Annotated in this window: 48 protein-coding genes and 2 pseudogenes (2 of these 50 running past the window's edge); 35 read left to right on the forward strand and 15 right to left on the reverse strand. The window is 66.4% G+C overall.

Features of this window, described 5'->3' with window-relative positions:
- The 13 genes and pseudogenes from ABKS89_RS27555 to glnE form a co-directional block, all read right to left on the reverse strand.
- Positions 1–669 (reverse strand): annotated as a pseudogene (locus ABKS89_RS27555) (nucleotide sugar dehydrogenase) (it extends 661 nt beyond the left edge of the window).
- A gap of 68 nt (positions 670–737) precedes the next feature.
- Entirely contained in the window at positions 738–1712 is a 975-nt protein-coding gene (locus ABKS89_RS27560; RefSeq protein ID WP_348588352.1) for a glycosyltransferase, read from the reverse strand.
- Positions 1709–2845 (reverse strand): hypothetical protein, encoded by a 1137-nt coding sequence (locus tag ABKS89_RS27565; RefSeq protein WP_348588353.1) that lies wholly within the window; start codon positions 2843–2845, stop codon positions 1709–1711. The genes ABKS89_RS27560 and ABKS89_RS27565 overlap by 4 nt, the downstream gene beginning before the upstream one ends.
- Positions 2842–3621 carry a lipopolysaccharide kinase InaA family protein gene (locus tag ABKS89_RS27570; RefSeq protein ID WP_348588354.1) on the reverse strand — a complete coding sequence of 260 codons (780 nt, stop codon included), beginning with the start codon at positions 3619–3621 and terminating at the stop codon, positions 2842–2844. Before ABKS89_RS27570 ends, ABKS89_RS27565 begins: the two co-directional genes overlap by 4 nt.
- Before the next feature lie 205 nt (positions 3622–3826).
- Entirely contained in the window at positions 3827–3979 is a 153-nt protein-coding gene (locus tag ABKS89_RS27575; RefSeq protein WP_348588355.1) for a hypothetical protein, read from the reverse strand.
- Between the two features lie 396 nt (positions 3980–4375).
- Entirely contained in the window at positions 4376–5863 is a 1488-nt protein-coding gene (locus ABKS89_RS27580; RefSeq protein WP_348588356.1) for a lipopolysaccharide kinase InaA family protein, read from the reverse strand.
- Complete coding sequence (locus ABKS89_RS27585) at positions 5860–6615, reverse strand: lipopolysaccharide kinase InaA family protein (RefSeq protein ID WP_138213983.1); 756 nt, start codon at positions 6613–6615, stop codon at positions 5860–5862. Before ABKS89_RS27585 ends, ABKS89_RS27580 begins: the two co-directional genes overlap by 4 nt.
- Positions 6612–7346, reverse strand: coding sequence for a lipopolysaccharide kinase InaA family protein (locus tag ABKS89_RS27590; RefSeq protein WP_348588357.1), 735 nt, complete (start codon positions 7344–7346; stop codon positions 6612–6614). The genes ABKS89_RS27585 and ABKS89_RS27590 overlap by 4 nt, the downstream gene beginning before the upstream one ends.
- Positions 7346–8152 carry a lipopolysaccharide core heptose(I) kinase RfaP gene (rfaP, locus tag ABKS89_RS27595; RefSeq protein WP_081515472.1) on the reverse strand — a complete coding sequence of 269 codons (807 nt, stop codon included), beginning with the start codon at positions 8150–8152 and terminating at the stop codon, positions 7346–7348. The genes ABKS89_RS27590 and rfaP overlap by 1 nt, the downstream gene beginning before the upstream one ends.
- Positions 8149–9270, reverse strand: a complete 1122-nt coding sequence (locus ABKS89_RS27600) for a glycosyltransferase family 4 protein (RefSeq protein ID WP_081515471.1) — start codon at positions 9268–9270, stop codon at positions 8149–8151. The genes rfaP and ABKS89_RS27600 overlap by 4 nt, the downstream gene beginning before the upstream one ends.
- On the reverse strand, positions 9267–10340 hold the full coding sequence (gene waaC / locus ABKS89_RS27605) for a lipopolysaccharide heptosyltransferase I (protein ID WP_348588358.1): 1074 nt from the start codon (positions 10338–10340) through the stop codon (positions 9267–9269). Before waaC ends, ABKS89_RS27600 begins: the two co-directional genes overlap by 4 nt.
- Complete coding sequence (gene waaF / locus ABKS89_RS27610) at positions 10337–11380, reverse strand: lipopolysaccharide heptosyltransferase II (RefSeq protein WP_348588359.1); 1044 nt, start codon at positions 11378–11380, stop codon at positions 10337–10339. The genes waaC and waaF overlap by 4 nt, the downstream gene beginning before the upstream one ends.
- Before the next feature lie 275 nt (positions 11381–11655).
- Positions 11656–14601, reverse strand: a complete 2946-nt coding sequence (gene glnE, locus ABKS89_RS27615) for a bifunctional [glutamate--ammonia ligase]-adenylyl-L-tyrosine phosphorylase/[glutamate--ammonia-ligase] adenylyltransferase (protein WP_138213977.1) — start codon at positions 14599–14601, stop codon at positions 11656–11658.
- Between the two features lie 244 nt (positions 14602–14845).
- Here glnE and aceE point away from each other — a divergent pair, with 244 nt between their 5' ends.
- The 4 genes from aceE (at position 14846) to msrA (ending at position 22859) form a co-directional block, all read left to right on the forward strand.
- Complete coding sequence (gene aceE, locus ABKS89_RS27620) at positions 14846–17494, forward strand: pyruvate dehydrogenase (acetyl-transferring), homodimeric type (RefSeq protein WP_138213976.1); 2649 nt, start codon at positions 14846–14848, stop codon at positions 17492–17494.
- Between the two features lie 11 nt (positions 17495–17505).
- Positions 17506–19137 (forward strand): dihydrolipoyllysine-residue acetyltransferase, encoded by a 1632-nt coding sequence (aceF, locus tag ABKS89_RS27625; protein ID WP_348588360.1) that lies wholly within the window; start codon positions 17506–17508, stop codon positions 19135–19137.
- Between the two features lie 264 nt (positions 19138–19401).
- Positions 19402–22101 (forward strand): putative bifunctional diguanylate cyclase/phosphodiesterase, encoded by a 2700-nt coding sequence (locus ABKS89_RS27630; RefSeq protein WP_138213974.1) that lies wholly within the window; start codon positions 19402–19404, stop codon positions 22099–22101.
- Positions 22102–22211: 110 nt separating this feature from the next.
- Positions 22212–22859: a peptide-methionine (S)-S-oxide reductase MsrA gene (gene msrA, locus ABKS89_RS27635; protein ID WP_348588361.1), complete on the forward strand. Its 648-nt coding sequence runs from the start codon at positions 22212–22214 to the stop codon at positions 22857–22859.
- A gap of 50 nt (positions 22860–22909) precedes the next feature.
- Here msrA and ABKS89_RS27640 read toward each other — a convergent pair whose 3' ends face one another.
- A complete protein-coding gene (locus tag ABKS89_RS27640; RefSeq protein ID WP_138213972.1) occupies positions 22910–23746 on the reverse strand; it encodes a 23S rRNA (adenine(2030)-N(6))-methyltransferase RlmJ in 837 nt (278 codons plus the stop codon).
- A 178-nt stretch (positions 23747–23924) separates the two neighbouring features.
- Here ABKS89_RS27640 and ABKS89_RS27645 point away from each other — a divergent pair, with 178 nt between their 5' ends.
- The 13 genes from ABKS89_RS27645 (at position 23925) to ABKS89_RS27705 (ending at position 40228) form a co-directional block, all read left to right on the forward strand.
- Positions 23925–25727 (forward strand): acyl-CoA dehydrogenase, encoded by a 1803-nt coding sequence (locus tag ABKS89_RS27645; protein WP_348588362.1) that lies wholly within the window; start codon positions 23925–23927, stop codon positions 25725–25727.
- Positions 25728–25892: 165 nt separating this feature from the next.
- Positions 25893–26576, forward strand: a complete 684-nt coding sequence (locus ABKS89_RS27650; RefSeq protein ID WP_348588363.1) for a hypothetical protein — start codon at positions 25893–25895, stop codon at positions 26574–26576.
- A gap of 100 nt (positions 26577–26676) precedes the next feature.
- The gene (locus ABKS89_RS27655; protein ID WP_138213969.1) at positions 26677–28419 is read left to right on the forward strand and encodes a potassium/proton antiporter; all 1743 of its coding nucleotides are present in this window, start codon (positions 26677–26679) and stop codon (positions 28417–28419) included.
- 85 nt (positions 28420–28504) lie between these two features.
- Positions 28505–31867: a mechanosensitive channel MscK gene (mscK, locus tag ABKS89_RS27660; RefSeq protein ID WP_348588364.1), complete on the forward strand. Its 3363-nt coding sequence runs from the start codon at positions 28505–28507 to the stop codon at positions 31865–31867.
- 58 nt (positions 31868–31925) lie between these two features.
- On the forward strand, positions 31926–33386 hold the full coding sequence (gene selO, locus ABKS89_RS27665; RefSeq protein ID WP_348588365.1) for a protein adenylyltransferase SelO: 1461 nt from the start codon (positions 31926–31928) through the stop codon (positions 33384–33386).
- 122 nt (positions 33387–33508) lie between these two features.
- Positions 33509–34786: a bifunctional O-acetylhomoserine aminocarboxypropyltransferase/cysteine synthase gene (locus ABKS89_RS27670; protein WP_348588366.1), complete on the forward strand. Its 1278-nt coding sequence runs from the start codon at positions 33509–33511 to the stop codon at positions 34784–34786.
- Positions 34787–35111: 325 nt separating this feature from the next.
- Positions 35112–36896, forward strand: coding sequence for a methyl-accepting chemotaxis protein (locus ABKS89_RS27675; protein WP_518301062.1), 1785 nt, complete (start codon positions 35112–35114; stop codon positions 36894–36896).
- Positions 36897–37306: 410 nt separating this feature from the next.
- On the forward strand, positions 37307–37627 hold the full coding sequence (locus ABKS89_RS27680) for a hypothetical protein (protein WP_348588369.1): 321 nt from the start codon (positions 37307–37309) through the stop codon (positions 37625–37627).
- Positions 37628–37787: 160 nt separating this feature from the next.
- Entirely contained in the window at positions 37788–38066 is a 279-nt protein-coding gene (locus ABKS89_RS27685; RefSeq protein ID WP_348588370.1) for a BrnT family toxin, read from the forward strand.
- Entirely contained in the window at positions 38044–38292 is a 249-nt protein-coding gene (locus ABKS89_RS27690; RefSeq protein ID WP_138213962.1) for a BrnA antitoxin family protein, read from the forward strand. Before ABKS89_RS27685 ends, ABKS89_RS27690 begins: the two co-directional genes overlap by 23 nt.
- Before the next feature lie 75 nt (positions 38293–38367).
- Entirely contained in the window at positions 38368–38802 is a 435-nt protein-coding gene (gene trxC / locus ABKS89_RS27695; protein WP_138213961.1) for a thioredoxin TrxC, read from the forward strand.
- 95 nt (positions 38803–38897) lie between these two features.
- Entirely contained in the window at positions 38898–39341 is a 444-nt protein-coding gene (locus ABKS89_RS27700) for a YiiD C-terminal domain-containing protein (protein ID WP_138213960.1), read from the forward strand.
- 77 nt (positions 39342–39418) lie between these two features.
- Positions 39419–40228, forward strand: a complete 810-nt coding sequence (locus ABKS89_RS27705) for a universal stress protein (protein WP_348588371.1) — start codon at positions 39419–39421, stop codon at positions 40226–40228.
- Between the two features lie 4 nt (positions 40229–40232).
- On the opposite strand, the gene ABKS89_RS27710 is transcribed toward ABKS89_RS27705, so the two are convergent.
- Positions 40233–41000: a ParA family protein gene (locus ABKS89_RS27710; RefSeq protein WP_138213958.1), complete on the reverse strand. Its 768-nt coding sequence runs from the start codon at positions 40998–41000 to the stop codon at positions 40233–40235.
- Between the two features lie 323 nt (positions 41001–41323).
- Between ABKS89_RS27710 and ABKS89_RS27715 the strand changes: the two are divergent.
- The 18 genes and pseudogenes from ABKS89_RS27715 to ABKS89_RS27800 all read left to right on the forward strand — a co-directional run.
- Positions 41324–42018, forward strand: a pseudogene (locus ABKS89_RS27715) (beta-ketoacyl synthase chain length factor).
- Positions 41994–42806: a lysophospholipid acyltransferase family protein gene (locus ABKS89_RS27720; RefSeq protein WP_348588373.1), complete on the forward strand. Its 813-nt coding sequence runs from the start codon at positions 41994–41996 to the stop codon at positions 42804–42806. Before ABKS89_RS27715 ends, ABKS89_RS27720 begins: the two are co-directional and overlap by 25 nt.
- Entirely contained in the window at positions 42781–43041 is a 261-nt protein-coding gene (gene apeE / locus ABKS89_RS27725) for an ApeE family acyl carrier protein (RefSeq protein WP_045216036.1), read from the forward strand. Before ABKS89_RS27720 ends, apeE begins: the two co-directional genes overlap by 26 nt.
- 11 nt (positions 43042–43052) lie before the next feature.
- A complete protein-coding gene (locus ABKS89_RS27730) occupies positions 43053–43301 on the forward strand; it encodes an acyl carrier protein (RefSeq protein WP_081515447.1) in 249 nt (82 codons plus the stop codon).
- On the forward strand, positions 43298–43843 hold the full coding sequence (locus tag ABKS89_RS27735) for a COG4648 family protein (RefSeq protein WP_081515446.1): 546 nt from the start codon (positions 43298–43300) through the stop codon (positions 43841–43843). Before ABKS89_RS27730 ends, ABKS89_RS27735 begins: the two co-directional genes overlap by 4 nt.
- The gene (locus tag ABKS89_RS27740; protein WP_348588374.1) at positions 43840–45531 is read left to right on the forward strand and encodes an ApeI family dehydratase; all 1692 of its coding nucleotides are present in this window, start codon (positions 43840–43842) and stop codon (positions 45529–45531) included. Before ABKS89_RS27735 ends, ABKS89_RS27740 begins: the two co-directional genes overlap by 4 nt.
- The gene (locus ABKS89_RS27745; RefSeq protein WP_348588375.1) at positions 45528–46271 is read left to right on the forward strand and encodes a glycosyltransferase family 2 protein; all 744 of its coding nucleotides are present in this window, start codon (positions 45528–45530) and stop codon (positions 46269–46271) included. The genes ABKS89_RS27740 and ABKS89_RS27745 overlap by 4 nt, the downstream gene beginning before the upstream one ends.
- 47 nt (positions 46272–46318) lie before the next feature.
- A complete protein-coding gene (locus ABKS89_RS27750; RefSeq protein ID WP_348588575.1) occupies positions 46319–47197 on the forward strand; it encodes a lysophospholipid acyltransferase family protein in 879 nt (292 codons plus the stop codon).
- On the forward strand, positions 47181–48722 hold the full coding sequence (locus ABKS89_RS27755) for an HAL/PAL/TAL family ammonia-lyase (RefSeq protein ID WP_348588377.1): 1542 nt from the start codon (positions 47181–47183) through the stop codon (positions 48720–48722). The genes ABKS89_RS27750 and ABKS89_RS27755 overlap by 17 nt, the downstream gene beginning before the upstream one ends.
- Positions 48715–49152 carry an acyl-CoA thioesterase gene (locus tag ABKS89_RS27760; protein WP_138213951.1) on the forward strand — a complete coding sequence of 146 codons (438 nt, stop codon included), beginning with the start codon at positions 48715–48717 and terminating at the stop codon, positions 49150–49152. Before ABKS89_RS27755 ends, ABKS89_RS27760 begins: the two co-directional genes overlap by 8 nt.
- On the forward strand, positions 49146–49739 hold the full coding sequence (apeL, locus tag ABKS89_RS27765) for an ApeL family LolA-like protein (RefSeq protein WP_348588379.1): 594 nt from the start codon (positions 49146–49148) through the stop codon (positions 49737–49739). Before ABKS89_RS27760 ends, apeL begins: the two co-directional genes overlap by 7 nt.
- Positions 49711–52059 carry an MMPL family transporter gene (locus tag ABKS89_RS27770; RefSeq protein ID WP_348588380.1) on the forward strand — a complete coding sequence of 783 codons (2349 nt, stop codon included), beginning with the start codon at positions 49711–49713 and terminating at the stop codon, positions 52057–52059. Before apeL ends, ABKS89_RS27770 begins: the two co-directional genes overlap by 29 nt.
- Positions 52053–53228 (forward strand): cation:proton antiporter, encoded by a 1176-nt coding sequence (locus ABKS89_RS27775; RefSeq protein WP_348588382.1) that lies wholly within the window; start codon positions 52053–52055, stop codon positions 53226–53228. Before ABKS89_RS27770 ends, ABKS89_RS27775 begins: the two co-directional genes overlap by 7 nt.
- Positions 53215–54453 (forward strand): NAD(P)/FAD-dependent oxidoreductase, encoded by a 1239-nt coding sequence (locus tag ABKS89_RS27780; protein WP_348588383.1) that lies wholly within the window; start codon positions 53215–53217, stop codon positions 54451–54453. The genes ABKS89_RS27775 and ABKS89_RS27780 overlap by 14 nt, the downstream gene beginning before the upstream one ends.
- 15 nt (positions 54454–54468) lie before the next feature.
- Positions 54469–55191: a class I SAM-dependent methyltransferase gene (locus ABKS89_RS27785; protein WP_348588384.1), complete on the forward strand. Its 723-nt coding sequence runs from the start codon at positions 54469–54471 to the stop codon at positions 55189–55191.
- 2 nt (positions 55192–55193) lie between these two features.
- Positions 55194–55697 carry a hypothetical protein gene (locus ABKS89_RS27790; protein WP_138213946.1) on the forward strand — a complete coding sequence of 168 codons (504 nt, stop codon included), beginning with the start codon at positions 55194–55196 and terminating at the stop codon, positions 55695–55697.
- Positions 55694–56917 carry a beta-ketoacyl-[acyl-carrier-protein] synthase family protein gene (locus ABKS89_RS27795; RefSeq protein ID WP_138213945.1) on the forward strand — a complete coding sequence of 408 codons (1224 nt, stop codon included), beginning with the start codon at positions 55694–55696 and terminating at the stop codon, positions 56915–56917. Before ABKS89_RS27790 ends, ABKS89_RS27795 begins: the two co-directional genes overlap by 4 nt.
- Positions 56914–57379: the 5' portion of a hotdog family protein gene (locus tag ABKS89_RS27800; protein WP_081515433.1), read on the forward strand. The gene runs 32 nt beyond the window's last position; only the first 466 of its 498 coding nucleotides appear in the window; it begins with the start codon at positions 56914–56916; the stop codon falls past the right edge of the window. Before ABKS89_RS27795 ends, ABKS89_RS27800 begins: the two co-directional genes overlap by 4 nt.

The raw sequence follows: 57379 nt of genomic DNA on the forward strand, positions 1-57379 counted from the left end.
GTTCTCCAGCAGCTTGGTCAACTCGGCAGCCTTGGTCGAACTGACCGGGACAACCTGGTCGATGGCCGAGCCGTACAGCGCCACCCCCACCTCCAGGCAAGCTAACGTATGCCCGCCGACCACTTTGGGAATGGTGCGGGTTTCGAAGTGCGGATTGCCCGGATCCTCGCGCTCCGGCGAATAGACCAGGAACACGTCTTGCCCGACGCCCAGCCCCTGCGCCTCGATTCTGGGAAGCAACTCCTCCTCGGTGGTGCCGGGATAGGTCGTGCTTTCCAGCGACACCACCTGACCTGCCCGCAGGTAAGGCGCCAGGGCCTCGGTGGTGTTGATCACATAACTGATGTCCGGCTCACGATGTCGGTTCAGCGGGGTCGGTACGCAGATGATCAGTGCATCGCATTCCCCGGCCCGCGAGAAATCGGTCGTGGCTTCAAAGCCCGCGGCGCGCGCACGCGCAACACGGAGCGCGGGGATATGCTCGATATAACTCTCTCCGGCATTCAGGTGTTCGACCTTGTTGCCGTCGATATCAATGCCCAGCACACGATAGCCGGCAGCAATGTAACGCAACATCAACGGCAGGCCGACGTACCCCAACCCCACTATTCCGATCAAAGCCTGTTTACTCACCAGGAGGCTGATCGACTGCGCCTTCCAATCGGCCATGAATTTTCCCCATTCCAATCACTGCAAGGGCAATCGCCCTTGATCGCTTTCTGTCTGATGACTGCCACTTAACGACCGGCGGCGCGAACCAAGCTCCGCAGAATCCACCCCAGCCGTCCCGCTCTGGGAGCTGGCACCGAAAGTGGAGACATTTGCAAAACCGCAGTGAACTCCGCTACCCGACTGGAAAGCCTGTGGCACTCATTGACCAGTTCTTTGCCGCGTTCGGCAATTCGGCTGATCAATTCAGGGTTGGCAAGCAGCATCTGAACCCGATCCCGAGCCTCCTCGAGCGTGTCGTAATGCACGACGTTGTACATATCGATAAAGCCAAGGCGTTCGGCTTCACTAGAATGGCGCTTAGCCAGCAACAGGCAGCCGCAAGCCATCGCCTCGAAGTTCTTGGCCATGTATTCATTGAACCCAATATCGGCGCTGACGAAGATCCGTATTCGATTGAGCAGGTCGTGATAGGCATCGACTGTTTCTGTTCTGAGCATTTGCAGGCCGAACTGATCCTGAAGCGACAACAGCAGATTGCGTCGCTCGTTGTAGACCTTGCTCTTCACTCGTCCGATAAAGGCCAGATCGATATCGCGCACGCGCGCCAGATCGGAAAGCGCAGCGTCGTCGTATGCCTTGGGAATGCAATACGCCTCGATGCCTTTACTGCACATATAGTCGCGAATGTAATAACTGGTGACGATCAGGCGTGCGTTGGGCAGTGCGGCGAAGTCCCGCGCGAACCTGTTCCGATACTTGCTCTGCGCCACGAACTCCTGGCAGGCGTCCTCTTCGTAGAAGACCAGCCCTCTGATCGACGCCAGATCCGCCGCCGCACGCCCCACTCGACGCAACGGAATATCGAAGAGCACCCGATCCCAGGCGGAAAAATCGGTTCGGCGCAAATAAGGACGGATGTCGTGCACCTCATCCTTGTCCAGCTTGTGGATATCAATCTGTTCGAAACCGCTGGCAAGGCCGTTGTAAAGCGTATCCAGTGAGCGAGCCCGCTGCGCCCTGGTAACAACGAGCAACCTCATTTCCCCACGCCCTGCGCAGCGTTCAAATATGTGCCGTCAATGAGCGCCAGATAGAAGATGGCTTCATGCAGGTCATCCGTTCCATGCAGCCAGTTCTGCTTGCCATACCGGCCGGACAACCGCTTACGCAGGCTCTCCTTGTGTTCGGCAGCACCATCGGGAAGCAGGCACTGGATGGACAGTTGAGGCTTGCTCAGGCGGTACTCCTTGGTCGCCAACCAATTCCCGCCGCGCGCCCACCAGAGCAGACGATCACAGGCCTCGGGAGAGAGTTCCCGACTTTCCCGCAATGTCCCGACCGAGGACAGGAACCCCAGCACCTCCGGCTCGCACGCGGCCATTCGTGCTTCTTCCCGAGTGACCAGAATCACCATGTCTTGCGGAACTTGGCGAGCTGCCGACAGCGCTTCGAGGCACTCACACTCATACTGGTACAACCGCTCGAGCCAGATATCCTGATCGGGCCAGCGGCGAATCAGGTCGAAGGGCATAGCCCAACCTTGGGCATGCAGCCATTGGTGCGCCTCCAGCAGCGACGCCCAACCGGGTGCCGCACCCGCCTCACGAAGGGCTTCGGCTCGAAAGAGCGCCAGGTAATCCTTCTTTGCGCGCACCGAGGTACTTGGAGCCTGACCTTGCTCCAGGGGCATCCCGGAGGAGAGGCGCTTGTGATAGGTCAGGTGATAGGCCAGCGCCTGCAGATAATGCCTCGGCGCGATCCGGTACCAGCCACGGGAGTCCTTCACTCGCGAATCCAGTAACTCCCGGGCCCGATAGGGCGGGTAGTAAGGCATGTGGCGGTAGGACAGGCCACTGCGACCTGAATCGCTGTAGACGTCGAACTTCACTTTGCTCAACTTGCTGCCGAAGTTCGGCCACGGCAACGCCGCAGCCAACTTCGCCAGTGAGCCATGCTCGACGAGGATATCGACATCATCCTTGATTTCGCCGTCAAGGACTCCTGGCAACTCCGCGTACCAGCGAAGCGTCACGTAAGCAGTGTTTTGCTGCTCCAGCCGGCGCAGGAATTTCTTCGGGTGACGAACCCGCAGGCTGAACCCCCGGTCCGTCTTCAGTTTCTTGCGCCAACGAAAAAGGCGCCAACTCACCAGCAACCGCAACAACAATGTCATACAAACATCCGATAACGTTTTGACCGGGAGAACTCCTTGGTCTTGCCGGTCATGTACCATCGGGATATTTCCCGCGGCGAACAGCTGGCGCGATCTGCCTGCCGTTCTAGACGTTCAGTGACCCAACTCTCATATTCGCTTTCGCCGATGTGCTTGCCGGCCCATTTCTGGAACAGATAGCCCCAGTAGTAGCCGTAAAGCGAGGCCAGACCGGGAGCGACCCAGGTGACGTATTCGAAGTCGATGACACTCACCTGCCCCTGCCGGTCGAGCATGACATTTCGAGAGTTGAGGTCCAGATGGAATACGCCCTTCTCTGTCATTTCGAGCAGGACGGTATCGATGTTCTCCAGCAACGCGAACGGCTCGGCGCCAGCCTCCAGGTGCTCCTGAAGGGTCCGCATACCGGAAAGGCAGCGATAGACGACGACCTGCCGCGAACACGTCAACAGACCGCGCATTTCGATGTAGGCACACAACGCTGGGGCGCTGATACCCAAGTGGGCAAATCGCAGGGCATTGGTAAATTCCGCTTGGCCGTATCGTTTCCCGTACTCCGGGCAATCGATTCCCCAGCGCGCCCGCCAGCGCTGCTTCAGGCGCGGAATATCGAATACCTTGAAGACCAGTCGGCCGCTGTTGGAAAGCCAGGTTTGTGTTGCTTCCTCGTGGAGGCTGAGGCGACGCAATCCAGCGGAATTTCTTGTAAATGCGAGAATTTCCAACGACTCATCAGGTGATAAGTCGTTGGCCTCAAATACCCTGACAATCGACATGCAAAACCTCTGAAGAACGATGCACGCGCAAGCGGGTCATCGATAACTTGCAGCCCTGTAACTTCCAGAATATGGATGCCCATGGCACCAATAGGATCAGGCCCCTGCAACCAATAGCGCACGCCTTCACAGCTCGTCGCCAGCAAGAGCTGGGCACCATGACATCAATCCGGCTCCACGCTGCCGCACCGCCGCCTGCCGTGGTTCAACTTTCAACGCCGGCGACAGCCGCCCTGATCAGCCGGGCGTCCTGCATTATCAGGCCTTGCAGCGTCGAGCCGTAAAACAGGTTCCGGGCACCGGTGGGCGAGCAGATCATCGGTTCGCCACGGCGGCTCAGCAAGGCGCTGAACGCCATTCCGTTACCGGTGAGTCAACATGAGTAGTAGCGCCGGTTGGACTCGCACTTGATCACCTGTGCGCAGGGACGACGTCCTCGTGGACAACTTCCATTACGCGGGGTCTGTGCTTTTCGTTGACCTCGAAGGTGCAGGTCGTGCGGGGCCCCAGGGGGCGATAGTGAAGATCTGCGGGCCAATGCTATCGAGCGTCGACGAGCAGAAGGGCAGAAGGGCCAGCAGCAATCGGGGATCGTTATCTGCGCGTTGATGCGGCCGGCAACGCCAGGAGAACTCGGACAACCGACAATCGAACAACCGCCGGGGGCACGCCGCGAGTCGAACTTCATGCAGCCCGGGGCCAGGCTACCGACTCGCGACCCCGGACAGGCCACGGATGGTCAATGCCAGAAGACCTAGCCCCGTTCGTCTGGACGGGTGCCAGGCACCTGCGGTAAACGTTCGTCGAGCAGCCGGTGCAGTGCGCTGCCCTCTGGCCAGTTGCGCAGGAAGCGCGCACGGTCACGGGCATAGGCGCGGGCGAAGCTCGCTTCTCGCGAGTGACGCTGCATGGCATCCAGGTCGATCAACGACCACTGCCCGCCTTCGCCCTGCTCCTGCCAGAACAGGTTGTGCCCTTTCAGATCGCCGTGGCTGATGCGCTCGCGCACCAGCGCCGCGAACAGTCTGTCCAGGGCCACAAGATCCGATTCCGGCGGCAGGCCGCCCCCCTCCGGATGGTCCAGGTAGGGTTTGAAACGGGCGATTACATCCTGACCCGCCAGGTAATCGGTAATCAGGAAGGCCGGGCCGCGCAGCCACAGCCAGCGCCGCTCGATCACCGCCAGCGGCTTGGGCGTGGCGATGCCGAGGAAGTCCAGGCGGTTGCCCTCGCGCCAGGAAGCCCAGGCGCGGCTGGGGCGCCAGAAGCGCTTGAACCAGTGCAGCAGGTTCTTGATGTTGTAGCGCTTGACCACCAGCGGCCGGCCGTCGAGCTCGACACGGGCCACGGTCGCGGCGCCGCCGGTCTTGTAGATGTGTCCGCGATTTATGTAGGAATCCGGATCGGCCAGCAGAGGCTGCAGGCCCTCCTCTTCCTCGCGGCGCACCGCGCGCAGGCCGAACGGCCCCTTGAATACGCTGAACAGGCTGCAGTCGCGGGCGATCTTCTTCATCAGGTCGCCGACGCGCCAGCGTCGAACCTTGGCGATTTCCTTCTGCAGGGCTTCCAGCGGCAATGCGTGCTCAGCGTTGGCCAGCAGATAGTGGATCAGCAGTTCTTCCAAATAAGGATCGAGGCTGGCGGGCAGCTGGGCGAAGAACACTCCGAGGTTTTCCAGCACGTGCTTGCGCGACAGTGGCTGGCCGGGGGTTTCCGCGCGGATGCCGGCGCCGTCGATCAGGTACAGCTGGCCGGCGTGGCGCAGCAGGTTGTCCAGGTGCAGGTCTTCCTGCCACAGGCCTTTGGCGTGCATCCGGGCGATGGCGGTCAGCGCCTCGGCGATGACGGCGGTCTGGCCGTCGGACAGCAGCGCTTCGCCCTCTACGGCGCGCCAGGCGTCCCAGAGGCTCTCGGCGTTATCGAGGAGTTCGAAGAGCAGCCAGCCACCCTCGCCGTCCTTCAGACCGTCGGCCAGTAGCTGCGGCGTAGTCAGGCCCTGTTCGGCGAGCAGTCGCACACCCTCGCGTTCACGCTGGAACTGTTTCGCTGCACGGCCGCCGACCAGCAGCTTGGCCAGCACCGGGCGGCTACGCCAATTGGCCGCACCGACATAGCGCTGGCCGGGCAGCACGCGCAGCAGGCTGTCCAGGCGCAGTTCGGCCGGACCGGCGCCGTCCTCCAGCTCGATGCGCAAGGGCAGCGCCGGAGCGCGGCCGGCATCGCGCAGGGCAGACAGCCTCATGCGCGGTTTTCCTTCTTCTTGCGGCGCGCGCCCAGGCGGCGGTACCAGTCGTCAACCTCCGGGCCGCCGGAAGCAGTGCCCAGGTAGGCCGCCAGCAGGTTGCGCACGTCGGTTTCGTTCCAGTCCGGCGCGCGGCGCAGAAGCGGCTCGAGGTCGCGCACGCGGTCGCGCTGGCCGAACCACAGCGGACGGGTCTTTTCCAGATCGATCAGGGTCGCCTCGAAGGCGTCGTCGGTTTCGCGCAGGAAGATGTGCTTGGGATAGAAGCAGCCATGCATCTGCCCGGCCTCGTGCAGGCGACGGGCGAGCATGCCGCAGGCGCGCAGGATGGCCTGGCGACGCTCGGCGGGCAGGTTCGACCAGCCTTGCAGGAGGTTGTCGAGATCACGCCAACCGTCCAGGGCGCGGGTCATCAGGATCGCCCGGCGCTCGCCGCCGACCTGCCGCGCACCAAAGAAGGCCGCCTGCATCGACGGAATGCCGAGCTGATGGTAGCGCTGAATGTTGCGGAACTCGCGGCTGAAGGTCGGCTCGCCGAGCGGACGCTTCAGGCTGCGGGTCAGGTGGTTGCTCTGGCGCTTGAGGTAGTAGGCGGTGCCGTCCAGCTCCAGGCGGTACACGCTGCTCCAGCCGCCGCGCTCGGTGTTGGGCTCGTCCACGGCTTCCAGCTGCAGGGCCCAGAGGGCGTCGAAATCGGCCAGGGCGTTGTTTTCCAGCAGGGCCTGGTCGCCCTCGGCAATGAAATCCTTCACTCGCGTCCCTCGAAGAAATGGACGATCTGCCGGACACGCTTCTTGTCCGACGCGTTCAGTCGCTCGCGGCGACGGTACAGCAGGTAGAACTGCAGGCGCTGCGTGTAGGAGAGGTGGTACTTGGCGACCTTGTCGAGGGTGGCCAGGTCCTTGGTGATGCGGTAGCGCAGCATGAAGCTGACCCAGAAATCACCGATCGGGCAATCGATGAAGTACACCGTGCCCTCCCCGTCCACCAGGATGTTGCGCCACTTCAGGTCGTTATGGGTGAAGTGGTGGTCATGCATGGTCCGGGTGTAGCCAGCCAGCTGGCGCATGACGTGCGCGACCCAGGCGCGATCCTTCAGACGCGGATCGTCCTGTTTGGCCAGGGCGTGCAGGTCCTCGGTGCCGACCAGCTCGCGGGTAATGATCGCGCCACGGGAGAAGCCGCCATTGACGCGCTCCAGGCCGTAGGCCACCACCTTCGCGGTCGGTATGCCCCACTTGGCGAACTGCTTGAGGTTCTGCCACTCGGCCTTCACCCGCGGGCGCGGCAGGTAGCGGCGAAAGCCCTTGCCCGGCTTGCGGTAGCGCTTGACGTAATAGCGCACGCCGTTGCGTTCGATGCGCACGACGTCAGACATCGCATCCTTGGTGATGCGCTCACCTTCGAGGGCGAACACGGCATCCAGGCTGCCGAAATCGGCGGCGAGATGCTGGTAGTCGGCTTCGAGTACCCAGCCGGCCATCAGAGCAGGTCTCCGTATCGTTGTTTGCGGTCGTAGAGCTTGGCTGCCTTGCGCTCCATCCACGCCAGCAGCGCGGCTTCCTCGCGGAGGATGTCACGCAGCGGACGCAGGAAGTAACCGCGCAGGAAGCGCAATTTGTCACGACGCGTAAGGCCGATGTCCAGCGCGGAGAAGTACAGCGCCGCCAGGTCCTTGTCGCGCCAACGGCGCGGGGTAGCGGCGCGGGTCTGGGCGCGGTGCAGGTCGATCACCGACAGGCGCAGGTCATCGGCGCTGATCGGGCGGTCGGTGTGCAGCAGGAAATGGCAGATGTAGCAGTCGCGATGATTGACCCCGGCGCGATGCATGGTGCCGACCATCTTCGCCACTTCGGCGATCAGCGCGCGCTTCAGGCGCGGCTCGGGCGGTGTCTGCAGCCAGTCCAGCGAGAGCACTTCCAGGTCGGTGGTCGGCGCCAGTTCCTCGGTGATGATGAAGGAATGCTGCGCGGCCGGATTACCGCCGCGCTCGCCATAGGCCACCGAGGTCATGGTCGCCACGCCGGCCTGGTGCAGGCGCTCCAGCGCGCGCTGCTCCTGGCCCGCACCGAGTACGGGAAGTTTGGCGCTGAACAGGTTCTTGACGATCTCGCCCCAGCCGATGCCGCGGTGGATCTTCACGAAATAGCCGCGACCTTCGACCTCGGTGCGCAGCGTGCGGCGACCTTCCAGCTCGCGGTAGACCTTGCCCTGCAGGCGCTCGACTTCGGCGAACGGGTCCTTGCCGGCCCACAGGCGCTTGAATGGCTCGTGCAGTTCGAGCTTCATGCGCGCTCCCGCAGGATCAGGTCGGCGGCGTGCTGCGGCATGCTGTAGAGATCGGCGCTGTCGGCGAAGGCCAGGCCGTTGCGCCCCCACTCCGCCCGCGCTGCATCGTCCTCCAGCATCTGCTGAAGCATCGTGTTCAAACGGTCCTGCTCGAACGGCGACGGCACCACACGGCCGGCTTTCGCCTCGTCGATGTAGTGCGCATAGCCGCAGACGTCGGTGACCAGCACCGGCAGTCCCGCGACCAGCGCCTCCAGCAGCACGGTGCCGGTGTTCTCGTTGTAGGCTGGGTGGATCAGCAGGTCGGCGCCGAGCAGGAAGCGCGGAATGTCGCTGCGCCCCTTGAGAATCTGCACATTGTCCGACAGGCCCAGCGCCTTCACCTGCAGTAGGAACGGCTTGGGATCGTCCTGGCCGATGGCGATCAGGCGGGTGCGCTTGCGCAACGAACGCGGCAGCGCGGCCAGCGCCTTGAGGCTGCGGTCCAGGCCCTTGGTCTTGAAGCCGGAGCCGATCTGCACCAGCAGCAGGTCGTCGTCGCCCAGCTTGAACTCGCGGCGGAACTCCGCACGGATTTCGCCGGCATTGGCCGGTGCGCGGCGGTCCTGGGCGATGCCCGGCGGCAGCAGGTGGAAGCGTGCCTCGGGGGTGCGGTAATGCTTGATGAACAGCGGCTGCTGGACCTCGGAGATCATCAGGATCTCGGTCTTCGACTCCGGCGCGAACACCGCGCGCTCGTAGTCGGCAAAGTGCTTGTAGCGACCCCAGCGACGGTAGAAGGAGTTGCGCAGGGTCTGCGCCTTGTCCTCGAAGCAGCCGTCGGCGGCGTAGTAGACATCCAGGCCCGGCATCTTGTTGAAGCCGATCACCCGGTCCACCGGCGAACGCGCGAGGTCCGCGGCCAGCCAGGCGCTGAATTTCTCGTTGCGGCGATGGTTGAACAGCGACTTCACCGGCGCCACGCGCACGTCGAAGCCCGGCGGCACTTCGCCTTCCCAGATAGGCGTGTAGACGCGGATCGAATGGCCGCGCTGCTGGCATTCCAGGGCGATGCGCATGAAATCGCGCTGCAGCCCGCCGAACGGGAAGTATTTGTAGAGAACGAAAGCCAGGGTCATCGAAGCGTCTCCGGGGCCAGCAGCAGCGCCTCCAGCTGGTTCGCCACGCGCTGGGGATTCAGGCGCGTGAAGCACAGAGGCTGTTCATGCCGCAGGTCGAACTGGCGCTTGTCTTCGGCCGTCGGCTGGTAGGTGCAGGTCTTCTGCAGGCAGGGCGCGCACGAAGGCCAGTCGGCGGCCAGGTGCACCTGCGAGCGCCCGTAGGCGCCGGTCAGACCGGGGTTGGTCGGGCCGAACAGCGACAGCGTCGGCACGTCCAGGGCGGCGGCCAGGTGTCCGAGCCCGGTGTCGACCGCCACGCAGGCGGAAGCGCCGGCCAGGACCTTGGCCATGCCCGCGAGGCTTAACTTGGGGAGTACCGAGGCGTTTTCCAAGCCTTCGGCGAGCCGTTCGGCGCGTTGCCGCTCGGCGTCGTTGCCCCACGGCAGGCGGACTTGCCAGCCGCGCTCGCCCATGCGCAGCGCCAGCTCGCGCCAGTAGACCTCGGGCCAGTGCTTGGTCACCCAGGTGGTGCCGTGCAGGAATACCAGGTAGGGCTCGGTCTCCACCGAATCCAGCAGGCGATTGCGGTCCAGGCCGTAATCGCCGGTACCAGTGGGCAGCGGGTAGTCCAGCGCCTGGGCGAACAACTGGCGCACGCGTTCGACGGCGTGCTGGCCCCAGGCAACCGGGTAGGTGCGGTTATAGAAGCGGCTGGCGGCCGGCTCGCGGGCCGACTCCTTGTCCAACCCCGCGACCGGCGTGCGGCGGCGCGCGTAGCGGGTCAGCCAGGCGCTTTTCAGCAGGCCCTGGGCGTCGATCACCAGGTCGTAGTCGACTTCCTTCAGGCGGCGCTTGAAGCGCCCCCATTCGCCACTCCTGAGCGTCTGCCAGAGGTTCTTGCGCCAGCGGCGGATCGCCACCGGGATCACCTGGGCCACGGCGGGATGCCAGGCGGGAATCTCGGCGAAGCCCTCCTCCACCACCCAGTCGAACTGGATGCCGGGAATGGCACGGGCAGCGTCGGTCAACGCCGGCAGGGTGTGGATGACATCGCCCAGGGACGAGGTCTTGATCAACAGGACCCTCATTCAGCGCTTTCCACATCCACCGGGTCGGCGACCAGTCGGTCCAGCGCTTCGATCACCGGGCGCGGCTTCAGCTCGCGCAGGCAGTTGTAGTGGCCGAAACGGCACACGCGATCGAAGCAGGGGCTGCATTCCAGGCCGAGGCGGACGATCTCCACGGCATCGGCCAGCGGCGGGGTGAACTGCGGCGACGTGGAGCCGTAGACCGCCACCAGCGGGCGGTTCAGCGCGGCCGCCACGTGCATCAGGCCGGAATCGTTGGTGACCACGGCGCCAGCGCAGGACATCAGGTCGATGGCCTCGGCCAGGGCGGTCTCGCCGGCCAGGTTCACCGACTCTTCGCGCAGGCCGGGAATCAGGCGCATGCGAATGTCTTCGCCGCCAGGATGGTCGTTCTTCGAGCCGAAGATCCACACCTGCCAGCCGGCGCGAATCTTCACCTCGGCGACCTTGGCGTAGTACTCGGCCGGCCAGCGCTTGGCCTCGCCGAACTCGGCACCGGGGCACAGCGCCAGCACCGGGCGATCCAGGCTCAGGCCGAACTTGGCCAGCGCGGCCTCGCGGCTCTGCGGGTCGATGGACAGGCGCGGCTGCGGATAAGGTTGCGGCAGCTCGGCGCCCGGCGCATAGGCCAGGGCCATGAAGCGCTCGATCATCAGCGGGTAGCGCTCTTTATCCAGCGCGCGGATGTCGTTGAGCAGGCCGTAGCGCATCTCGCCCTTCCAGCCAGTGCGCTTGGGGATGCCGGCGAAATACGGTACCAGCGCCGATTTGAGCGAGTTGGGCAGGAGGATCGCCTGGTCGTACTGGCCCTTGAGGGTCTTGCCGATACGCCGGCGCGAGGCGATATCCAGCACGCCGTGGCCAAGCGGGAAGCTCAGGGCCTGGCGCACTTCGGGCATGCGCTCGAGGATCGGCCGGCTCCAGTCGGGCGCCAGCACATCGATCACGCAGTCCGGATGCTGCCGCTTCAGACACTGGAAGAGCGTCTGCGCCATCACCATGTCGCCCACCCAGGAGGGGCCTACGATCAGAATTCTCATGCCTTTTCCGAAAACAAGCGGGGAGGCTCTCGCCTCCCCGTACTCCATTCATCCAGCCGCAAGGCGCGGGCCTCTGCGGTCGGGTGCCGAGCAGCGAATGCCGGCAGTCTAGCCCAGCCACTCTTCGGGCCGGGCGGTTTTCGTCACTCCCTGTGACCTGGCGCAATGGCATTACGCGCCTTGTTCCTACTGCCAGACCAGCACTGACAGCGCGATCCGTTCCGGCGAGCATCATCTCGCCGGATGCTATCTGTTTCATGGGAAATCGCAGCGAATCAGGTCAGCTCGAAGGCCTTCCACATCTGCATCACCATGCGACGTTCCGCATGGAAGTGATCGCCGCTCACCACGCCCGGCTGCTTCTGCAGGGACAATCGGTGCGCCGCCGCCCGGTAGGCCTTGTAGGCGTCCTGCAGCTTCAGGACATCCTCGCCGGACATCAACCCGACCCGCTCCAGGGCTTCCAGAATGCGGATATTGTCGGTGAACTCCACCAGCTCCGGGTGCTGCCACGACCAGGCCAGGGCCGCGTATTGCACCATAAATTCGATATCGACGATACCACCGGCATCCTGCTTGAGATCGAACGGGGCCGCGGCCTCGAAGGCATTCGGCGCGGTGCCGGCGGCCGTGCCCGGGGTGCCGAGGTTGTCGCGCATCTTCGCGCGCATCTCGCTGACTTCCTTGCGCAACTCGGCCAGGTCGCGCTGCTGGCCGAGCACTTTCGCGCGGATCGCCTCGAACGCTACGGCCACCCGCTGGCAGCCGGCGAGCACGCGGGCGCGCACCAGCGCCTGGTGTTCCCAGGTCCAGGCCTCGCCCAGCTGGTAAGCCTCGAAGGCGCGCAGCGAGCTGACCAGCAGGCCGGAAGCGCCGCTCGGGCGCAGGCGCATATCCACCTCGTAGAGCATGCCCGAGGGCGTCTGCGCGGTGAGGAAGTGGATGATCTTCTGCCCCAGGCGCGTATAGAACTGCGCTCCATCGATGGGCTTGGCGCCGTCGGTTTCGCTCTGCGGGTCACCGTCGTGGATGAACACCAGGTCGAGGTCGGAGCCGTGGCCCAGCTCCAGGCCGCCGGACTTGCCGTAGCCGATGATGATGAAGTCCGGGTCGCAAGGCGTGCCGTCCACGCGGGTCGGTCGGCCATGGCGCTGCACCAGCTGGTCCCAGGTCAGGCTCAGCACCTGTTCGAGGATCGCTTCGGCCAGCCAGGTCAGGTAGTCGCTGACCTTCATCAGCGGCAAGGTACCGGCGATTTCCGAAGCCACCACGCGCAGGGCATGGGCCAGCTTGAAGTGGCGCAGGGTTTCCATCTGCTGCTCGAGGTCGTCCTCGGGGATACGCATCAGCCGTTCGCGCAGTTCGGCACCCAACTCGGCAGCCTGTGGCGGACGGAACAACCGCCCTTCATTCAATAGCTCGTCGAGCAGGATGGGGAAGCGGGCGATCTGCTCGGCCACCATCGGGCTGGCCGCACAGAGCGTCAGCAGGCGCTCCAGCGCGCCGGGGTTTTCGGTGAGCAGCACGAGATAGGCCGAGCGCCGCGCCACTGCCTCGATCAGCGGCAGCACCCGCTCCAGCAGCGCGTCCGCCGGACCGCGCTCGGCAATCATGTTCAGCAGGCGCGGCATGAAGGCATCCAGCCGCTCGCGGCCCAGACGCTGCATGGCGCGCACCTGCGGGCCATTGCGCAGGTCGGTCAGGCGCTTCCAGGCCGCCGCCGGTTGGGCGAACCCGGCGTCGGCGAACTGCCGGCAGGCGGACTCCTCATCCACCGCCTCTTCCCACAGCGGAATCCACTCGCCGCCGATGGTGGTATCCACCTGGCCTTCTTCATCTTCATCCGGGTCGGCGATGACCTGGCGGAAGTGCCAGTCGATGCGATCGCGCCACTGGTTGGTGGCCTGATGGAAGGCCGACCAGTTGGCGAATCCCATGATGAAGGCGACGCGGATACGCTCGAACTCATCCTCCGGCAGCATCTGCGTCTGGCGGTCGGCGATCGCTTGCAGGGCGTGCTCGGCGTAGCGCAGGAACTCGTAGCCCTCGCGCAGCTCGGCAACCACCTGCGGCGGCAGGTAGCCCTGCCCTTCGAGGATCGCCAGCACCCGCAGCAGCGGCCGCTGCTGCAGGCTGAGATCACGGCCGCCGTGGATCAGTTGGAAGGCCTGGGCGATGAACTCCACTTCGCGGATGCCGCCGGCGCCCAGCTTGATGTTCTCGCTCATGCCCTTGCGCCGGACTTCCTGCTGGATCAGCTGCTTCATGGTGCGCAGCGCCTCGATGGCGGAGAAGTCCAGGTAGCGCCGGTAGACGAACGGGCGCAGCAGCTCCAGCAGGCGCTGGCCGGCTTCCTGGTCGCCGCCGACCACGCGGGCCTTGATCATCGCGTAGCGCTCCCAGTCGCGCCCCTGGTCCTGGTAGTACTGTTCCAGCGCGGCGAAGCTGTGCACCAGCGGGCCGCTCGAGCCGTAGGGGCGCAGGCGCATGTCGACGCGGAAGGCGAAACCTTCGACGGTGATCGCATCCAGCGACTTGATCAGCTTCTGCCCCAGACGCGTGAAGAACTCCTGGTTATCCAGCGCGCGCTTGGCGCCCTGGGTCTCGCCGCCCTCGGGGTAGCCGAAGATCAGGTCGATGTCGGAAGACAGGTTCAGCTCGCCCGCCCCCAGCTTGCCCATGCCCAGCACGATCATCTTCTGCGGCAGGCCCGAGCGGTTGCCGATGGGCACGCCGAACTGCTGGCAGTGGCGCTGGTAGAGCCATGCCAGGGACTGGTCGATGCTGGCGTCGGCGAGGTCGGAAAGGTCGCGGCAGGTGCCGGCCAGGTCGCTGCGCCGGGTCAGGTCGCGCCAGATGATGCGCATTTGCTGGCGCCGGCGGAAGCGACGCAGGCGGCGGCCCAGCTCGTCCTCATCGGCGCAGTCGGCCAGCAGCGCTTCCAGCTGCGCGCCCATCTCGCCGGGCTGCAGGGCACGCTCCAGCTCGCCGGTCGCGGCCAGCGCCAATAGAAAGGCAGGATCGCGCTGCACCTGCTCGGCGACGAAGTCGCTGCCGGCGGTGACGCGGGCGAAATCGGCATGCCGCTCGTCGGACCAGCTGTCGAAACTGGCGATCTGCTCGGCGGAAAGCGCGGCGATGGCGGTGCGGAAATTCTGCTCAGCGCGCTCGGCGAGAGGCTTGAGAGTAGCCGGCAAAGCGGCCAGGGACGGCAGGCTCATGGTCTATCCTGAGTGGTCGGCGAGGCGCCGGCATTCCTGTCTTTTCGCGCCCCTGTAGTTTTACTACTAACTTTTTCAGGGGGAGGGATGTATCCGCTGGCGATTTGTAGTAAAACTACAACCCGCCGGGCGTACCCCCGGTGCACTTCCAAGAATTCGCCGCGTCGCCCACGAGGTTGGCGCAGCTGTCGGCAACGATCTACTGGCTTCCGATTCTGGAAGCCTTTCCGCCCTGGAGCAAGCCATGCAAGACCTCGATCCCGTCGAAACCCAGGAATGGCTGGACGCCCTGGAATCGGTCCTGGACCGTGAAGGTGAAGACCGCGCCCATTACCTGATGACCCGTATGGGCGAGCTGGCCAGCCGGTCCGGCACCCAACTGCCCTACGCGATCACCACGCCGTACCGCAACAGCATCCCGGTCACCCACGAAGCCCGCATGCCCGGCGACCTGTTCATGGAACGCCGCATCCGCTCCCTGGTGCGCTGGAACGCCCTGGCGATGGTGATGAAGGCCAACAAGGCCGACCCGGATCTGGGTGGTCACATCTCCTCCTTCGCCTCCTCGGCGACCCTGTACGACGTTGGCTTCAACTACTTCTTCCAGGCCCCGACCGACGAACACGGCGGCGACCTGGTGTTCTTCCAGGGCCACGCCTCCCCCGGCGTCTACGCCCGCGCCTTCCTCGAAGGCCGCATCACCGAAGACCAGCTGAACAACTTCCGCCAGGAAGTGGACGGCAACGGCCTGTCTTCCTACCCGCACCCCTGGCTGATGCCGGACTTCTGGCAGTTCCCGACCGTTTCCATGGGTCTGGGCCCGATCCAGGCGATCTACCAGGCGCGCTTCATGAAGTACCTGGAAAGCCGCGGCTTCATCCCCGCCGGCAAGCAGAAGGTCTGGTGCTTCATGGGCGACGGCGAGTGCGACGAGCCCGAATCCCTGGGCGCGATCTCCCTGGCCGGCCGCGAGAAGCTGGACAACCTGATCTTCGTCATCAACTGCAACCTGCAGCGCCTCGACGGCCCGGTTCGCGGCAACGGCAAGATCATCCAGGAACTCGAAGGCGTGTTCCGTGGCGCCGAGTGGAACGTCAACAAGGTGGTCTGGGGTCGCTTCTGGGACCCGCTGTTCGCCAAGGACACCGCCGGCCTGCTGCAGCAGCGCATGGACGAGGTCATCGACGGCGAGTACCAGAACTACAAGGCCAAAGACGGCGCCTACGTGCGTGAGCACTTCTTCGGTGCGCGTCCGGAGCTGCTGGAGATGGTCAAGGACCTCTCCGACGAGGAAGTCTGGAAACTCAACCGTGGCGGCCACGACCCCTACAAGGTCTATGCGGCCTATCACCAGGCGGTCAACCACAAGGGTCAGCCGACCGTCATCCTGGCCAAGACCATCAAGGGCTATGGCACAGGTTCGGGCGAAGCGAAGAACATCGCGCACAACGTCAAGAAGGTCGACGTCGAGTCCCTGAAGTCGTTCCGCGACAAGTTCGACATCCCGATCAAGGATGCCGACCTGGAAAACCTGCCGTTCTACCGCCCCGAGGAAGGCAGCGCCGAAGCCAAGTACCTGGCTTCCCGCCGTGCCGCGCTGGGCGGCGTGATGCCGGTTCGCCGCGAGAAGAGCTTCCAGGTCCCGGTTCCCCCGCTGGAAACCCTCAAGGCCATGCTCGACGGCTCGGGCGACCGCGAAATCTCCACCACCATGGCCTTCGTGCGGATCATCTCGCAGCTGGTCAAGGACAAGGAACTCGGCCCGCGCATCGTCCCGATCGTTCCGGACGAAGCCCGTACCTTCGGCATGGAAGGCATGTTCCGCCAGCTGGGTATCTACTCCTCCGTCGGCCAGCTGTACGAGCCGGTGGATAAAGACCAGGTGATGTTCTACCGCGAGGACAAGAAAGGTCAGATCCTCGAGGAAGGCATCAACGAAGCCGGCGCCATGTCCAGCTGGATCGCCGCGGGTACCTCGTACTCCACGCACAACCAGCCGATGCTGCCGTTCTACATCTTCTACTCGATGTTCGGTTTCCAGCGTATCGGCGACCTGGCCTGGGCCGCTGGCGACAGCCGCGCGCACGGCTTCCTGATCGGCGGCACCGCCGGCCGTACCACCCTCAACGGTGAAGGCCTGCAGCACGAAGACGGTCACAGCCACCTGCTGGCGGCGACCATCCCGAACTGCCGCACCTACGATCCGACCTACGCGTACGAGCTGGCGGTGATCATCCGCGAAGGTTCGCGCCAGATGATCGAAGAGCAGCAGGACATCTTCTATTACATCACCGTGATGAACGAGAACTACGTCCAGCCGGCCATGCCCAAGGGCGCCGAGGAAGGCATCATCAAGGGCATGTACCTGCTCGATGAGGACAAGAAGGACGCCGCGCATCACGTGCAGCTTCTGGGCTCGGGCACCATCCTGCGCGAAGTCGAAGCCGCCGCGAAGATCCTGCGCGAAGACTTCGGCATCGGCGCCGACGTCTGGTCCGTTCCGAGCTTCAACGAACTGCGCCGCGACGGCCTGGCCATCGAGCGCTGGAACCGCCTGCACCCGGGTCAGAAGCCCAAGCAGAGCTACGTCGAAGAGTGCCTGGCCGGCCGCAAGGGCCCGGTGATCGCCTCCACCGACTACATGAAGCTCTACGCCGAGCAGATCCGTCAGTGGGTTCCGAGCAAGGAATTCAAGGTCCTGGGCACCGACGGCTTCGGCCGCAGCGACAGCCGCCGCAAGCTGCGCGACTTCTTCGAAGTCGACCGCCACTGGGTCGTGCTGGCCGCGCTGGAAGCCCTGGCCGATCGCGGTGATATCGAACCCAAGGTCGTGGCCGAAGCCATCGCCAAGTTCGGCATCAACCCCGAAAAACGTAACCCGCTGGACTGCTGAGGAGAGGCACGATGAGCGAACTGATTCGTGTACCCGACATCGGCAATGGTCAGGGTGAAGTGATCGAACTGCTGGTCAAGGTCGGCGACACTGTCGAGGCCGACCAGAGCCTGCTGACCCTGGAATCCGACAAGGCCAGCATGGAAATCCCCTCGCCGAAAGCCGGCGTGGTGAAGAGCCTGAAGGTCAAGGTGGGCGACACCCTGAAGGAAGGCGACGAGATCCTCGAGCTGGAAGTCGAGGGTGGTTCGGCTACCGCCGAAGCGCCCAAGGCCGAAGCGCCGGCCCCGGCTGCGGAAGCTCCGAAGGCAGAGGCTCCGGCCGCTGCCCCGGCGCCGGCTGCCGCGCCCGCCGCTGCCAGCGTCCAGGACATCCATGTCCCGGACATCGGCTCGGCCGGCAAAGCCAACGTCATCGAAGTCATGGTGAAAGCCGGCGACACGGTCGAAGCCGACCAGTCGCTGATCACCCTGGAATCGGACAAGGCCAGCATGGAAATCCCCTCGCCGGCTTCCGGCGTGGTGGAGAGCGTGTCGATCAAGGTCGGTGACGAAGTCGGCACCGGCGACCTGATCCTCAAGCTCAAGGTCGCGGGCGCTGCAGCCCCGGCCGCCGCAGAAGCTCCGGCTGCTGCACCGGCTCCGGCCGCTGCCGCTCCCGCACCGGCTGCCGCGGCCCCGGCCAAGGCTCCGGAGGCCGCTCCGGTGGGCGCTCCCAGCCGTGACGGCGCCAAGGTCCACGCAGGCCCCGCGGTGCGCATGGTCGCCCGCGAGTTCGGCGTCGAGCTGGGTGAAGTCAAAGGCACCGGCCCGAAAGGCCGCATCCTCAAGGAAGACGTGCAGGCGTTCGTCAAGGAACAGCTGCAACGCGCCAAATCCGGCGCGCCGGCTGGCGCCAGCGGTGGTGCGGGCATCCCGCCGATCCCGGAAGTCGACTTCAGCAAGTTCGGCGAAGTGGAAGAAGTGGCCATGACCCGCCTGATGCAGGTCGGCGCCGCCAACCTGCATCGCAGCTGGCTGAACGTGCCGCACGTGACCCAGTTCGACTCGGCCGACATCACCGAGATGGAAGCCTTCCGCGTGGCCCAGAAAGCCGTCGCGGAGAAGGCCGGCGTCAAGCTGACCGTGCTGCCGATCCTGCTCAAGGCCTGTGCCCACCTGCTCAAGGAAATGCCGGACTTCAACAGCTCGCTCGCCCCCAGCGGCAAGGCGCTGATCCGCAAGAAGTACGTGAACATCGGCTTTGCCGTGGACACTCCGGACGGTCTGCTGGTCCCGGTGATCAAGAACGTCGACCAGAAGAGCCTCCTGCAGCTCGCCGCCGAAGCCGCCGAACTGGCCGAGAAAGCGCGCACCAAGAAGCTCTCCGCCGACGCCATGCAAGGCGCTTGCTTCACCATTTCCAGCCTCGGCCACATTGGCGGCACCGGCTTCACGCCGATCGTCAACGCGCCGGAAGTGGCGATCCTGGGTGTCAGCAAGGCGACCATGCAGCCGGTATGGGACGGCAAGGCCTTCCAGCCGCGCCTGATGCTGCCGCTGTCGCTGTCCTACGATCACCGCGTGATCAACGGGGCGGCCGCCGCGCGCTACACCAAGCGCCTGTCCGACCTGCTGGGTGATATCCGCACCCTGCTGCTGTAAGAGTTGTAAAAGGCCGGCCCCGTGCCGGCCTTCCTCTCGACGAGCACGCCACGCTCGTACTCTCCAGCCCTGCCGGATGGCGGGGCTTCTTTTTGTCCGGACCGGCGGTCACGCCTGGCTCCCGGCGCCGCCTCAACTTCGCTCTGTGACGGCCGATACAGTCTTGGCTTGTCATGGCCCCGTGCCTCATGCAAATCTTGCCAACGCCCATAGAAGTCGGGCGAGGCCATGTACCTCGTCCAGCACCCTGGAAATCCACCGCGCATGAAGAGTCATCCCGATGCCGCCAGCCGTCAGGCGGCCGAGGTTGTCACGCAGCTTCCCGTCCCTTCGAGGCTCGGGATGCTGCGCTTCGAGCGCCTGAATGAACCCAGCTGGACCCTGCTGTTCCTCGACCCCGGCTGTGAACGCCAGATCGGCGTGCCGGCCCAGGACCTCTGCGGCATCCTCGACGCCCCCTACGCCAGCCTGATGGAGCCCGAGGCGCGCCATCGCCTGCATGAGCAGGTGCAGCAGCAACTGCTCAAGGACGGCCGTTACCGGGTGCGCTACCTGCTCCACTCGCCGCGCGGCACGCTGAACGTGCTGGAGGTCGGCGAAAGCTTCCAGCAACACGGCCGCCAGCTGCTGCATGGCTACCTGCTGCAGACCGAGGCAGACGAGCACGAAACCGAGCTGGACCCGCGCCTGCTGGACCTGGAAGCGCAGAACATCCGCCTGAAGATGTCCCTGGAGATGTACCAGCGCTCCCAGGACGAACACCTGCAGCACCTGGTGCGCTCGCGCACCCAGCAGAACCTGATCGTGCGCCTGGCGCGTCACCGCTACCTGTCCAGCGACCCGCTGCTCGAAGCCGCCCAGCTGATCGCCCAGGCCGCCTGCGAGGCCTATGACGTGGCCCGCGCGGGCATCTGGCGCCTGCACACCGACCATCGCCTGGAAGCGGTGACCATCTACCGCCGCGACACCGACCAGTACGAAAAGCCGCAGGACATCGACGCCAGCAACTTCCCCAACTACCTCGACGCGGTCCACAGCGGCCGCGCCATCGACGCCCACAACGCCCAGCAGGACCCGCGCACCCAGGAACTGGCCCAGCGCTACCTGCGCCCGCAGGGCATCAGCGCCATGCTCGACGCCACCATCCGCGTCGGCGGTGAAGTGGTCGGCGTGCTCTGCCTGGAACACGTCGGCGAAGTGCGCATGTGGCAGAGCGACGAGATCGCCTTCGCCGGCGAGCTGGCCGACCAGTACGCCCAGGTGCTGATGAACCACGAGCGGCGCAACGTCTCCAGCGCCCTGCACCTGTTCCAGCGCGCCGTCGAGCAGAGCGCCAGCGCCTTCCTGCTGATCGACCGAGACGGCCTGGTGGAATACGTCAACCCGAGCTTCACCGCGATCACCCAGTACGGCGCCGACGAAGTGCGTGGCCGCCGCCTGCCGGAGCTGCCGGCACTGGCGAACCTCAGCGAGCTGCTGTTCGACGCGCGCTCCACCCTGGTCACGCAGAACAGCTGGCAGGGCGAGTTCCGCAGCCGGCGCAAGAACCTCGAGCCCTACTGGGGCCAGCTGTCGCTGTCCAAGGTCTACGACGACAAGGGCGAGCTGACCCACTACATCGGCATCTACGAAGACATCACCCAGAGCAAGCTGGCCCAGCAGCACATCGAGAAGCTCGCCTACCGCGACAACCTCACGGGCCTGGCCAACCGGCACTTCTTCATCAACGCCCTGGAAGAGCGCCTGCAGGTGGGCAGCGAGCACTCGCTGAGCCTGCTGCTGGTGGACATCGACAACTTCAAGCGGATCAACGACAGCCTCGGCCACCAGACCGGCGACAAGCTGCTCTCGAACCTCGCCCGGCGCCTGCGCAGCAGCCTGAGCGACAGCGCCACCCTGGCGCGCTTCGCCAGCAACGAATTCGCCGTGCTGCTGGAGGAGTCCGTGGCCGGCCGTGGCGAGAAGGTCGCCGCGCAGATCCTCGACGTACTCGACAAGCCGCTGTTCGTCGACAACCAGCTGATCAGCATCACCGGCTCCGTGGGCATCGCCTACGCGCCGCAGCACGGGCAGGATCCGCAGACCCTGATGAAGCACGCGGGCCTGGCGCTGCACAAGGCCAAGGCCAACGGCAAGCACCAGGTGCAGACCTTCACCGAGGCGATGACCGCCGAGGCCAGCTACAAGCTGTTCGTCGAGAGCAACCTGCGCCGCGCGCTGGTGCAGGACGAACTGGCGGTGCACTACCAGCCCAAGCTGTGCCTGCGCAGCGGCGCGCTGCTCGGCCTGGAAGCGCTGCTGCGCTGGCAGCACCCGGAGAAGGGCATGATCCGCCCGGACCAGTTCATCAGCGTCGCCGAGGAAACCGGCCTGATCATCCCCATCGGCAAATGGGTGATCCGCCAGGCCTGCCGCCAGGTGCGCGAGCTGGCCGCCAAGGGCCTGGGCGAGCTGCACATGGCGATCAACCTGTCGCCCAAGCAGTTCAGCGACCCGGACCTGGTCGGCTCCATCGCCGCGATCCTCCACGAGGAAAGCATCCCGGCCTGCCAGCTCGAGCTTGAACTCACCGAAAGCCTGCTGCTGGACGCCACCGACGACACCCGCCAGCAGCTGGAGCGCCTGAAGAGCCTCGGCCTGACCCTGGCCATGGACGATTTCGGCACCGGCTACTCGTCGCTGAGCTACCTGAAGAAATTCCCCATCGACGTGATCAAGATCGATCGCAGCTTCATCAAGGACATCCCGGACAACCAGGACGACATGGAAATCACCTCGGCGGTGATCGCCATGGCCCACAACCTCAAGCTGCAGGTGGTCGCCGAAGGCGTCGAGACCGCGGCCCAGCTGGCCTTCCTGCGACGCAACCGCTGCGACATCGGCCAGGGCTACCTGTTCGACAAGCCCATCCCCAGCCACGACCTCTCCTCCAGCCTGCAGCGCTACCCCTGCCGCCCGCACTGAGCCGCACTGGCACGGCGTGCCCGCAGCCATCCCCGCTCCCGGAAAAAACGCTGTAATCTTCGGCGACTACCCGAGTCTATTGCCGCCCCTATTCAGAGGAGACGAATGCCATGACCCTGCGCTCGCAAATACTTGCCCACAAGCTGGAACTGCCCAGCTCCGCCCAGGCCCTGCCGGGGCGCGAGAGCCCGATGCCGGTGCCCGAAGCGCATTACGTCAATGGCCGCCCGCTGTCCGCGCCCTACCCTGCCGGCGTGCAGCAGATCGTTGTCGGCCTGGGTTGCTTCTGGGGCGCCGAACGGCGCTTCTGGCAACAGCCAGGCGTGTGGGTCACCGCGGTGGGCTATGCCGGCGGCTACACGCCGAACCCGACCTACGACGAAGTCTGCTCCGGCCTGACCGGCCACAGCGAAGTGGTACTGGTAGCGTATGACCCGCGCGAAACCAGCATCGAAGCGCTGCTGAAGGTGTTCTGGGAATCCCATGATCCGACCCAGGGCATGCGCCAGGGCAACGACACCGGCACCCAGTACCGCTCGGTGATCTACTGGTTCGACCAGGCGCAGAAAGCCGCCATCGATGCCAGCCGCGCGGCCTTCCAGAAGGAACTCGACGCCAAGGGCTACGGCGCGATCACCACGGAAATCCGCGAAGTGCCGCCGTTCTACTACGCCGAGGCCTACCACCAGCAGTACCTGGCGAAGAACCCCAACGGCTACTGCGGCCTGGGTGGCACGGGCGTCTGCCTGCCGGCGTGAACCTTCGTTGGCCACACCACGAAAAAGCCCCGGCACTGCCGGGGCTTTTTTCATTCGGCGATCAGCCAGTCCACCTGGCTGCTGCCTTCGCTCTGCGCCAGTGTCTCGGCCAACCACGGCAGCAGGCCGCGCAGCTCTTCATCCAGCGGCCACGGCGGGTTGACGATGACCAACCCGGAACCGTTCAGACGATCAGCCGTGTCGGCCGGATGCACGCAAAGCTCCACGCGCAGCATCTTCGGCGCCGAGCTGTTCTCCAGGCGCTGGTAGAAGCGCTTGAGCTGGCGGCGGTCCTTGATCGGGTACCAGATGGCGACCACGGTCTGGCGCATGCGGCCGACGGCCTCGTCCAGCGCGGTCACGCAGCGCTCCAGATCATCCGGCTGCTCGAAGGGCGGGTCGATCAGCAGCACACCGCGCTTCTCGGAAACCGGCAGGAAGGCACGGGGCAGCAGCCAGCCGTCGCCCTGGTGCACCGAGATGCGCCGCTCGCCGGCCATGTTGGCCTTGAGCAGGCGACCGTCTTCCGGGTGCAGTTCGTTGAGCATCACCCGGTCCTGCGGGCGGGTCAGGCGACGCGCCAGCTCCGGCGAGCCGGGGTAGAACTCCAGGCCGCCATCGGGATTCAGTGCGCTGACGACGCCCAGGTAATCCTGCAGCAGCTCCGGCAGGTCATCGCGCTCATACAGGCGGCCGATGCCCGACTCCCACTCGCCGGTGCGACTGGCTTCGTCGCCCAGCAGATCGTACAGGCCAATGCCGGAATGGCTGTCGAGGTAGGCGAAGGGCGTGTCCTTGCGCGCCATCAGCGCGAAGATGCGGGCGAGGACGATGTGTTTCAGCACGTCGGCATGGTTGCCGGCGTGGTAGGCGTGGCGGTAGTTCATGGATAGCGGACTCCTCAAGGCGCGCAGTTTAGGTCCTGGGGCGGGTGCGGTGCGAGTCCGCCGTCGCCGGGGCCCGCCGGGAGGCCGGGCGTTTTAGCCCTTTATCACGCTCATGGATGATTCTGTGCGCGCTTCATTCACCAGACTAGACTGCGCCGATTCCCACGGAGGTCGATCCATGTCCGAGACCCTGCTCAGCTCCCGCAACCTCGCTTTCGAACTCTACGAAGTGCTCGACGCCGAGGCCCTGACCCAGCGCGAACGCTTCGCCGACCACAACCGCGAGACCTTTGACGCCGCCCTGGGCACCGCCCGCGGCATCGCCGAGGAGCTGTTCGCCCCGCACAACCGCAAGAACGACGAGAACGAACCGCAGTACGTCGATGGCGGCGCGGTGCTCATTCCGGAAGTGAAGCCGGCGGTGGACGCCTTCAACGAGGCCGGCTTCCAGAACGCCTCGCGCAGCTTCGAACAGGGCGGCATGCAGCTGCCGCACCTGCTGTCGCGCGCCTGCTTCGCGCACTTCCAGTCGGCCAACATTGCCACCTCGTCCTACCCGATGCTGAGCATGGGCTCCAGCCACCTGATCGAGACCTTCGGCAGCGAAGAACAGAAACACCTGTTCCTCCAGCCGATGATCGAAGGCCGCTGGTTCGGCACCATGGCCCTGACCGAGCCCCATGCCGGTTCGTCCCTGGCCGACATCCGCACCCGCGCGGAACCGGCCGCCGACGGCAGCTACCGGATCAAGGGCAACAAGATCTTCATCTCCGGCGGCGACCACCCGCTGTCGGACAACATCGTCCACATGGTCCTGGCCAAGTTGCCGGACGCACCGCCCGGCGTGAAGGGCATCAGCCTGTTCATCGTGCCCAAGTTCCTGGTCAACGACGACGGCTCGCTCGGCGCGCGCAACGACGTGACCCTGGCCGGCCTGTTCCACAAGATGGGCTGGCGCGGCACCACCTCCACCGCGCTGAACTTCGGTGACAAGGGCGAGTGCGTCGGCTATCTGGTCGGCAAGCCGCACCACGGCCTGGCCTACATGTTCCAGATGATGAACGAGGCGCGCATCGGCGTTGGCATGGGCGCCATCATGCTCGGCTATGCCGGCTACCTGTACTCCCTGGAGTACGCCCGCGAGCGCCCACAGGGCCGCCCGGTGGACGCCAAGGACCCGACCTCCGCGCCGGTATCGATCATCGAGCACACCGACGTGCGACGCATGCTGCTGACCCAGAAGGCCTACGTCGAAGGCGCCTTCGACCTCGGCCTGTACGCCGCGCGCCTGGTGGATGACTGCGAGACGCTGGCCACCGAAGAAGAACGCAAGCAGGCCCACGAGCTGCTCGACCTGCTCACCCCGATCGTCAAATCCTGGCCCTCGGAGTTCTGCCTGAAGGCCAACGAGCTGGCGATCCAGATCCTCGGCGGCCACGGCTACACCCGCGAATACCCGGTGGAGCAGTACTACCGCGACAACCGCCTGAACCCGATCCACGAAGGCACCCACGGCATCCAGTCGCTGGACCTGCTCGGCCGCAAGCTGGCGCAGAACAACGGCGCCGGCCTCAAGCAGCTGACCCGCCTGATCAGCCAGTGCTGCGAGCGCGCCAGCGCGCACCCGTCGCTGGACAAGCTGCGCGAGCCGCTGGAGCAACTGATGGCGCGCCTGTCGGCGACCACCCTGAGCCTGCTCGGCGACCTGATGCAGGGCCGCGTGGCCCAGGGCCTGGCCAACTCCGCGCTGTACCTGAAGGTCTTCGGCCACGCCGTGATCGGCTGGCGCTGGCTGGAGCAGGCCATTCGCGCCGAGGAAGGTCTGGCGCGCGGCGATGCGTCGGACACTGACTTCTACCGCGGCAAGCTGCAGGCCGCGCGCTACTTCCTGACCTGGGAAGTGCCGTCCTGCCACCACGACCTGGCCCTGCTCGAAGGCCGCGACGATACCTGTTCCACCATGCAGGACGCCTGGTTCTAGGCCCCCGCATGTCCCTTTCGCCCCGGTCACGTCCGGGGCTTTTTTATGCCTGTGGAAAAGTGCATATCTGACAGGGATGCAGCAGTAAGCCGAGTTAACTGAAGGAAAATTCCGACAACAACAGCTGACCAGGCCGACAGCGAAGCCGGGGGCGTTTGCCGTTGAATGGCGCCCGCGCAACTTTTCGCCTTCACGACCATGGCCATGCATCCCTCCTTACTCGCCACCACTTCACGCCGCTGCCTGCATCTCTTCCCGCTCTTCGCCATCACTGCGGCGCTGGGCTGCGTGCTCGCGCTGTTCAATACCCGCCCTGCCGACGCGCTCCCCCAGAGCGACCCGCAAGGCAAACTGGCGTCCCCACTGAATTCTGCACCGATCTTCACCGATCCCAGCACGGAAGCCCTGCAGCACGCTGACGACTACCTGCAGAGCATCGACAAGGCCATGTTCAACGGTCTCGAAGTCCTGCGCGGCGGCGACGGCAAGTCGATCGCCGCGCAGAGCCGCTACTTCAATGCCCTGGTCAACGCCGGCTACGCCCAGTTCGGCTCGTCCTACTACGACCCGCTGGGCAGCTGCGGCGTCGCCGGTAGCTCGGCCCGCCACCTGTGGCATACGCAGGTGCGCGCCATCAGCGGCGAGGCGAACATTGCCGGCGAAGTGAGCAGGGCCCGCACCACCTTGCAGCGTGATCGCCAGGCCTGCCTGGATGCCGTTCGGCTGCCGCTGGAGGAGACCATCACCTGGGCGCCTATCGAGCTCGCGGCCCTCGATCTGCTGCCGCTCGCGCGAGGGCTCCCCGCCTGGCCGGAAAGCGCCGCCGAACGGTCCTCAACAAACCTTTGACAGCCTTGTAAATCCGCAGGTTAGAATCGATTGGCATGCGGCCTGCATCCTGATCCCCAAGTAGCGTCGCCACTCCCCTACTCCCCAGGAGGTCGACACCTTGGATGCCGTGGCCATCAACAGCTATTTCCTGATCGCTGCTGTGCTGATCGGCATGAGCATCCTGGTCAGCTCGCTGTCCTCGCGCCTGGGCATCCCGATTCTGGTCATCTTCCTCGCCGTGGGCATGATCGCGGGCACCGACGGCCCCGGCGGCATCGGCTTCTCCAATTACCCCATGGCCTACCTGGTGGGCAACCTGGCACTGGCGGTGATCCTGCTGGACGGCGGTTTGCGCACAAGGGTGTCGAGCTTCCGCGTCGCACTCTGGCCGGCCCTGTCGCTGGCCACCGCCGGAGTGCTGATCACGGCTGGCCTCACCGGGGTTGCTGCCGCCTGGCTGTTCAAGCTGAGCTGGATGGAGGGCCTGCTGATTGGCGCCATCGTCGGCTCCACCGACGCCGCAGCGGTGTTCTCGCTGCTCGGCGGCAAGGGCCTGAACGAGCGGGTCACCGCCACCCTGGAAATCGAATCGGGCAGCAACGACCCCATGGCGGTGTTCCTCACCGTCACCCTGATCGACATGCTCGCCCACGGCGAAAGCGGCCTGTCCTGGAGCTTCCTCTGGCACTTCCTGCGCGAGTTCGGCATCGGCTCCATCCTGGGTCTTGCCGGTGGCTGGCTGCTGCTGCAGGTGATCAACCGCATCCATCTGGCCAACGGCCTCTACCCGCTGCTGGCGATCAGCGGTGGCCTGCTGATCTTCGCCCTGGCCAACGCGGTGCACGGCAGCGGCATCCTCGCCATCTACCTGTGCGGCCTGGTGCTGGGCAACCAGCCGATCCGTTCGCGCCACGGCATCATGCACATGCTCGACGGCATGGCGTGGCTGGCGCAGATCGGCATGTTCCTGGTGCTGGGCCTGCTGGTCACGCCCCACGACCTCTGGCCCATCGCCCTGCCCGCCCTGGGCCTGGCGCTGTGGATGATTCTCTTCGCCCGCCCGCTGTCGGTGCTGGTCGGCCTGTTCCCGTTCCGCGCCTTCCACGGCCGCGAGAAGGCCTTCATCGCCTGGGTCGGCCTGCGCGGCGCGGTGCCGATCATCCTCGCGGTGTTCCCGCTGATGGCCGGGCTGCCCAATGCCCAGCTGTTCTTCAACGTGGCCTTCTTCATCGTGCTGGTTTCGCTGCTGGTGCAGGGCACCAGCCTGCCCTGGGCCGCCAAGCTGCTGCGCGTGGTGGTTCCGCCCGACCCGGCGCCGATCTCCCGCGCCGGCCTGGAAGTCCACCCGACCAGCGAGTGGGAGCTGTTCGTCTACCACCTGAGCAAGGAAAAATGGTGCATCGGCGCCGCCCTGCGCGAGCTGAAGATGCCCGAAGGAACCCGTATCGCCGCGCTGTTCCGGGGCACCCAACTGCTGCACCCGTCCGGCAGTACCATCCTCGAGGCCGACGACATTCTCTGCGTGATCGGCCACGAGCATGACCTCTCGCCGCTCGGCAAGCTGTTCAGCCAGGCGCCGGATCGCGGCCTGAGCGCACGCTTCTTCGGCGACTTCGTCCTTGAGGGCGACGCCCAGCTATCCGCCGTGGCCTCGCTCTATGGCCTGAAGCTCGAAGGCGTCGACGGCGAGCAGAACCTGGGCCGCTTCATCGCCCACGAAATCGGCGGCCAGGCGATCATCGGCGACCAGGTGGAATGGAACGGCCTGACCTGGACCGTGGCCGCCCTGGACGGGAACAAGATCCGCAAGGTCGGGGTCAAATTCCCGGAAGGCCGTCCCGGCCCCGGTCTGTTCCTCTGACCGCCCACCGGCGCCCGCTTGCGGGTGCCGGCCAGCCAGCACTACCCTCACTCCACTTTTTTCGCACGAGCCGCTGAACGCGACCATGTCATTCCTGCTGCGTACCCTCCTGACTGCCGTCCTCCTGGGCGGCTCGCTCACCGGCCTGCCCGCGCTGGCCGCCGATACCACCGTCCCCAGCGCCGAGAAGGTGCAGCAGAGCCTCGACGGCCTGGCCGACCGCAAGCTCAGCGATGCCGAAGCCAAGCCGCTCAAGGCCAGCCTGGAGAACACCCTGAAGCTGCTGGCGGCCAAGGATGACAGCGAGAAGCAGCTCAGCGAGCTCAACGGCCGCCTGGCCGATGCGCCCAAGCTGATCAGCGAGAACCAGAAGGCCCTCGGTCGCCTCAAGAGCAGCGCCGACAAGCCCGCCGCCCAGCGCTACGGCGGCTACAACGCCACCCAGCTGGAAATGCTCCTCAACGAGCAATCCACCCAGCTGGCCGCCTGGCAGAAGGAGATGATCGACGCCAAGAGCGAGATCCTCACCGCGCAGACCCGCCCAGAGCGCGCCCAGGCCGACCTGAGCAAGAACCAGACGCGCCTGCTGGACATCAACACCGCCCTCAAGGCCGGCAAGGAAGGCGCCAAGCCCCTGACCGACGAACGCCGCAACGAGCTGCTCGCCGAACAGGCCGCGCTGACCGCGCAGAACCTGCTGCTGCGCAAGCAGCTGGCCGGCAACAATCTGCTGCTCGACCTCGCCTCCAGCCAGCGCGACCTGTTGGCCGAACGCATCGGCCGCGAAGAGCGCGAAACCCTTGAACTGCAGGCGATGATCAGCGACAAGCGCCGCGAGCAGTCGGAGAAGACCGTCGCCGAGCTGTCCAAGGATGCCGACCAGGCCGCCGGCACCGACAGCCTGCTCAGCCACGAGAACGCCGCCAACCTCAAGCTCTCCGACTACCTGCTGCGCACCACCGACCGCCTCAACACCCTGACCCGGCGCAACCTGGAAACCAAGCAGCAGCTGGACAACCTGACCCAGGGCGAACAGGCCCTCGACGAGCAGATCAACGTACTGCGCGGCAGCCTGCTGCTGTCGAAGATCCTCTACCAGCAGAAGCAGTCGCTGCCGGTGATCAAGACCGACCAGGACCTCGCCGACGAGATCGCCGACCTGCGCCTGTACCAGTTCGAGTTGAACCAGAAGCGCGACGAGATCAACAACACCCAGGTCTACATCGACAACCTGCTGGCCCAGCAATCGCAGGAAAGCGTCACCCCACAGCTGCGCCACGACCTTTCCGAGCTGGTGGACACCCGCCTGGAACTGATGGAGCGCCTCAACCACGAGCTGAACGCGCTGCTCAACGAAGCCATCACCCTGCAGCTGAACCAGAAACAGCTCAAGGAAACCAGCGGCAGCCTGCGCGCCACCCTCGACGAGCAGATGTTCTGGATCCCCAGCAACCGCCCGCTGGACCTGTCGTGGTTCAAGATGACCCCGACCCTGCTGCACCACCAGCTGGCCGAAGTGCCCTGGGGCTCAGGCGTCAAGGAGCTGGGCGAAGGCCTGATCGACCGGCCCTTCCTGTTCCTGCCGTTGCTCCTGCTGGTCGCGGCCCTGCTGTGGAAGCGCAGGTTCCTCTACGACAAGCTGGAATCGCTGAACGATGACATCGGCCACTTCAAGCGCGACAGCCAGGCCCACACCCCGCTGGCCCTGCTGCTCGCCGTGCTGCTGGCACTGCCCGGCACCCTGGCCCTGGCCATCGCCGGCCTCGCCCTGCTGCTCGACGCCCGCGGACAGAACGCCACCCTGGGCAGCGCGCTGCTGGAGATGGCGCAGGTCTGGCTGGTGTTCTACACCGCACACCGCATCCTGCGGCCGGGCGGCATCGCCGAGCGGCACTTCCACTGGAGCCAGTCGCAGGTGCAGTTCCTCGGCAAGCTAATGCGCCGACTGGGTCTGGTGGTGATGTCGCTGGTCGCCGTAGTCACCGTCGCCGAGCACTCGCCGGCCTCGCTGGCCGATGACGTGATCGGCATTGCCGTGGTGCTGTTCGGCTACGGCGCCATGACCTGGCTGCTCGCCCAGCTGCTGTTCAAGAGCCCGTCCAGCGAGCGCCCGTCGATGATCAAGATGATCGTCGGCCTGGGCTTCACCGCCCTGCCGGTGGCGCTGTTCCTGGCCGTGGGCTTCGGCTACTACTACACCGCGCTCAAGCTCACCGACCGCCTGATCGACACCCTGTTCCTGCTGATGTTCTGGATGGTGGTGGAAGCCACCTTCGTCCGCGGCATGGGCGTCGCCGCCCGCCGCCTGGCCTACCAGCGCGCCCTGAAGAACCGCCAGAACGCGCCCAAGGAAGGCATCGAAGGCACCGAGGTGGTGGAAGAGCCGACCCTGGGCATCGAACAGATCAACGAACAGTCCATGCGCCTGATCCGCCTGGGCCTGCTGATCGGTTTCGTGGTCACCCTGTACTGGGTCTGGGCCGACCTGATCAGCGTCGTCTCCTACCTCGACAACGTGACCCTCTACCAGTACACCAGCGGCACCGGCGACGCGGCGTCCACCACGCCGATCAGCCTGAGCGACTTCCTCATGGCGCTGGTCATCGCCGCCGTGACCGTCGCCCTGGCGCGCAACCTGCCCGGCCTGCTGGAAGTCTTGGTGCTGCAGCGCCTGACCCTGGCCCAGGGCAGCGCCTACGCCATCACCACCCTGCTGTCCTATACCATCAGCGGCATCGGCTTCGTCAGCGCGCTGTCCACCCTCGGGGTGAGCTGGGACAAGCTGCAATGGCTGGTGGCCGCGCTGTCGGTCGGCCTCGGCTTCGGCCTGCAGGCGATCTTCTCCAACTTCGTCTCCGGCCTGATCATCCTCTTCGAGCGCCCGGTACGGATCGGCGACGTGGTGACCATCGGCACGCTGTCCGGCACCGTCAGCCGGATCCGCATCCGCGCCACCACCATCACCGACTTCGACCGCAAGGAAATCATCGTCCCCAACCAGACCTTCATCACCGGCCAGCTGGTGAACTGGTCGCTGAGCGATACCGTCACGCGCGTCACCATCAAGATCGGCCTGGCCTACGAGAGCGACCTGCCGCTGGCGCGCAAGATCATGCTCGACGCCGCCCACGCCAACACCCGCATCCTGCGCGACCCGGAACCGGTGCTGTACTTCACCACCATCAGCGCCAGCACCTTCGACTACGAGCTGCGCTTCCACGTGCGCGAGCTGGGCGACCGCAACCCGGCGGTGGACGAGACCCTCACGCGCATCGCCCTGGCTTTCCGCGAAGCCGGCATCGACATGGCCTTCAACCAGGTCGACGTGTTCCTGAAGAACTTCCAGGGCCAGGAAGCCCAGGTCATCGTCGGGCAGCAACCCGCCGCCATACCCGTGAAGATCAGCGGCCCCCAGGGCACCGACAAGCCCGGCGGCGACAAGGCCTGAGGGTGGACGCCTTCGGACAAGTCCGAGCACAATGCTCGGACTTGTCCGGAGTTAGATTGTGAAAAAGCTCGACGAACTGACCTTCGATAACCGCTTCGCCCGCCTGGGCGACGTGTTTTCCACCCAGGTCCTGCCCGACCCCATCGCCGATCCGCGCCTGGTCGTCGCCAGCCCCGCCGCCATGGCCCTGCTCGACCTCGACCCAAGCGAGGCGGCAAGCCCGCTGTTCGCGGAAATCTTCGCCGGCCACAAGCTCTGGGAAGCAGCCGACCCGCGCGCGATGGTCTATTCCGGGCACCAGTTCGGCTCCTACAACCCGCGCCTGGGCGACGGCCGCGGCCTGCTGCTGGGCGAAGTGGTGAACGAGGCCGGCGAGCACTGGGACCTGCACCTGAAGGGTGCCGGACAGACGCCCTACTCGCGCATGGGCGATGGCCGTGCCGTGCTGCGCTCGTCGATCCGCGAATTCCTCGCCAGCGAATACCTTGCTGCCCTGGGCATCCCCAGCAGCCGCGCGCTGTGCGTCACCGGCTCCAGCACCACGGTGTGGCGCGAGTCGAAGGAAACCGGCGCCATGCTGCTGCGCCTGGCGCCCAGCCACGTGCGCTTCGGCCACTTCGAATACTTCTACTACACCAAGCAGGAAGACCAGCTGCGCACCCTCGGCGAGTTCGTCCTGCAGTCGTACTACCCGCAGTGCCTGGATGACGAGAAGCCCTACCTCGCATTCTTCCGCGAAGTGGTCGAGCGCAACGCCGAGATGATCGCCTACTGGCAGGCCTACGGTTTCTGCCACGGGGTGATGAACACCGACAACATGTCGATCCTCGGCATCACCTTCGACTACGGCCCCTACGCCTTCCTCGACGACTTCGACGCCAACCATATCTGCAACCACTCCGACGACACCGGCCGCTACTCCTTCAGCAACCAGGTGCCCATCGCCCACTGGAACCTCGCGGCCCTCGGCCAGGCACTGACGCCCTTCGTCGAAGTGGACGACCTGCGCGCCACGCTGGACCTGTTCCTGCCGCTCTACCAGGCCAGCTACCTGGACCTCATGCGCCGCCGCCTAGGCCTCACCACGGCCGAAGAGGGCGACCTGGAGCTGGTGCAGCGCCTGCTGCAGACCATGCAGAAGGGCGCCGTGGACTACTCGCTGTTCTTCCGCCGCCTCGGCGACCAGGCACCGGAGCAGGCGCTGGCGGTGGTGCGGGAAGACTTCGTCGACCTCGCCGGTTTCGACGCCTGGGCCACCGACTACCAGGCCCGCACCGAGCGCGAAGGCGGCAGCCAGGACGAGCGCCGCGCCCGCATGCACTTGGTCAACCCGCTCTACGTGCTGCGCAACTACCTCGCCCAGGAAGCCATCAGCGCCGCCGAACAAGGCGATTTCAGCGTGGTGCGCCGCCTGCACGAAGTACTCAGCAAACCCTTCGAAGAACAGTCCGACGCCGAGGTATTCACCCGTCGCCCGCCGGACTGGGGCCGTCACCTGGAGATCAGTTGCTCCTCCTGAGGCGGTTATAAGCTCAGCGAAAAGCGATCTAGCGGCGCCCCGCCAGCATTGCTCCCGGTCATTGACCGGGGCCGGGCGCCGCTCGCATCCTCGGGGCTTTCTGCCACAAGGACGCTCGAACAATGAAACCGGAAACCCTGGCCATCCACGCCGGCTACAGCCCCGACCCGACCACCAAGGCCGTGGCCGTGCCGATCTACCAGACCAGCTCCTACGCCTTCGACGACACCCAGCACGGTGCCGACCTGTTCGACCTGAAGGTCGCCGGCAACATCTACACGCGCATCATGAACCCCACCAACGCGGTGCTGGAGGAGCGCGTGGCCGCACTGGAAGGTGGCGTCGCGGCGCTGGCCGTGGCTTCCGGCATGGCCGCCATCACCTACGCCATCCAGACCGTCGCCGAAGCCGGCGACAACATCGTCTCGGTGGCCAAGCTCTATGGCGGCACCTACAACCTGTTCGCCCATACCCTGCCGCGCTTCGGCATCCAGACCCGTTTTGCGCCGCACGATGACATCGCCGCCCTCGAAGCAGTGATCGACGAACGCACCAAGGCGGTGTTCTGCGAATCCATCGGCAACCCGGCGGGCAACATCGTCGATCTCCAGGCCCTGGCCGATGCTGCGCACCGCCACGGCGTGCCGCTGATCGTCGACAACACCGTCGCCACACCGATCCTCTGCCGCCCGTTCGAGCACGGCGCGGACATCGTCGTGCACTCGCTGACCAAGTACATCGGCGGCCACGGCACCAGCATCGGCGGCATCGTCGTCGACTCCGGCAAATTCCCCTGGGCCGACAACAAGGTGCGCTTCCCGCTGCTCAACACGCCGGATGCGTCCTACCACGGCGTCACCTACACCGAAGCCTTCGGCCCCGCCGCCTTCATCGGCCGCTGCCGCGTCGTGCCGCTGCGCAACACCGGCGCCGCACTCTCGCCGTTCAACGCCTTCCTCATCCTGCAGGGCCTGGAAACCCTCGCCCTGCGCATGGAGCGCCACTGCGAGAATGCGGTGAAAGTCGCGCAATACCTGCAGGACCACCCGCAGGTCAGCTGGGTGAAATACGCAGGCCTCGCCGACCACCCCGAGCAGGAACTGGCGCTGCGCTACATGGGCGGCAAACCCGCGTCGATTCTCTCGTTCGGCATCAAGGGCGGGCAGGAAGCCGGCGCGCGCTTCATCGACGCGCTCAAGCTGGTGGTGCGCCTGGTCAACATCGGCGACGCCAAGTCCCTGGCCTGCCACCCGGCCTCCACCACCCACCGCCAGCTCAACGACGAGGAACTGGAGAAGGCCGGCGTGCCGCGCGACATGGTGCGCCTGTCCATCGGCATCGAGCACATCGACGACATCCTCGCCGACCTGGCCCAGGCGCTGGACGCCGCCGAGGCCTGACACCCGCATCACGCTCGCTTCAACCGAACCGCCGACCGGCTGCGCAGCAGGTCGGCGGTTTTTTTTGCCTCGACCATACGGTTCTGCCGAACGCTGCCGATAGCGACTGAGCGCGGTACTCCCGCCTGGCCCCCAATAACAACAATCTCCGAACGGCCTGACTTCACACAACCTTTCCTGGAGATCGTCAATGAACAGCTGGATTTCCAACCTGAGCGTGAATCTCAAGTTGGCCCTGGGCTTCGGCCTGGTCCTCGCCTTCACCGCCATACTCGCCATCGTCAGCTGGTTCGGCCTGGGCTCGCTGATCGACCGCAGCAACTGGATGAGCGACATCACCGAGCTGAACTCGCGCCTCACCAAGCTGCGCATCACTCGCCTGCAGTACATGATCGCCGACGGCGCCGAGCAGGAAGCCGCCAACGTCATGAGCACCCTGGCCGACTTCAAGGCGCAGCAGCAGAAACTGCGCGCGTCCTTCGTCAGCCCGGAGAACGTGCGCATGCTCGATCAGCTCGGCGGCATCATCGGTGACTACGAGAAATCCCTGGCCGCCATGCGCGCCGGCTACCAGAGTGCCGGCATCACCCGCCGCACGCTGCAGGACAACGCCGCCCGCGCCAACGAGCTGACCGCGCAGATCCAGCAGGACATCCTCAAGGCCCCCGCCGACGAAGAGCGCGCCACCCGCTTCCAGGCCATCACCGGCACCCGCGAAGACCTGCTGCAGGCCCGCTACGACGTGCGCGACTACCTCGCCACCGCCCTCACCAGCAACGGTGACGGCGTGACCCGCGGCCTCGACGAAAGCATCGCCGGCCTGCCGGCCCTGGAAAGCGTGCTCGGCGTCGCCGAAGCGCAGTACGTCCAGCAACTCGGCAGCGCCCTGCGCACCTACCGCGACGCCGTCGTCACGCTGCGCCAGAACATGGCCACGATCGTCCAGGCACGCAAGGAAATGACCACCCAGGGCCAGGACATCGTCAAGATCAGCGAAAATCTCTACCAGCTGCAGCTCGATCGCCGCGACGTCGAAAGCGCCAAGGCCCGCAGCCTGCAAACCCTCGTGACCCTGCTCGCGCTGGTGCTCGGCAGCATCGCCGCGCTGATCATCACCCGCCAGATCACCCGCCCGCTGCACGACACCATGGCCGTGGTCGACCGCATCGCCGCCGGCGACCTGTCGCAGACCATCCAGGTCAGCCGCCGCGACGAACTGGGCCGCCTGCAGCAGAGCATGCAGCGCATGAGCCAGAGCCTGCGCGAGCTGATCGGCGGCATCCGCGATGGCGTCACCCAGATCGCCAGCGCCGCCGAAGAGCTCTCCGCCGTCACCGAGCAGACCAGCGCCGGCGCCAACACCCAGAAGGTCGAGACCGACCAGGTCGCCACCGCCATGCACGAGATGTCCGCCACCGTGCAGGAAGTCGCGCGCAACGCCGAGCAGGCCTCCCAGGCCGCCTCCGCCGCCGACCACCAGGCACAGGACGGCGACCGCGTGGTGAACAAGGCGGTCGAGCAGATCGAGCGCCTGGCCGAGGAAGTCGAACGCTCCGCCGAGGCCATGCAGCGCCTGGAGCAGGAGAGCGAGAAGATCGGCAAGGTCATGGACGTGATCAAGTCGGTGGCCGAACAGACCAACCTGCTGGCCCTCAACGCCGCCATCGAAGCCGCCCGCGCGGGCGAGGCCGGTCGCGGTTTCGCCGTGGTCGCCGACGAAGTACGCGGCCTGGCCCAACGCACCCAGCAATCTACCGAAGAGATCGAAGCCCTGGTCGCCGGCCTGCAGAGCGGCACCCGCCAGGTCTCCAGCGTCATGCTCGGCAGCCGCGAACTCACCGCCAGCAGCGTCGCCCTGAGCCGCCAGGCCGGCGAATCCCTCGGCGAGATCACCCGCACCGTCTCCAATATCCAGGCGATGAACCAGCAGATCGCCACCGCCGCCGAGGAACAGAGCGCAGTGGCCGAGGAAATCAGCCGCAGCGTGGTCAACGTGCGCGACGTTTCCGAACAGACCGCCTCGGCCAACCAGGAAGTCGCCGCGTCCAGCGTCGAACTTGCCCGCCTGGGCGGCCAGTTGCAGACACTGGTCAGTCACTTCCGCGTGTGACACGCAGGGGCAGGAAGCGCTGCCCCACCGACGAATCATCCGGCCTACCGGCCGGATCGCGGGCATGCGCCGGACGATCAGGGACCTGTTCGCGATCACGTCTGATGCCGGTGCCCGGCGGGACTACATCAAATTCCCGCCGTCCTACCCCGCCCAGACCCGCCTTTTCGCAAGCTCCTGCCAGACACGGTGGATTCCCCTTCCCGCCGGGTTTTCCTCTATCTCGAATCCGTAGAATGGCGACATCTTCCTGAGCAAAAGCAGCACGATGCAGGAATTTTTCTGCATGTTCCTCGCGGCGGAAGATTGCGATCCAGAACTGCCGAACGGCACGGATCGAAAGACGCGAGCCCCCGGTGCTACCAACACCGAAGGCCCGCTAACCACAATCAGTTAACAGGCAACTAATCATGGCTAAAACCGATGGTAAGGCACCCGCACACCCCGAAAAAGACCGTTTCCTCCCGCTGGGAACCGACTCACAACACCACGCCCATCCCCGCAACGCCACCCTCTACCTGCGCACCGACGCCCCTGCCGAAGAACTCTACAACGCCGCCGAAGACCGCCTGAGCGCCGTCATCGACCTGCTCGGCATCCTCTCCCTCTCCACCCTCGACGCCCAGCCGCTGCGCAACGTCCTGCAAATCAACCGCGCCCTCCTGCTGCTGGCCTCCGACGCCCACTCGCTGTACGAGGCAGACCACGCGCAACGCATCAGCCACAGCTAGCCCACGACGCGCACGGCCCGCCCCTGTAGGAGCGGGCCATGCCCGCGATCCGTCGGCGGCCGCCGACGCCAGCGACAGAGCAAGCCAACCCATGCATTTCGTCACGTAATACGACCGCCACGGACATTTTGTATGTACAAACGTCAATACGGAGAGCAGCATGCTATTCGAATGGGACGAAGCCAAGAACCTGGCAAACATCCGCAAGCACGGAATCGACTTCAACGACGCGTTGGAGCTGTTCCAGCAGCCCTACCTCGCACAACGCGATGACCGCGAGAATTACGCCGAGGAGCGCTGGATCAATCTCGGCCGAATAAGGTCGTTGATTGGAGTGGTCGTGAGCACCGAACGAGAAGGAGATGTCATCCGCATCATCTCCGCCCGGAAAGCCACCAGACGGGAGGCCAGACACTATGTCCAAACCATCGAAAACTGACTTCAAGCGCCTGAGCAAACTGAAGGACAAGGACATCGACACCAGCGATATCCCCGAGCTGGGCGAAGACTTCTTCAAGAACGCCGAAATTCATGTGCCGGCCAAGCAAGCCGTCACCATCCGCCTGGACGCGGACGTACTGGAGTGGTTCAAGAGCCAGGGGGCCGGCTACCAGACTCGCATCAACCAGCTTCTGCGGCAGTACATGCAGGCTCATCGAAACTGAGCTTCGCCACCGGGTACAGTTGATAATCCCCCGGATCGCCACCACCTAGCTCCCCATAGCCCGAGGAGCCCCGTCATGTCCGATTCCCTGATCATCCCCTGCCCCCACTGCAACGGCCTGAACCGCGTTCCCGCCACGCGGGTGAACGATTCGCCCAGTTGCGGGCGCTGCCAGTCGCCGATCGTGCTGGATACGCCGTTCGACCTCGACGAGGCCGGCTTCGCCGCCCAGGCCAAGGGCGACCTGCCGTTGCTGGTAGACGTGTGGGCCGACTGGTGCGGGCCGTGCAAGGGCTTTGCGCCAGTGTTCGAGCAGGCCGCCGCGCGGCTGTCGGGCAAGGTGCGCCTGGCCAAGCTCGACAGCGATGCCAACCCGAACCTCTCCACGCGCCTGGGGATTCGTTCGATCCCGAGCCTGATCCTGCTGCGCAACGGCCAGGAAGTGGCGCGCCAGAGCGGCGCAATGCCGCTGCCGCAGTTGCTCGACTGGCTGTCGCGCCAGGGCATCTGAGGGCGAGCGTTTCGGTCAATCCACGCGGTCATTGCCAGGCCGAGTGGTGCGGCTAGGCTTGGGGGCACACCCCGCTGGCGAATCGGAGCGCGCCCATGCGTCACAACCTGGAATTCATCCGCCAACTCACCGAAGAGCACATCGCCTTCGTCAAGCGCACCGGCCTCAAGGCCGAGGTGCTGGAACCGGGCCTCGTGCGCCTGCGCATGCCGCTCAAGGACAACGAGAACCACCTGCGCAACATGTACGCCGGCGCATTGTTCACCGTGGCCGAGCTGCCCGGGGGCGTGCTGATGCTGACCAGCTTCGACGCCCGGCGCTTCTATCCCATCGTCAAGGAAGCCGGCCTGCGCTTCCTGCGCCCTGCTTCGAGCGACGTGACGGTCGAGGCGCGGCTCAGCGAGGAGGACATCCAGCGCATTGGCGAGGAAGCCACGAACCTCGGCAAGGCCGAATTCGTCCTCGACCTGCAGCTGAAGGACGAAGAAGGCAACGTCGTCGCCGAAAGCCACGCCATCTATCAGCTGCGTAGCCGCTGAATCCGGGCCATTGCCCTGCATCAAGGTGAAATTTCCTACGTGGCGCGACAGTGGAAGCGCCACAGAGGGAGCCCACCATGTACAGGAACCTGCTCGTCGCCCACGACCTCAGCGTCGAGGCGGATATCGCCGTACGCCGCGCCGCCCAGCTGGCCCGCCAGCACGGCGCCAGCGTCACGCTGCTGCACGTCATCGAGGAATTCTTCCCCGACCGCATGATGGCCACGGTGCGCGAAGCCGCCGAAGTGGCGCTGCGCGATGCAGCCCGCGCCAGCGATATCACCGACTACCAGTTGGTGATCCGCCAGGGCCGCGCGGCGAATACCGTGACCGCGACGGTGCAGGAACTGAACGCTGATCTGCTGGTGATCGGCGCGCACCACCAGCAACTGCTGGAACGCTTCGACGGCACCACCCTGGAGCGCATCGCCCGGCATTGCCGCGCGCCGATCCTGCTGGCCGTGGACGAGTCCGCCAGACCTTACGCGAAGGCCCTTGCCGGGCTGGACCTGTCGCACTGCTCCTGCCAGGCCTGGCGCGCCGGCTACCGGCTTCTCGCGGCCGACGCCGAGCTGCTGGCACTCAACGCCTACCAGCCGGGCAAGAAGGCCGGCCGCGCCGACAGCCACCTCGACACCCAGCGCGAACTGCTGCGCCAGGCGCTGCAGGATGAGCGCGCGCAGGTGCCGGCCACGGGGCCGCAATTGCTTTGTGCGGTGCAGCAGGGCACGCCCCAGCAGGCGCTGGAAACGGCATTACGGGAATGGACGCCGGACCTGCTGGTGCTCGGCAGCCGCAGCCGCGGCGCCATCGAGCAGGCCATGCTGGGCAGCTCGACGCGCTATTTCCTGCGCCGGCCGCCCTGCGATGTGCTGATCAGCCAGTAGCCGTTCAGGCTTCCAGCAGGTTGTGCAGTTCGACGAACTGCTGGGTCAGCTTGTGCCGCGGCTCAAGGAAGATCAGCGGGGTGCAGGCCTGGTGCGACTCGCGCATCTTCACCGAGCTCATCAGGTACACCGGCAGCACCGGCAGTTCCTCTTCCACCAGTTCATCCAGCAGCTGCTGCGGCAGGGTCGCGCGCGGCTGGAACTGGTTGACCACGATACCTTCGACTTCCAGGTCCTCGTTGTGGTCTTCCTTCAGCTCTTCGATCTCCTGCAGCAGGCCGTACAGCGCCTGGCGGGAGAAACTGTCGCAGTCGAAGGGAATCAGGCAGCGATCTGCAGCGATCAGCGCGGAAACCGTGTAGAAGTTCAGCGCCGGCGGCGTATCCAGGTAGATTCGGTCGTAGTCTTCGGACAGCTCGTCCAGCAGTTTGCGCAGCTTGTTGATCTTGTGCTTCTGCTCGAGCTTGGGCTGCAGGTCCGCCAGCTCCGGGCTGGCCGTGACGATGTGCAGGTTGTCGAAGGGCGTCTCGTAGATGTCGACCTTGCCCTTGCGGCTGAAAGGCCCGGACGACAGCGTCTGCTTGAAGAAGTCGGCGATGCCCACCGGCAGGTCCTCGCCGGTCAGGCCGGTGAGGTAATGCGTGGAGTTGGCCTGGGCATCCAGGTCCACCAGCAAGGTGCGATAGCCCTCCGCTGCGCTCACTGCCGCCAGGTTGCAGGCGATGCTGGACTTGCCGACCCCGCCCTTCTGATTGAACACCACGCGCCGCATGAGCCATCCCTCCAGAACCATTCAAGACCCCGGGATTCTATGCAAAGCCCATGACAAGGGCGAGCACCCTCGCACCAAGGCTGCGCTACCGCTCGGCGGCTGACGAAATTTCATACAGCGGTTCGTCATAAAGTCGGCATCTAATTCGATTAATGCCCTGTTTCCTGCATCTGCCCTTTTGTAAGCAAAAGTTTGCTTGACAGCAGCATGACCGGGATAATACCGGCCCTGCGCCATGGCACGTGTCGACGAAGCTCTTGGTGGATCAAGGAAGACCCATTAGCCGACCGGAATGCCCCGAAGGGCCCACAAGAGCTCGCAGCGTGATTCAATTCAATATCGACCAGTGGAGCGCCTGGGCCCCGGGTCTGTCCACGATTGCCGACTGGCAGAGCTGGGTACGGGAAGAGCGCCTTCCTGACAGCGCCGCCCAAGCGGATGTCGCCTTTCTCCCCGCCATGCAACGCCGTCGCCTCAGCCCCCTGGCGCGGATGGTGTTCAGTGTCGCCTGGCCCCTGGCTGACGGGCGGCCGCCGATGCCGCTGATCTTCGTTTCCCGCCACGGCGAAACCGGCCGCAGCCTGGAACTGCTGCGCGAGCTGGCCGTCGAACAACCACTGTCGCCGACCCAGTTCAGCCTTTCCGTGCACAACGCGGTGATCGGCCTGTGGTCGATCCTGCGGCAGGACACCTGCGAAATGACGGCTTCGAGCACGGCCTGCTGGAAGCCGCGGCACTGCTCGCCGAAGGCGCCCCGGAGGTGCTGCTGGTGGTGACCGAAGAGCCATTGCCGGAGCTGTATGCCCCCTGGGTCGACGACGTGCCCTTCCCCTACGCCGTGGCCCTGCGCCTGAAGGCTGGCAGCGAATGGTCGCTGGAACTCGCGGAAAACGGCACGGCCCTTGCTCCGCCGTCCCACCCCAATGCCCTGAACCTGGTGCGCGCGCTGATCGAGCGCACCGGCCTGATCCACCACCCCTGGAAGAAGCGTCTATGGACCTGGCAACGCAACCACTGAGCAAGCGCGCCGACGCTTGGCTGTGGCGCCTGTTCGCCACCGGCCTGTGCTTCGCCCTCTTCGGTATCGGCGGCCTGCTGCTGCGGGCGCTGGTCTTCCCGCTGCTGGCCTTGCTGCCCGGCGACGCCTTGCGCCGCCGCACCCGCGCGCGCCAGACGGTCAGCCGGCTGTTCTGGCTGTTCGTGCAGATCATGCAGCGCAGCGGCGTTCTCACCTATCAAGTCGAAGGCATCGAGCGCCTGGGTCGGCCGGGGCAGATGGTGATCGCCAACCACCCCTCGCTGATCGACGTGGTCTTCCTCATCGGCCTGATCCGCGATGCCAACTGCGTGGTCAAGCAGAGTCTGTTCGCCAACCCCTTCACCCGCGGCCCGTTGACGGCGGCGCAGTACATCAGCAACAACGGCAGCATGGACATGTTCGATGAGGCCGTGGACGCATTGCAGCAGGGCCAGACCCTGATCGTCTTCCCCGAGGGCACCCGCACTACGCCGGGTGCGGCTCCGCAGTTCCATCGCGGCGCGGCGTCCATCGCCCTGCGCGGCGCCAGCGTCATCACCCCGGTGACCATCACCGTGACCCCGACCACCCTGACCAAGGCCGAGCCCTGGTACAGCATTCCCGCCCGCCGCGTGCATTTCCGGCTGCGCGTCGGCGACGACCTGGACCCACAGGTCTTTGCCAGCCAGGGCCCCGCCCCGGCAGCCTCGCGCCGGCTCAATGCCTTCCTGCACCAGCATTTCATCAAGGAGCTCGCAAGAGATGAGCGATCTGCAACTGGAGATTAAACAGCTGATCATCGACGCCCTCGGCCTCGAAGATATCGGCCCTGACGACATCGGCGCCGAAGACGCGCTGTTCGGCGACGGCCTCGGCCTGGATTCGGTCGACGCCCTGGAGCTGGGCCTGGCCATCCAGAAACGCTACGGCATCAAGATCGACGCCGATGCCAAGGACACCCGCCAGCATTTCGCCAATGTGGCGAGCCTGGCGGCCTTCGTGACCGCCCAGAAAGCCGCCTGAGACCGCTGACCATGCAAACCCGTGAGGACATTTTCAACACCCTGCGCGACGCCCTGGTCGAGCTGTTCGAACTGGAACCGGAGCAGATCAGCCTCGACGCCAACCTGTACCAGGACCTGGAGATCGACAGCATCGACGCCGTCGACCTGATCGACCACCTCAAGCGCCAGACCGGCAAGAAGATCGCCGCCGAGGAGTTCAAGTCGGTGCGTACCGTCGGCGACGTGGTCGAAGCGGTCTATCGCCTGGCCAACCCATGACACGCCTGGTCGGGCTCGGCCTGCTGCTGGCCGGGCTGCTCTACCCGTTCGCGATCTACTTCGGCATCGATCACCTGTCGCCGAAATTCTTCGCGCTGCTGCTGGGCGGGTTGTGGTTCGCCCGCAGCCTGGGCAGCGGGCAACGCCCCGGGCAGCGCTGGATGGCGCTGGCGGCCGTGGCCTTCTGCATGCTGCTGTGGTTCCTCAATGAACCGCACCTGCTGCGCTGGTACCCGGTGCTGATCAGCGCGGGCCTGCTCAGCCTGTTCGCCCTCAGCCTGAAGTTCGGCCCGCCGCTGGTCGAGCGCCTGGCGCGCCTGCGCGAGCCGGAACTGCCGCCCCACGCGGTGCGCTACACCCGCCGGGTGACCCAGGCCTGGGTGCTGTTCTTCCTGGGCAACGGCCTGATTGCCGCGGCCCTCACACTGTGGGCGCCGCTGGCCTGGTGGACGCTGTACAACGGCCTGATTTCCTACCTGCTGATGGGCGTGCTGTTCGCCGTCGAGTGGCTGGTACGGCAGCGGGTCAGAGGTCAAGGATGAAATCGATTTCCCTCGCCCGGCTGCTGCTGGAGCTGCCCGCCGGGCGCCCATTGGCGCTGGAGCCGACACTGCTCGCCAGCGACTTCCTGCAACGCGTCTGCGCAGCTGCCGGCGCCCTGCGCCAGCGCAATGCCCAGCGCGTGGCGATCCACCTGGAAGACGCCGCCGAGCTGGCCATCGCCCTTTACGCGGCGTGGCTAGCCGGTGCCGAAGCGGTGCTGCCGGCCGACAACCTCGCCCACAGCCGCGAGCGACTGGCCTCGCAGATCGACGCCTGGATCGGCGATCAGCCCGGTGACTTGCTGCTGACCGAACTGAACGGCTCGGCACTGCCTCCGGCCCCTCTTGCACCTGAAGAGCTGGACCTCGACGCCTGCCGCCTGGTGCTCAGCACTTCCGGCTCCACCGGCGAGCCCAAGCTGATCGGCAAGTCCCTGCGCCAGCTGAGCAACGAAGTGCAGGTGCTGGAAGCCCTCTGGGGCGAACAACTGGGCGATGCGCGCATCCTCGGCAGCGTCGCCGCGCAGCACATCTACGGCCTGCTGTTCCGCGTGCTCTGGCCGCTGTCCGCCGGCCGCGCCTTCCTCCGTCGGCAGATCGCCTTCCCCGAAGACCTGCAACGCCTGAGCCTCGACCAGCCGCGCTTCGCCTGGGTCGGCAGCCCGGCGCTGCTCAAGCGCATGGGCGACAACCTCGACTGGCCGGCGCTGCGCCCGGTGGTGCGGGTGTTCTCCTCCGGCGGCCCGCTGCCAGCCGAAGCCGGCGAGCAGTTGCACGAGCGCCTCGGCCAGGCACCCACGGAAATCTACGGCAGCTCCGAGACCGGCGGCATCGCCTGGCGCCAGGGCGGCCAGCTGTGGCAGCCGTTCGAAGGCGTGGTGCTGAGCCAGGACGAGCACGGCGCACTGCGCATCGAATCGACCTACCTGCCGCTCGGCGAAACCGAACAGACCGCCGACGCCGCACGAATTTGCGCCGACGGCCGCTTCGAGCTGCTCGGCCGGCTCGACCGCATCGTCAAGCTGGAAGAAAAACGCATCTCCCTGCCGCAACTGGAAGCGGCGCTGATGAAGCATCCCTTCGTCAGCGAAGCACGCCTGGGCGTGGTGCAGGAGAACCGCGCCAGCCTCGGCGCACTGGTCGCCCTGAGCGACGCCGGCCTGCATGAGCTGCGCAACGGCGGCCGCCGCGCGCTGACCCAGCGGCTGCGCGAACACCTCGCCGACCACTGCGAAGCCCTCGCCCTGCCGCGCCGCTGGCGCCTGCTGCGGCGCCTGCCGGGCAACGCCCAGGGCAAGCTGCCGCAAAGCCTGGTGGACGAACTGCTGCACGCGCCGCGCAGCCGCGATCCCGACGTGATGACGCACAACGCGGTGGACGGTGAACAGCACTTCCAGCTGGAAATCCCCCTGGACCTCGCCTACTTCCCCGGCCACTTCCCCAAGGCTCCCGTGCTGCCGGGCGTGGTCCAGGTGCAATGGGCGCAGCAACTGGGTCGCCAGGTCTTCGACCTGCCGCCACGCTTCGGCGGCATGGAAGTGCTGAAGTTCCAGCAACTGCTGCGGCCGGGCGATCTCTGCCAGCTGGCCCTGCGCTGGGACGCCGAGCGCGGCAAGCTGTACTTCGCCTTCACCCGTGGCGAGGCCGCCTGTTCTTCAGGGCGCATCCTGCTGGGGGCGGACGAATGAGCACCAAACCGTGTGCCGTGATTCCGGTGTACAACCACGAGCACGCGCTGCCCCACGTGGTCGCCGAACTGCTCGCCGCCGGCCTGCCCTGCGTGCTGGTCGACGACGCCTCCAGCCGCGAGTGCGCGGCGGTGATGGACCAGCTCGCCGCAGGCCGCGACACGTACCTGGTGCGCCTGCCGGTGAACCAGGGCAAGGGCGGCGCGGTGATGGCCGGCCTGCGCGAAGCGGCGCGCCTGGGCTTCACCCACGCGTTGCAGGTGGACGCCGACGGCCAGCATGACCTGGGCGACGTGCAGCGCTTCCTCGGCACCTCCCGCGAGCACCCCGAGGCGCTGGTCTGCGGCTATCCGCAGTACGACGAAAGCGTGCCCAAGGGTCGCCTCTACGCGCGCTACCTGACCCACGTCTGGGTGTGGATCAACAGCCTGTCGCTGTCCATCCGCGACGGCATGTGCGGCTTCCGCGTCTACCCGCTGGCGTCCACGCTGAAACTGATCGACAGCACCTCGCTGGGCAAGCGCATGGATTTCGACCCGGAAATCCTCGTCCGCCTGGCCTGGCGCAACCAGCCGATGCAATGGCTGCCGACGAAGGTGCAGTACCCGCTGGACGGCCTCTCGCACTTCCGCCTGTTCCACGACAACGCGCTGATCTCCTCCATGCACGCCCGGCTGTTCTTCGGCATGCTCTGGCGCTCGCCGGCGATCCTCTGGCGCCGCCTGCGGAGCGCCGCGTGAGCGCGCAGCACTGGGCGCAACAGCGCGAGCGCGGCAGCCTGCTGCTGATGCGCTTCACCGCCTGGGCGGCGCGCACCCTCGGCCGGCGCCTGCTGTCGCCGCTGCTGCACCTGATCGTGCTGTACTTCTTCCTCTTCGGCGCCCGTGCGCGCGGCGCCATCCGCGAGTACCAGCAGCGCCTGGCGCAGCACAGCGGTGACGCCTCGCTGAGCCCGACCACCGGCCGCGTGTTCGGCCAGTTCATGGCCTTCGCCGACGCCATCCTCGACAAGCTCGATGTCTGGGCCGGCCGCCTGGACCTCGCCAGCATCGAACTGAACGACCCGCACAACCTGCGCGCGCAGTTGCGCAGCGGCCGTGGCCAGCTGTTGGTGGGCGCGCACCTGGGCAACCTCGAGGTCTGCCGCGCGCTGGCGGAACTGGGCGAAAAGGTGCGCATGAACGTACTGGTGCACACCCGCCACGCCGAGCAGTTCAACAAGCTGCTGGGCGAGTCCGGCGCCAGCCACCTGCGGCTGATCCAGGTGAGCGAGCTGGACCCGGCGATCATGCTGCAGTTGTCCCAGCGCCTGGACGCCGGCGAATGGCTGGCGATTGCCGGCGACCGCATTCCGCTGCACGGCGGGCGCAACGTCGAGGTCGATTTCCTCGGCGCCCCGGCCGCCTTCCCGCAGGGGCCCTGGCTGCTCGCCGGGCTGCTGCAGTGCCCGGCCAACCTGATGTTCTGCCTGAAGGAAGAGGGCCGCTACCGCGTGCACCTGGAGCCCTTCGCCAAGCGCATCCAGTGGCGCCGCAGCGACCGCGCGGAGGTCCTGAAACACTGGACCCAGCGCTACGCGCAGCGCCTGGAACACTACTGCCTGCGCGCGCCGCAGCAGTGGTTCAACTTCTACCCGTTCTGGAAAGCCCATGACGACAGCCACTGAAGCGCCGGTTTTCGGCCAAGGCCACCTGAGCATCGAACAGATCGTCGCCCTCGCCGAGCGCCGCGTCGAAAGCCGCCTGGACGACGACGCCGAGTTCCGCGCGCGGATCGCCCGCGGCGCGCAGTTCCTCGACACCCTGCTGGACAAGGAAGGCGTCATCTACGGCGTCACCACCGGCTACGGCGATTCCTGCGTGGTGGCTGTGCCGCTGGAGCACGTCGAGGCGCTGCCGCAGCACCTGTTCACCTTCCACGGCTGCGGCCTGGGCAAGCTGCTGGAGCCGGCCGCCGTGCGCGCCGTGCTCGCCGCGCGCCTGCGCTCGCTGAGCCACGGGGTTTCCGGTGTACGCCTGGAGCTGCTGGAGCGCCTGCATGCCTTCCTCGAACTGGACATCCTGCCGCTGATCCCGGAAGAAGGCTCGGTGGGCGCCAGCGGTGACCTCACGCCGCTGTCCTACGTTGCCGCGACCCTCGCCGGCGAGCGTGAAGTGCTGTGGCGCGGCGAGCGTCGCAGCGCCGCCGACGTCCACGCCGAGCTGGGCTGGCAACCGCTGGTGCTGCGGCCCAAGGAAGCGCTGGCGCTGATGAACGGCACGGCGGTGATGACCGGCCTGGCCTGCCTCGCCTATTCGCGCGCCGACTACCTGCTCAAGCTGGCCACGCGCATCACCGCGCTGAACGTCATCGCCCTGCAGGGCAACCCGGAGCACTTCGACGAGCGCCTGTTCGCCGCCAAGCCGCATCCGGGGCAGATGCAGGTCGCCGCGTGGATTCGCCAGGACCTCGCCATCGACGCACCGACGCCGCCGTTGCACCGCCTGCAGGACCGCTACTCGCTGCGCTGCGCTCCCCACGTGCTGGGCGTGCTCGCCGACAGTCTGGGCCTGCTGCGGCAGTTCATCGAGATCGAACTGAACAGCGCCAACGACAACCCGATCATCGACGCCGAGGACGAGCGCGTGCTCCACGGCGGGCACTTCTACGGCGGGCACATCGCCTTCGCCATGGACAGCCTGAAGAACCTCGTGGCCAACGTCGCCGACCTGCTCGACCGGCAGCTCGCGCTGCTGGTGGACACCCGCTACAACCACGGCCTGCCGAGCAACCTCTCGGGCGCTCCGGCGGACCGCGCGATGATCAACCACGGCTTCAAGGCCGTGCAGATCGGCGCCAGCGCCTGGACCGCCGAGGCGCTGAAGAACACCCTGCCGGCCAGCGTGTTCTCGCGTTCCACCGAGTGCCACAACCAGGACAAGGTGAGCATGGGCACCATCGCCGCGCGCGATGCCCTGCGCACCCTGGAGCTGACCGAGCAGGTCGCCGCCGCCACCCTGCTGGCCGCGCAACAGGGCGTCTGGCTGCGCTGCGGCGAAGCCGGCGCGCGCCCGCTGCCGGCGCCGCTGGGCGGCATGCACGAACAGCTCGGCCAGGACTTCCCGCCGCTGATCGAGGACCGCGCCCTGGAAAGCGAGCTGCGCCTGTGCCTGGAGCGCATCCGCGCACGCCACTGGGGGCTCTATGCGTAAGGCCGGCGTGCTGCAGGCCGAGGTGGAAATCCTCGTGCCGTTCTTCGACGTCGACATGATGGAAGTGGTCTGGCACGGCCACTACGTCAAGTACCTGGAAGTCGCGCGCTGCGCCCTGCTCGACAGGCTCGACCACAACTACTCGCAGATGCGCGAGGCCGGCTACGCCTGGCCGGTGATCGACCTGCAGCTGCGCTACGTGCGCGGCGCCCGCTTCGGCCAGCGCATCAGCGTGCGCGCCGACCTGGTGGAGTGGGAGAACCGCCTGAAGATCAACTACCTGATCAGCGACGCCGAGACCGGCGAGCGCCTGACCCGCGCCAGCAGCACCCAGGTGGCGGTGGAGATCGCCAGCCGCGAGATGCAGATGGCCTCGCCCGCGGTGTTCATCGACGCCGTGCAGCGCGCGCTGGAGGCAGAAGCATGCTGAAGCGCGCCCTGCTCGTCTGCGGCCTCCTGCTCGCGCCTCTGGCCCACGCCTTCGACCTGCCTCAACTGGCCGCACAGCTCGGCAAGCCGGCAGTGGTGCGCGGCGAGTTCGTCCAGGAGAAGCACCTGCGTTCGCTGCCGCAGCCGCTGGTGAGCAAGGGCCACTTCGTCCTCGCCAAGCAGCACGGCCTGCTCTGGCTGCTGCAGACGCCGCTCAAGCAGGACTACCGCATCGACGACCTGGGCATCGCCCGGCGCGACGCCAGTGGCTGGCAGCAACTGCCGCAACGCAGCGCCAGCGCGCAGCAGAACCGCCTGTTCCTCGCCGTGCTGGAAGGTGACAGCAGCGGCCTGCAGCGCGACTTCGACCTCGCCCTCAGCGGCGAGGCGAACGACTGGAAGCTCACCCTGACGCCGCGCGCCGTGCTGCTCAAGCAGATCTTCGACAGCATCGAGATCGCCGGCGGCGAACTGGTACAGCGCATCGAACTGCACGAAGCCCAGGGCGACCGCACCGTGCTGCGCATGACCAGCAGCCAGCCCGGCGACAGCCTGACCGATGCGGAGCGCAGTGACTTTGCCCGCTGAGCGGCCGCAGTGGCTGCCACGCCTGGTGATCGCCGGGCTGCTGGCGCTGCTCGCCCTCGCCGCCTGGCAATGGCGCGGCACCGCGCCGCTGAGCACCGACCTGCTGGAACTGGTGCCCGGCGGCAGCCGTGACGCCCTGCAGCAGCTGGCCGAGCAGCGCATGCAGGAGCCGCTCAACCGCGAACTGCTGGTGTTGGTCGGCTACCCCGAGCGCGACACCGCCATCACCCACGCCCGCGAACTGGCCGAACGCTGGCAGGCCAGCGGCCTCTACGAAAAGGTGCAATGGGGCGTACAGGCGGACCTGCCGGCCCTGCGCGAACAACTGCGCGCCGGCCGCCTCGCGCTGCTGAACGCCGACGACCGCCGCCAGCTCGCCGATGAGCCCGCCGCCTTCATCCAGCAGCGCGTCGAACAACTTTTCGATCCTTTCTCGGGCTTCGGCCTGTTGCCCAACGACCAGGACTGGTTCGGCCTGGCCCTGCGCATCCAGCACCACCAGCCGCTGACGGCCAAGGTGCAGCTGGACATCGGCAGCGGCGCACTGGTCGCCGAAGACGACGGGCGCAGCTGGGTGCTGCTGCGCGCACGCACCCGCGCCGATGCCTTCGACATGAACCTGCCGCGCGCCGTGGCCGCGCAAATCGCCGATGCGCGCCAGCAGCTGGCTGCCGATGGTGGGCAGATAGTCGCCGCCAGCGGCCTGCTCTACGCCGCCGACGGCCAGCGCCAGGCCAGCCGCGAGATGACCTGGGTCGGCGGCGGCGCCGCGCTGGGCACGCTGCTTCTGTTGCTTTTCGCCTTCCGCCGCGTGCGCGCATTGCTGGCCTTCCTGCCGGTGCTGGTCGGCGTGCTGGCCGGCGCCACCGCGTGCATCGCGCTGTTCGGCAAGATCAACCTGCTCACCCTAATGCTGGGCGCCAGCCTGATCGGCGTGGCCTCGGACTACCCGCTGCACTATCTGTCGAAAGCCTGGACTGTCGCTCCTTGGCAGCCCTGGCGTGCTTTGAAGCTGAGCCAGCGCGGGCTGTTCCTCAGCCTCGCCACCAACCTGATCGGCTACCTCGCCCTGGCCTGCACGCCCTTCCCGGCGCTGACCCAGGTGGCGACCTTCTCGGTGGCCGGCCTGCTCGCCGCCTACCTGTGCGTGATCGGCCTGCTGCCGCTGCTGTTGCGCGGCAACGCCATCGCTCCACAACCTCTGCTGCTCTCGCTGGGCGAGCGCCTGATCGGCCTGCGCCAGTCCCTGCTCCAGCGCACCGGCAGTTGGCCGCTGCTCGCGGTGGTCGCGCTGTTCTGCGCCGGTGGGCTGTGGCAACTGCAGGTGAAGAACGACCTGCGCCAGTGGCTGGGCGCCAAGCCGCAATTGCTCAGCGAAGCCCAGGCCGCCGCGCGCATCACCGGCTACCAGCCCACCAGCCAGTTCTTCCTGGTGCGCGCCAGCGATGAAACCCAGCTGCTGCAACGCCAGGCTGAACTGGCTGCGCGACTGGACAAGCTGGTCGCCTCCGGCCAGCTCAAGGGCTACCTCGCGCTCAACCAGTTGCTTGCCACCGCGCAGCAGCAACAGCAGGCCCGTGAAGCGCTGCGCCAGCTGCCGCAACACTGGCAGGCACTGATCGACCTGGGCATTCCGCAGGCCGCGCTGCAAGCCGAGCTGGAGCGGCTGGAACAGCTTCCGCCACAGTCCCTGGACCAGGCCCTGAAGGGTCCGCTCGGCGAGCCGTGGCGGCCGCTGTGGCTGGGCACGGTGGACGGCGGCGTGGCCGGGCTGGTAAGCCTGCAGGGCCTGTCCGATGCTGGCGTGCTGACCGAACAGGCCAAGGGGCTGCAAGGCGTGCAGCTGGTGGATCGCCTCGGCGAGCTGAACCGCCTGTTCGCCGCCACCCAGGTCAGCGCCACCGAACTCAAGCTGCTCTCCTGCGTGTTGATCTTTGCCCTGCTGCTCAAGCCCTTCGGCCCGCGCGGCGCACTGCGCATCGTCCTGCTGCCGCTGCTGGCAGCGCTATGCAGCCTCGCCAGCCTCGGCTGGCTGGGCCAGCCGCTGACGCTGTTCAGCCTGTTCGGCCTGCTGCTGGTCACCGCCATCGGCGTGGATTACACCATCCTCATGCGCGAGCGCGTTGGCGGCACGGCGGTGAGCCTGATCGGCGTGCTGCTGGCGGCCATCACCACCTGGCTGTCGTTCGGCCTGCTGGCGCTGTCGGCCACGCCGGTGATCAGCAACTTCGGCCTGGCCGTGGGCCTGGGCCTGGGGTTCTGTTTCCTGTTCTGCCCCTGGGCAGGTGAAAGCGACCGAGAAGGAACTCCGGCATGCTGACGCTCCTCTTCTGGCTGGCCATGCCGCCGCTGTTCGCCGTGGCGGTGATCGGCGGGCGGCGCCTGCGCCTGCTGCCCATCGTCAGCCAGCTGCTGGTGGCCGGCCTGCTGCTGCCGCTGCTGTTCGTCGTGCTGCAGGGCCAGGGTTTCGAGGTGCGCACGCTGGTTACCGCGCCCTGGCTCAAGCCGCTTTACGACATCGGTTTCGCGCTGCTGCTGGGGCACATCCTCAGTGATGTGATCGACCTCGACGTCAGCCGCCAGAGCCTGAAGATCGCCCTGCCCAGTTTCGCCGTACCGCTGGCCTGCGGCATGGCCAGCGCCTGGTGGCTGCTGGGCGTGCGCGAGGGCATGAGCGTGCTGGGCATCGGCCTGCTGTTCTCGATCACCGCGATCCCGGTGCTCTACCTGTTCCTGCGCAACATCGATTACCCCGAGGACGCCACCCGCCGCCTGATGCACGCGGCGGTGCTGATGGACCTGTGGTGCTGGAGCCTGTTCGGCCTGGCCCAGGGCAGCAGCGATCCGTCCAAGCTGGTCTGGCCGCTACTGGCCGGTGTGGTGCCGCTGTTGCTGCGGCTGCTCGGCGTGCGCCAGCACCTGGCCTACAGCCTGCCGTTCTTCGGCCTGATGATCGCCTTCCAGCACTGGCACCTGAATACCCTGGTGTTCGCCATCACCTGGCTGATGGCCCAGGCCGCGGTGCGCCAGCCGTTCCGCCTGCCGATCTCGCCCCGCGCGGCACTGGCCCTGCAGAACACCCTGCTGGTGCCGCTGGTGCTGGCCTTCGGCATCCTCCAGATCGACTTCCACCACGCCCTTGCCGGCTACTCCTGGCTGTACCTCGGCGCGCTGCTGGCGCTGCCGGTGCTCAGCAAGCTGGCCGGCAGCTGGCTTGGCCTGCGCTGGGCGCTGCCGGGCGCGAGCCTGGATGAACTGTGGAAGGAAAGCCTGCTGCTGAACATTCGCGGGCTGACCGAGATCGTCTTCCTCAACCTGTTGTTCCAGCAGGGCCACATCGACTCGCTGCTGTATTTCAGCCTGCTGCTGATGAGCCTGTTCGCCACCCTACTGCCCGCCCTTTGCGGCGTGCGTCGTCCGCGCGCCGCCACCCAGCCTGACTCCCAGGATCATGCCCCGGCAAGGAGCCCCTCAGATGTCCGCCCCTGATCTGCAACAACGCACCGTCGTCGTCATCGGCGCCGGTCCATCCGGCGCCATCGCCGCCGCCCTGCTCAAGCGCAAGGGCCACGACGTGCTGGTGCTGGAGCGCCAGCGCTTCCCGCGCTTCTCCATCGGCGAGAGCCTGCTGTCGCACTGCCTGGACTTCGTCGAGGAAGCGGGGATGCTCGACGCCGTGCTCGCCGCCGGCTTCCAGGTGAAGCACGGCGCCGCCTTCGGCTGGGGCGAGCGCTACACCGCGTTCGACTTCCGCGACAAGTTCACGCAAGGCAAGGGGTCGACCTTCCAGGTCCAGCGCGCTCGCTTCGACCAGTTGCTGGCCGACCAGGCCGAGCTGCAGGGCGTGGAAATCCACTACGAAGAAGAAATCATCGCCGCCGATTTCGCCGGCGACTGCCCGCGCCTGCGGGTGCGCCGCCTGGACGGCAGCGAGTACGAGGTGGAGTGCGCCTTCGTCCTCGACGCCAGTGGCTACGGCCGTGTGCTGCCGCGCCTGCTGGACCTGGAGGCACCGTCTGGTTTCCCGGTACGTCGCGCCGTGTTCACGCATATCGAGGACCGCATCGACGCGCCGGAATTCGACCGCGAGAAGATCCTCATCAGCATCCACCCCGAGGAGCGCGGCATCTGGTACTGGACCATCCCCTTCAGCGATGGCCGCACCTCGGTCGGCGTGGTCGCCGAGGACCGTCACTTCGAAGGCAAGCTGGATGATCTGGACGCCTGCCTGAAGGGCTTCTTCGACGCCGCGCCGAACCTGCGCCCGCTGCTGGAGAATGCCGTGTGGGACACCCCGGCGCGCACCCTTGGCGGCTACTCGGCGAACGTCAAGCGCCTGGCCGGGCCGGGCTTCGCCCTGCTGGGCAACGCAGCGGAATTCCTCGACCCGGTATTCTCCTCCGGCGTCACCATCGCCATGCGCTCCTCCAGCATGGCGGCCAACCTGCTCGACCGTCAGCTCAAGGGCGAGACGGTGGACTGGGAAGGCGACTTCGCCCAACCGCTCAAGCGCGGCGTGGACACCTTCCGCGCCTACGTCGAGGGCTGGTACGACGGCAGCTTCCAGGACGTGATCTTCTACGAGAAGGCCACCCCGGAAATCCGCCGGATGATCTGCTCCATCCTCGCCGGCTACGCCTGGGACACGCGCAATCCCTTCGTCGCCGAACCGCAGCGTCGCCTGCGGGTGCTCTCCGAAATCTGTGCCAGCTGAAGGACAAGGACTGTCATGACCCGCCCCGCCTCCACCTACGTCGAAGAAACCCGTTTCGGTTTCTGGTTCCTGCAGAGCCACACCTGGCAGCACCACGTGCTGCGTGTGGCGATCAACGACCTCAAGCGCCTGGCCAGCTGGGACATCCCGGCCAATCCGGTGCTGCTGGACGCCGGCTGCGGCCAGGGCCGCTCGTTCCGTCTGTTGCGCGATGCCTTCAGGCCCGGCCGCATGATCGGTCTCGACGCCGACCCGCACAGCCTCGACTGCTCGGCCGTGGAAGCGGCGCGGGAGAACATCGAGGTGGAGCTGAACTGCGCCGATTGCGCCGACCTGATGCTGCCTTCGGCCAGCATCGACATCCTGTTCTGCCACCAGACCTTCCATCACCTGGTGGAGCAGGAGCAGGCGCTGCAGGAATTCTGGCGGGTGCTCAAGCCGGGCGGTCTGCTGCTGTTCGCCGAGTCCACCGAGGCGTACATCGATACCTGGGTGATCCGCTGGTTCTTCCGCCACCCGATGCACGTGCAGAAGAGCGCCGCGCAGTACCTGCAGATGCTCCGCGAGCAGGGCTTCGAATTCAGCGAGAAGAACGTCTCCTACCCCTACCTGTGGTGGAGCCGCGCCAAGGACTTCGGCCTGCTGGAGCGCTGGGGCCTGCGCAAGGCGAAGCCGTTCGGCCAGCGCGAGGAAACCCTGGTCAACGCCGTGGTGCGCAAGCCCCTGGAGAGCCGCTGAGCATGATCCGCTGGCTGAGTCTCGCCTTCGTCCTGCTGCTGGCCGGTTGCGCCCAGCATGCGCCGCTGCCGTCCGCGCTGCCGCCGCTGGCGACGCCGTTGCAGCTGCACATCCAGCGTGAACAAGGCCAGGCCAGCCAACCCTCGACACAGGACTGGCTGCTGGTGATCCAGCAGGAAGGCACAGCGCTGCGCTGGTCGCTGATCGATCCGCTGGGCATCCCGCTGTCGCGCCAGTTGCTGCGTGAGGGAGAATGGAGCAACGACGGACTGCTGCCGCCCAACCCCGAAGCGCGCGAGCTGTTCGCCGTACTGCTGTTCGCGCTGACGCCCGAGGGTGATCTCGCCTCGCGTTACCGGGCAACGGACTACCAGGCGGATGAGCATGGGCGCCACCTGCAGCAACGCTGGAAGATCACCTACCGGTCGACGCAGGATTTCACCCTCGAATCCGCTGACCTTCGCTACCGGGTGACGCCCCTGAACGCCGAGAGCGCCGCACCATGACCGCCACGCACCTCAACGTGAGCTATCTCAACGAGCTGGGCCTGATCTGCGCGCTGGGCAACGACCGCCGCGAAGTGGCCGCCGCGCTGCTGGCGGGCGAGTCCGCCGGCATGCAGGTGCAGGCCGGCTGGGTGCCGGGCAAGAGTGTTCCCGTCGGCACGGTGAAAGCACGCCTGGCAGCCATCCCCGACAAGCGCCACGACACCCGCAACAACCGCCTGCTGCTGGCCGCCGCCACGCAGATCGACCCGGCCATCCGCGCCGCCATCCAGCGCTACGGCGCCGCACGCGTGGCGGTGGTGCTGGGCACCAGCACCTCGGGCATCCAGGAAACCACCCAGGGCGTGCGCCACCACAGCCTGCACGGGCAGTTGCCCGAAGGCTTCCACTACTCCCACCAGGAGCTGTCGGACCCGGCAGTGTACCTCGCCGCACACTACGAACTGGCCGGCCCCACCTATGTGATTTCCACTGCCTGCACCTCCAGCGGCCGCGCCCTGCAGAGCGCGCGCCGGCTGCTGAACCTGGGGCTATGCGATGCCGTGCTCTGCGGCGGCGTGGACAGCCTGTGCGAGCTGACGCTCAACGGCTTCAGCGCGCTGGAAGCGGTCTCGGATGAGCTGTGCAAACCGTTCTCCGCGAACCGCAAGGGCATCAACATCGGCGAAGGCGCCGCGCTGTTCCTGATGACCCGCGAGCCCGGCGCAGTCGCCCTGCTCGGCGCCGGCGCCAGCTCCGACGCGCACCACATCTCCGCCCCCGAACCCGAAGGGCGTGGCGCCCGCGAAGCGATGCGCAAGGCGCTGGCCGAGGCACGACTGGACGCCGGGCAGATCGCCTACCTGAACCTGCACGGCACCGCGACCACGCACAACGACGCCATGGAGAGCCTTGCCGTCAGCGCGGAATTCCCCGCCGGCGTGCCCTGCTCCTCGACCAAACCGCTGTCCGGGCATACCCTCGGCGCCGCCGGCGCGCTGGAAGCGGCGTTCTGCTGGCTGCTGCTGGGCGAGCACAACCCGGACCGGCGCCTGCCGCCGCAGCGCTGGGATGGCGTCGCCGATCCGCAATTGCCGGCGCTGCAACTGGTGGGCGACGACGCGCCGCGACTATCGGCCGAAGGCCCGCGCTACCTGATGAGCAACTCGTTCGCCTTCGGCGGCAACAACATCAGCCTGATCCTGGGCGAGATGAGCAAGGATTCTGGAGTGACCCGATGATCGACTGGCCGATCGCCTCCCTGCTGCCCCACGCGGGCGACATGATCCTCATCGACGAAGTGCTCGACTTCGGCGACGAGGACATCCGCACGCGCCTGACGGTGCGCCCGGGCGGCCTGTTCAACGAGGCCGACGGCAGCCTGCCGGCCTGGGTCGGCGTGGAGCTGATGGCGCAGAGCGTCGCCGCCTACGCCGGTTGCCAGGCACGCTCGCGCGGCGAGCCGGTGGAGCTGGGCTTCCTGCTCGGCACCCGCCAGTACCAGTGCGACGTGGCGAGCTTCCCGGCCGGCGCGCAACTTACTATCCATGCCATCCGCACCCTGCAGGACGACAATGGCATGGGCGTTTTCGAATGCCATCTGGAAGGGCCGGGAATCAAGGCGCTGGCGCGCCTCACCGTGTTCCGCCCGCCAGAGGTTGCCAGCTACCTACAAGAACCCGCTCTCGCTGATCAGAAAACCG

The organism is Pseudomonas sp. LABIM340, from assembly GCF_040017195.2.
Lineage (GTDB): Bacteria > Pseudomonadota > Gammaproteobacteria > Pseudomonadales > Pseudomonadaceae > Pseudomonas.

Bases quoted from the DNA above. Each gene is read 5' to 3' on its own strand.
- trxC (WP_138213961.1), top strand. From the start codon at position 38,368: ATGTCCGATTCCCTGATCATCCCCTGCCCCCACTGCAACGGCCTGAAC.
- ABKS89_RS27670 (WP_348588366.1), top strand. From the start codon at position 33,509: ATGAAACCGGAAACCCTGGCCATCCACGCCGGCTACAGCCCCGACCCG.
- ABKS89_RS27785 (WP_348588384.1), top strand. From the start codon at position 54,469: ATGACCCGCCCCGCCTCCACCTACGTCGAAGAAACCCGTTTCGGTTTC.
- ABKS89_RS27740 (WP_348588374.1), top strand. From the start codon at position 43,840: ATGAAATCGATTTCCCTCGCCCGGCTGCTGCTGGAGCTGCCCGCCGGG.
- ABKS89_RS27640 (WP_138213972.1), bottom strand. From the start codon at position 23,746: ATGAACTACCGCCACGCCTACCACGCCGGCAACCATGCCGACGTGCTG.
- ABKS89_RS27680 (WP_348588369.1), top strand. From the start codon at position 37,307: ATGGCTAAAACCGATGGTAAGGCACCCGCACACCCCGAAAAAGACCGT.
- ABKS89_RS27775 (WP_348588382.1), top strand. From the start codon at position 52,053: ATGCTGACGCTCCTCTTCTGGCTGGCCATGCCGCCGCTGTTCGCCGTG.
- ABKS89_RS27745 (WP_348588375.1), top strand. From the start codon at position 45,528: ATGAGCACCAAACCGTGTGCCGTGATTCCGGTGTACAACCACGAGCAC.
- ABKS89_RS27675 (WP_518301062.1), top strand. From the start codon at position 35,112: ATGAGCGACATCACCGAGCTGAACTCGCGCCTCACCAAGCTGCGCATC.
- ABKS89_RS27630 (WP_138213974.1), top strand. From the start codon at position 19,402: ATGAAGAGTCATCCCGATGCCGCCAGCCGTCAGGCGGCCGAGGTTGTC.
- ABKS89_RS27705 (WP_348588371.1), top strand. From the start codon at position 39,419: ATGTACAGGAACCTGCTCGTCGCCCACGACCTCAGCGTCGAGGCGGAT.
- ABKS89_RS27570 (WP_348588354.1), bottom strand. From the start codon at position 3,621: ATGTCGATTGTCAGGGTATTTGAGGCCAACGACTTATCACCTGATGAG.
- ABKS89_RS27755 (WP_348588377.1), top strand. From the start codon at position 47,181: ATGACGACAGCCACTGAAGCGCCGGTTTTCGGCCAAGGCCACCTGAGC.
- waaC (WP_348588358.1), bottom strand. From the start codon at position 10,340: ATGAGGGTCCTGTTGATCAAGACCTCGTCCCTGGGCGATGTCATCCAC.
- ABKS89_RS27760 (WP_138213951.1), top strand. From the start codon at position 48,715: ATGCGTAAGGCCGGCGTGCTGCAGGCCGAGGTGGAAATCCTCGTGCCG.
- ABKS89_RS27700 (WP_138213960.1), top strand. From the start codon at position 38,898: ATGCGTCACAACCTGGAATTCATCCGCCAACTCACCGAAGAGCACATC.
- waaF (WP_348588359.1), bottom strand. From the start codon at position 11,380: ATGAGAATTCTGATCGTAGGCCCCTCCTGGGTGGGCGACATGGTGATG.
- glnE (WP_138213977.1), bottom strand. From the start codon at position 14,601: ATGAGCCTGCCGTCCCTGGCCGCTTTGCCGGCTACTCTCAAGCCTCTC.
- msrA (WP_348588361.1), top strand. From the start codon at position 22,212: ATGACCCTGCGCTCGCAAATACTTGCCCACAAGCTGGAACTGCCCAGC.
- ABKS89_RS27720 (WP_348588373.1), top strand. From the start codon at position 41,994: ATGGACCTGGCAACGCAACCACTGAGCAAGCGCGCCGACGCTTGGCTG.
- ABKS89_RS27690 (WP_138213962.1), top strand. From the start codon at position 38,044: ATGTCCAAACCATCGAAAACTGACTTCAAGCGCCTGAGCAAACTGAAG.
- ABKS89_RS27600 (WP_081515471.1), bottom strand. From the start codon at position 9,270: ATGACCCTGGCTTTCGTTCTCTACAAATACTTCCCGTTCGGCGGGCTG.
- ABKS89_RS27645 (WP_348588362.1), top strand. From the start codon at position 23,925: ATGTCCGAGACCCTGCTCAGCTCCCGCAACCTCGCTTTCGAACTCTAC.
- ABKS89_RS27795 (WP_138213945.1), top strand. From the start codon at position 55,694: ATGACCGCCACGCACCTCAACGTGAGCTATCTCAACGAGCTGGGCCTG.
- ABKS89_RS27770 (WP_348588380.1), top strand. From the start codon at position 49,711: ATGCGGAGCGCAGTGACTTTGCCCGCTGAGCGGCCGCAGTGGCTGCCA.
- ABKS89_RS27685 (WP_348588370.1), top strand. From the start codon at position 37,788: ATGCTATTCGAATGGGACGAAGCCAAGAACCTGGCAAACATCCGCAAG.
- ABKS89_RS27710 (WP_138213958.1), bottom strand. From the start codon at position 41,000: ATGCGGCGCGTGGTGTTCAATCAGAAGGGCGGGGTCGGCAAGTCCAGC.
- ABKS89_RS27735 (WP_081515446.1), top strand. From the start codon at position 43,298: ATGACACGCCTGGTCGGGCTCGGCCTGCTGCTGGCCGGGCTGCTCTAC.
- ABKS89_RS27590 (WP_348588357.1), bottom strand. From the start codon at position 7,346: ATGGCCGGCTGGGTACTCGAAGCCGACTACCAGCATCTCGCCGCCGAT.
- ABKS89_RS27565 (WP_348588353.1), bottom strand. From the start codon at position 2,845: ATGACATTGTTGTTGCGGTTGCTGGTGAGTTGGCGCCTTTTTCGTTGG.
- apeL (WP_348588379.1), top strand. From the start codon at position 49,146: ATGCTGAAGCGCGCCCTGCTCGTCTGCGGCCTCCTGCTCGCGCCTCTG.
- ABKS89_RS27560 (WP_348588352.1), bottom strand. From the start codon at position 1,712: ATGAGGTTGCTCGTTGTTACCAGGGCGCAGCGGGCTCGCTCACTGGAT.
- rfaP (WP_081515472.1), bottom strand. From the start codon at position 8,152: ATGAAGCTCGAACTGCACGAGCCATTCAAGCGCCTGTGGGCCGGCAAG.
- ABKS89_RS27575 (WP_348588355.1), bottom strand. From the start codon at position 3,979: ATGGCGTTCAGCGCCTTGCTGAGCCGCCGTGGCGAACCGATGATCTGC.
- aceF (WP_348588360.1), top strand. From the start codon at position 17,506: ATGAGCGAACTGATTCGTGTACCCGACATCGGCAATGGTCAGGGTGAA.
- apeE (WP_045216036.1), top strand. From the start codon at position 42,781: ATGAGCGATCTGCAACTGGAGATTAAACAGCTGATCATCGACGCCCTC.
- mscK (WP_348588364.1), top strand. From the start codon at position 28,505: ATGTCATTCCTGCTGCGTACCCTCCTGACTGCCGTCCTCCTGGGCGGC.
- ABKS89_RS27730 (WP_081515447.1), top strand. From the start codon at position 43,053: ATGCAAACCCGTGAGGACATTTTCAACACCCTGCGCGACGCCCTGGTC.
- ABKS89_RS27650 (WP_348588363.1), top strand. From the start codon at position 25,893: ATGGCGCCCGCGCAACTTTTCGCCTTCACGACCATGGCCATGCATCCC.
- ABKS89_RS27790 (WP_138213946.1), top strand. From the start codon at position 55,194: ATGATCCGCTGGCTGAGTCTCGCCTTCGTCCTGCTGCTGGCCGGTTGC.
- ABKS89_RS27780 (WP_348588383.1), top strand. From the start codon at position 53,215: ATGTCCGCCCCTGATCTGCAACAACGCACCGTCGTCGTCATCGGCGCC.
- ABKS89_RS27750 (WP_348588575.1), top strand. From the start codon at position 46,319: ATGCGCTTCACCGCCTGGGCGGCGCGCACCCTCGGCCGGCGCCTGCTG.
- ABKS89_RS27580 (WP_348588356.1), bottom strand. From the start codon at position 5,863: ATGAGGCTGTCTGCCCTGCGCGATGCCGGCCGCGCTCCGGCGCTGCCC.
- aceE (WP_138213976.1), top strand. From the start codon at position 14,846: ATGCAAGACCTCGATCCCGTCGAAACCCAGGAATGGCTGGACGCCCTG.